This window comes from Enterococcus songbeiensis, assembly GCF_005405265.1.
GTDB classification, from domain to species: domain Bacteria; phylum Bacillota; class Bacilli; order Lactobacillales; family Enterococcaceae; genus Enterococcus_C; species Enterococcus_C songbeiensis.
Genome location: NZ_BJDS01000021.1, coordinates 1 through 41108 on the forward strand (window position 1 = coordinate 1; position 41108 = coordinate 41108).

Genomic DNA, 41108 nt, shown 5'->3' on the forward strand with positions numbered 1-41108 from the left:
CCGAACACAGAAGTTAAGCTTCTTAGCGCCGATTGTAGTGAGGGGTTGCCCCTTGTGAGAGTAGGACGTCGCCACGCTGGTTTATTCCGGCATAGCTCAGTTGGTAGTAGCGCATGACTGTTAATCATGATGTCGTAGGTTCGAGTCCTACTGCCGGAGTAATTTCGAGATAGCACAGGCTATCTCTTTTTTTTGTGCTCTGAAGAATCTTCAAACAGATTGTTGGTAGGAAAAAGCTGGTCTGTGTTACGATCAGTCCAACAAGATTGTTGTAGGGAGGTAATTTGATGAATATTCAATTCAGCAAAGAGGCAAAAGAAAAGTTGGCGCCATTTCTTTCAGAAAAAGCAGTCATTGTATTGGATCTGGATGACGGCGTTGGAAAGTATTCTAAGATGGGTGTTTGCTCATTAGATACCAGTTTTCGCTTATTGGTCTTATCAGAAGAACAAGATTTGAGTGATTACGAGGCAGCAATAGCTAGTGAAATCGGGAAGATCTACATCAAGGAATATTCAAAGCTATACATGGCAGAAGAAATGATTTTTACTGTGGATCAGCGATTACAAGTCTTGAAATTGGGAAGCCCTGGTGGTGTCCTGGATAACTTTGTACCAATCGTTGATTTGCGGAAATAAGTGGAAAATAAAAAGAAAGAACAGAGAGGCAAGTTTCGCTCCCCTGTTCTTTTTATTGTGGACGAGAAATTTCTTCTGTTTTTCCAAGATGGCCGTAGAAATTGCCGGCGAGTCGAGAAATTGGCTGTAATTTTTCTGTTAAAATATATTCTTTTTCCTCATCGAAAATTGTTTCATTGAAGTAGTAGTCTGTCACTTCTAGAATAAAAAGGTCACTGATGGTGGTTTCATCAATAATAATAGGAACGTATTGATGCAGTTTTACTTCCATTCGAATCAATGGTTCTTCAAATCCGGGAACAGCTACCTGTTGGCTATCCACGAGTGTTTGGTCAATCAGAGCCAGTTCGCTTTCTGCCGGAGCAAGCGTTGCGGCGGTTTGATTCATATCTTGAAGAACGGAAGGGGTAACTAAATGAATGACCCCTTCACCATTTTCCAAAAGATTATTGGCAGTATCTTTGGTTTTCCCCTCTTTACGATTGATGGAGAGGGAGACAAGGGGGTGTTTGCTGGCAACAACTGTAAAGTAGCTGAAGGGTGCAGCATTGATTACATCCGTCTGGTTGTTTTTTGTAGTAATCCAGGCGATTGGGCGTGGGGCTACTGTTCCGGTCAAGAATTTATAATTTTGTTTTTGGGTAAGTTGGTTTGCTTGGTAATGTAGCATGAAATCCTCCGTTTTAGTAAGAGAAAAACTGGGAATCACAAATGGATGCCCAGTTTTTTTATTTTTGTAGGTGCTTAGAAAAATGATTATTGACGTTTTTTATTTGCATCTGAAGTGTCGAATGGGCGAACGTAATCCTCGATTTCTTTGCGTTTTGGTTCTAAGAATGGTGGCAAGGATAAAATTTCTCCGGCAGCTTCATAGGTTTCGTCTTCTAGGAAACCGGGACCATCTGTTGCTAATTCAAATAAAACTTGCGGTGCTGCCATAAAGTATTCAGAAGCAAAGTAGAAACGCTCTGTGTAGCCGGAATTAGGGAATTCAAGCTGGTTGATGCGATCAATCCACCATTCAAGGGCTTCTTTATCAGCTACCCGTAAAGCCAAGTGGTGGACATTTCCAAAGCCTTCACCGGCAAGCGGCAAATCTGTCCGATGTTCAACGATGATGCTTGCGCCGTTTCCGCCTTCACCGATTTCAAAAAGATGGAAGCTGCCTTCTGCGTCAACTAATTTGAAGCCTAGTACATTGACCAAAACAAGTTGCATGTGTTCAAAGTTTTGAACGGTAACAAAAGCTGGGCCTAAGCCAATGATTGCTGATTCGGCAGGAACATTGGAATTTTTCCAAGGAGTACCGGCAGCAACACCTTGATTTTTTTCGTCAGAAATCAATTGGTAGCGTTGGTTGTCAAAATCTTCAAATTCCAGATATTTTTTGCCGAAACGTTCTTGAATTTCACCGTGATCGACATTATTTTGATTAAAACGATCCACCCAATAATCTAGTGCAGCATCGTTTTTTACGCGGAAAGAGGTACGGGAAATCGAATTTGTTCCCTTTGTCCCTTTAGGAATGCCAGGAAAGTCGAAAAAGGTCATATCGGTACCGGCTGAACCTAAATCATCGGTAAAGTATAAATGGTAAGTTTCAATATCGTCTTGGTTGACGGTTTTTTTGATTAAACGTAAGCCTAAAAGATCCGTGAAGAAACGATAGATTTTTTCTGCACTTGATGTCATTGCGGTAACGTGGTGTAATCCTCTAATTTGTGTATCCATAAATTTGGCCTCCAATAAATTTCACTTTTATATTTCTTACTAAAAGTAAGTATATCGGATTTCATTTTTTTCCGCAATTATTTTGTTTTGTAGATTTTAGTGTATAGTAGGAATTGAAAATAAATTTGGAAGAAATAAAAAGGAGAGAAATGCGTGAAAGAATGTTTATTTTTTGATTTGGATGGCACCTTGATTGATTCGAGTCAGGGAATTTTTTCCTCCATTCGCTATTCATTGGCTAAAATCAACGGACCAACTTTAGAGGAGGAACAACTGCGGTCATTTATCGGACCGCCCTTAGCGGATTCTTTTAAAAAGATTGGATTGTCGGATAAACAATTGGAACTAGCAGTCAGGTATTATCGGGAAAACTATGCAAAAGAGGGTATCAAGCAAATCGTGGTTTACGAGGGGATTCCAGAAGCTTTGGCTAAGTTGTCGGAAACAAAAACACTGTATCTTGCTACCTCCAAACCGGAGCACTTTGCGGAAGAAATTTTAGCAGTGCTGGGATTTGAAAAGTATTTTACAGGCATTTATGGTGCAGATATGGAAGGGAAACGAGCGGCTAAGGCAGATGTGTTAGCGTATGCGCTGGAGACGGTGGCAATCGACAAAGAAGCCGCCGTGATGATTGGTGACCGTAAACATGATATTCTGGGAGGAAAGGCAAACGGATTGGCGACCGCTGGCGTTTTATATGGTTTTGGCAGTCAAGAGGAATTAGCGGCAGCAGGAGCAGAAAAATTATTTGCTACGCCACAAGCATTGGCAGATTATTTTTCTTTGGTGTAAATTAAATTCCAATAATTCTCTGGGGCGATGGTCTCCCATTCTTTTTCCCAACCATTTTTCAAATAGAAAGCTAAAGCCAATTGATTTTTGGAAACACATTTTAATCGAGCCGGTCGCTCAAGCCGAGCAAGTCCGGCTGTCAATAATTGTTTGCCAATATGCTGACCGGTTGCTTCAGGTGCGACAAAAAGATTGTGGATAAAATTTTCTGGAAGGTAGAGGGAAATAAAGCCGCAGATTTTTTCCTGGTCTTGGGCGACAAGTACTAGTTCTTCTTGTGTGCTTTGGTCGAAATCCGTTAATTGGTACTTGGCGGAGTCTTCCCAAAAAAAGGCCGCTTTTCGACTGTCGTAAAAAATTTTTTGTAGCAGTGGCTTATCTGTTGGGATACTAGGACGAATAAATATAAGAAATCCTTCTTTCGTTTGAATTTTATGTACGAAAAAACGCTGAAACCGTGGTCAGGTTCAGCGTTTTTTCAAAGAAATTTTTAAGCCACTTGTCGGGCTTGAACCGACGACCTCATCCTTACCATGGATGCGCTCTACCAGCTGAGCTAAAGCGGCCTGTTATTTAACACAAGATATAGAATACTTGATACCGGTCCGTTTGTCAATGGAAAATTGGTGAGAAGGATCAATTTTTTGAAGGAAACAAAAAAATCACCAAACGAAATGGAAAACGATTGCCAAAAAATTAAAGAGTTGGTATTATATGGGTACATTCTTCCGGCATAGCTCAGTTGGTAGTAGCGCATGACTGTTAATCATGATGTCGTAGGTTCGAGTCCTACTGCCGGAGTTAAATAATAAATAGGAGACGCCATTTTTTGGCGTCTCCTATTTATTGTCGCTGTAGCAAGTTTCTGCTCACCAGAAGGCTCTTTCTTTTTTTGAGAGGAGGGCTTTTATCGTAGTTTTTCGTAAGCTTCTTTGGTCAATTCGGGGTTCTTGTTGGTGTAATAATAATCGGTTTTTTTTGTTTTGATTAGTAGAATGGGCTTAGATTGCATGGAGAGATAGAAATTCGCCGATTTGCCATCCACTTGAAAATGTCCCACGGAATAATTTTCTGTGCCATAGCCATTGGTACGAACGACCGCTCCGTTTATATGGTCAATCAATGTGACGGATTCAATTTTCTCTACTGGAATAGTAGAAGAAATGGCTAAAGGAGCAGTTAATTCCACCTGGTTTTCTTCTAGTGAAAACTTAAAAGGATCGGCAGTAAAGTCGTAGAGATAAGACGTGGATAAGATTGCTACCATCACACCCACTAGCAAAAGTCCAACCGCTCCCATAATCAGTTTACCAACAGGACGGCCAAGATTGACAGACATATTCATTCCAATCCGGTCCGGCAAAAACAAACGAGTGTCATTAGGATTGATGTAGACGCCATACCGCCAGTACTGATCTTCCCCCATATAGCGGTAATCTGGAATCTGACTTAGCAGTTGATCTTGTTTTTGACGTAATCGCAGTAAAAAGCCGATACTGGCAAAAGCACTTGCAATCAAGATAAAAAGCCCAGCACCGACCCACAGTTTTCCTGCCCACCCAGAAATATCCAGACGGAATAAAGGCAAATAGAGGATCGGAAGAATCATGTAAGCACCGGTCACTGTCAAAAGAGACCAGTAATGTTTTGTCAGATCGTTGTATTGCCGGTTGATTTTTTGGTCATTCGTCATCGGACGAACGGATAAACGAGAAAGAGAGTACCAGAAAATAATAAATAGCAGCCAAATGAGCGCAGTACTGAACAATAAAGGCCATGTGGTGAGAGAATCTTTTTGCAGGGTCAGTACACTGCCAATTATCAACAGGGCAAGGGAGGGCAGGAACCAAAGCCAAGAGACGAGTTTTTTATTTTTTGTTTGAATGAGCTGGGTGTCAATAAGAATCGGTTCAATAGGTAGTTGCCAATTTTTTTCAACGATCAGCCGATGCAGCTTGCGAATGTACAGAATTTCGCAAATATAATACACTGAAAGTAGCAGCAAATTTACCCAAAGCAGGGTCATTACGAAGGCTTCGTATTTTGGCAGTAACATCAAAAAACTGAAAATACTCAGACCAATGGCAATTTGCAGCAGCCGGCGTTTGTACTCCTTCGCAATTGCTACGACTTCCGGTGCATTTAAGTGATGGGGTGCTAAGGTATTTTCCAACAAGACGTGATTATGCGGTGTGCCTGCTAAACGCAGTGAAAGTGCCATTACAACATGAATAATGATAAAAATGCCGACTAAAAATATACGCATGCTAGTCCCTTCCTTCGGTGAATTCTTTTAGATAATATTGAACGTCTGCTAAAATTTGTTTCTCGGAGCGATGATGTAAAACGGCTTGAGCTAAAAGGACCGCCAACTGGTTTTGATAGTCCTGCTGAGTCTCTTCCCGATAGTTTTCTGGGAGCCGAACGGTGGTCCCTTTACGACGATCCGTAATCAGGTAACCGGCTTCTTTTAAAAAGGTGTAGGCTTTGGCGATGGTCATCATGTTGACACCTAATTCGTCGGCTAATTGACGAACGGAGGGGAGCTGTTCATTCACCTGCAAATCACCACGGGCGATTCCCAAAATGATTTGATCGCTGATTTGCCGATAAATCGGTTCCTCGGAGCGGCTATCGATTTCTAACAACATATTCTTCACCTCTTTGTATTATATATATTAATACAACCAATACATAAAAGCAATCGATGACTATTTGTTAAGTAGCTGTAATAGGATGGAAATAATGTTATTTTAAAATAGAGAGTAAGCTTTTTTTAGGAAAATAAGTGAAACATCAAGGCTCGAAAGGAGTTTCCCTCATGAAGAAACAAAATAGAGAACCTTATTTTGATAATGCAAAATTTTTTTTGATGATTCTGGTGGTCTTTACCCATCTGTTGCAGCCATTTATTGAAGACCATCCTTTTTATACAGATCTTTATTATTTCATTTTTACATTTCATATGCCGGCCTTTATTTTGATTGCCGGCTTCTTTACTAAAAACTTTAATCGTCCGGGAAATATCAAAAAACTATTCAAAAAATTGGTATTGCCTTATATTTTGTTCCAGTTGATTTATTCCGCTTATTATTCTCTGATCGGTTTGCAGCGGGAATTTTCGTGGGAGCTGCTGGTTCCCCAATGGTCGCTGTGGTTTCTGCTTAGTTTATTTTTCTGGCAGTTGTCCTTGTATCTTTTTCAATATCTCCGACCAGAAGTTGGTATCACCCTCAGCTTTATTTTGAGTTTGTTAAGTGGGTATCTGCCTTTCATGTCTAGAGATTTGACGTTGCAGCGAACTTTTGCGTTTTTGCCTTTCTTTGTGATTGGACATTATGTGACAAAAGAACAGGTGGATAACATTAGACGGGGAAGTCATCGTCTTTTAGGAATCGCCGGATTGTTTTTCATTTTTCTTTTTATCCGCAACATTGAATATTTGAATAAATACATGGTTTTTGGTTCGAAACCTTACGAAGAATTTTTGGCTTCGCCTTTGTTGGGAAGTGCGGTACGGATGCTGATGCTGGCGTTGGGATTGATCGGAACCTATGGGGTGCTGGCGCTGGTTCCCCGCAAACAGCTCATTTTGACAAGGTGGGGCGCCAATACGTTGCTGGTGTATCTTTTGCAGGGCTTTTTCATCAAAGGATTGCGCGCGGTGGCCATCGAAGAAACCAAGTTGACAATGCTGGGATTATGCGGACTTTTTCTTGGAAGTGTTCTTTTGACGATTGTTTTGTCCTCAGGGAAAATGGCGGAGGCGTATCAACGGCTTCAAACAAAACTGGATGCGTTGGTGGATTGGCTGACTATGACAGCACCCGATAGCTGATCTTCTTTCATGAATAGAAAATAATTTTCTGAATATTTCCGCAAATCTTGTTTTCCATGGCTTTGAGGAGTAAAATGAGGAAGATTAGTACGTGAAAGGATGAAAAAAATGTCTGAAATTTCAAAAGAAATGACTACAAACTTTGCTGCAGATTTTGCAGCAAATAAGAAACACTTGGCACTACAACGCACAGTGGTAAAAAATGGAATCAAGGCTTCTGCGGAAAATGTCAGCGCACAGGTCAATAATGTTCCGGTTTTTTCTGTGGATGTAGCGACTGGGAAAGTTGCCAACCAAAAACAATCCGGTCGTTGCTGGATGTTTGCTGCGTTAAACACCTTCCGTCATAAAATGTTGAACACTTTCCAATTGAAGGATTTTGAACTTTCTCAAAATTATACCTTCTTCTGGGATAAATACGAAAAAGCCAATTACTTTTATGAAAATATTTTAGCAACTGCAAAGGAAGACGTAACAAGCCGGAAGGTTGCCTTCTTACTGCAAACCCCTCAACAAGACGGTGGACAATGGGACATGATGGTCTCGATTTTTGAAAAATACGGGGTCGTTCCTAAAACAGCAATGCCAGAAAGTAGCAATTCGTCAAATTCACGGGATTTGAACACCTTTTTAAATAAAAAATTGCGGAAAGATGCTGTCGCATTGCGCCAACTTGTAGCAGATGGAAAAACAGCGGGAGAAATCCAAGCAGAAAAAGGGAAAATGCTTCAAGATGTGTATGATTTTCTAGCCATTTCTTTAGGCACACCTCCAGAAAGCTTTGATTTTGAATACCGTGATGAAGAAAAAAATTACCATCTGGATCAAGCACTGACACCACAAACCTTTTACAAAAAATATGTGGATGTGGATTTAGACAACTATGTCAGCATCATCAATGCACCGACTGCAGACAAACCATTTAACCGTTCTTACACGGTCGAAATGTTAGGAAATGTTGTGGGTGGGAAAGATGTTCGTTATTTGAATGTGGATATGACAACCTTCAAAAAATTAGCAATTGTGCAGTTGGAACAAGGGGAATCTGTCTGGTTTGGCTGTGATGTCGGTCAATCTTCGACGCGGGATTCAGGAATCATGTCCCTAGATGCTTATTCCATGAATGAGTTGTTTGATGTCGACTTTACCATGACCAAAGCGCAACGCCTAGATTTTGGCGAAAGTTTGATGACCCATGCGATGGTATTGACGGGTGTTGATTTGGTAGAAGGCCAATCAACCAAATGGAAAGTTGAAAACAGCTGGGGAGAAAAAGTTGGTGACAACGGCTTCTTCGTCATGAGCGATGCGTGGATGGATGAATTTACCTACCAAATCGTTGTTCGCAAAGACTTTCTGACTCCAGAACAACAAGCCGCTTTTGACGCAGATCCACAAGTTTTAGCACCTTGGGATCCTATGGGCGCATTAGCATAACAAAAGAAGTGCAAAAAGAAGAATCGGGAAACTGATTCTTCTTTTTTTGCAGGGACGATTCCTGCAGTTTCTGCTATACTTAAAGGTATTAGAGCAAAATCTATTGAATTTTAGGAGGCAAATTTTGGCAAAATACACGAACCAACATGAAGTCGCTTATTATGAATGTGACGTGAACCAAACCATGACCTTTCCGGCAATGATCGGTGTGGCAATCAAGACTTCTGAAGAGCAAAGTGCATTTTTGGAGCGGGATTCGGCGTTCGTCCGTTCTTTCGGGCTGACTTGGGTCATCACGAATTACCTGATGACGATTACTCGATTGCCTCGCGTAGGGGAAACGATTCTTGTCACGACAGAAGCCACTGCCTACAACAAGTACTTTTGTTACCGAAATTTTTGGCTGCAGGATCAAGAAGGCAATGAACTGGTGAAAATGGAATCAGTTTTCGTTTTGATGGATATTGAAAATCGCAAAATGAGCAGTGTTCCTGAAGAAATCATTGCGCCTTATGAAAGTGAAAAAATTAAACGAATCAAACGGTATCCGAAAATTCCGGCAATTGAAACGGGAAAAAGTTTGACCTATCGGGTTCGTTTTTATGATATCGACAGCAATCAGCACGTCAACAATGCGATGTATTTTAATTGGATGATCGATGTATTAGGCTATGAATTTCTCAGCGCTCATGTGCCACAAGAAGTCAATGTCCGTTTTGATAAAGAAGTTGAGTATGGCAATGAGATTGAAAGTCATTTTGAAGTTATTTCATTAGCGGATGGACAAGTAGAAACCCGACACAATATTCGAATGGGAGAACAAACCTATTGTGAAGCTGTCATCACATGGAAAAAATAAAATAAAGCACGCTTTCCTTGCCAAGGGAGCGTGCTTTGTTTTATGAAAAAGGCGGATGATTAATCAGCCATGAAAGTAATGAGGGCCTCTGATGTCAATTGACGATTTTTGGCAATCAATAATTTGAGCCGGGCTTTTTGTGAATTGATCCCACTGCAAAAAATAATTCCTCGTTCTTGAAGGTCTTTCCCTCCGCCTTCATAATCGTAAACAGGTTCTGCAATGCCATTGAAACAGCGGGAAACTAATACAATGGGAATGTTTTGTTCCAATAATTTTTGCAGGGGCGGCAAGGTTTGCGGCGGCAGATTGCCAGCACCCAAGGCCTCGATGACCAACCCATCAATTTGATTTTGAGCCAGCGCCTCAAATAATTCCCCGTCCATTCCGGCATAAGCTTTGACGATGGGAATAATGCCCTCCACGGTATCAACATCCCAATGAACCGTGGGTAATAATTCCTGTAAAAAAATAATTCGATTTTTGGTCACCAAACCGATAGGTCCCAACGTTGGCGTACGAAAGGTTGCCACATTTGTCGTATGAGTTTTTGTCACGTAGCGGGCAGAGTGGATTTCATCATTCATCACGACTAGAACCCCTTTGCCGATTGCTTCCGGTGCAAGAGCCACCCGAACAGCACTTTCAAAATTGTACAACCCATCACTGCCTAACTCATTGCTGGAGCGCATGGCACCGGTCACGACAATCGGCAGCAGATTGCCGATTGTAGTATCCAAGAAAAAAGCCGTTTCTTCTAAAGTATCTGTTCCATGAGTGATCACCACAGCATCGATTCCGGCAAGTTTAGCAAGCTGGATTCGTTCCTTTAGTTGCAGCATATGACTAGGCTGAATGTGAGGACTAGGAAGATTAAAAATATCCTCCACGATAACTTCTGCTGTGTCAGGCAGGTCAATTTTGGCATCCATCAACGGGTTGACAACATCAGGGCTGACTTTTCCAGTTAAGGTATTTTCTTTCATGGCAATGGTGCCGCCGGTATGTAAAATGAGTATGCGGGTCATGTGACGTTCCTCCAATCAAATCTTTACTGTTTTCCTAAAATTATTGTATACTATCTTAATAAGAAAAAAAATAGGTGTGATGAATGAACGATGATCAGAGTTGGTTTGACCCGATTTGATGAACACGAATTTTTGACCGGAAAAAAGAAAAGTACATTGTTTGAGTACGCCAGCCATTTACCAGTGGTAGAATTAGATACCAGTTATTATTTTGTTCCTAAAAAATCAGTAGTGGAGAATTGGTTGACTCAAATTCCCGAAAACTTTCAATTTATTATGAAACTTCCCAGCAGCTTGACTTGCCAAGACGAATTGCCGGAAGGAAAAACGATGCAAGATATGGCAGAGGAATTTTTGACAAATCTAGCACCGATGATTGACAGTGACCGTCTTTTTTGTGCTCTTGCCCAATTTCCGGCAACGTTTAAATGTACCAAAGAAAGTGTAGCGCATCTGCGAATGCTACGGCAACTCTTTCCAAATCTGTCCCTTGCTATTGAGTTTCGGGATTACTCTTGGTATGAGCCCCGCTATCTTGAAAAAACACGACAATTTATGTCAAGCCAGCAGTTTTCACTGGCGGTGATCGATGAACCAAAAAAATTGTCTACTACGGTTCCGTTGGATGCCTTTGTCACCAATTCTGCATTTACACTCTGCCGTTTTCATGGAAGAAATGATGTTGGCTGGCAGGCGAAAGGTCCGGATGCTCAGAGCAAACGAACGTTGTATCATTACTCACAGACTGAATTGGCAGAATTGCAGGCAACGATTGAAAAAGTGGCGGAGGATTCCCAAAATGTGGTAGTGATTTTTAACAACAATGCAGGCGGCGATGCGGCAGAAAATGCGATGGAATTAAATAAACGGATGAATTTGACCTATCAAGGATTGAATCCAGGTCAATTGGATTTATTTTGAGGAGAACAATGATAAAAGCTATTTTTTTTGATATTGACGGTACCTTGCTTTCCAGCCGGGGAGAAGTTTTGGAAAGTACTAAAAAAGCCATTCAACAAGCGCGGGCAAAGGGAATTTTTGTCGGAGTCGCTACGGGTCGGGGTCCGGTAAAAATCACAGAGTTGCTCAATGACTTGCCATTAGATATGTACGTGACTTATAACGGACAATTGGTTTATACAAAAGAGGAAACGATTCATGCACAAGCCTTTCAACAAGAGACTTTGCGGCAAATCGTTCACTATGCAGATATTCACAGCCGCCAAATTATGTTTGGAGCACGGGATCAAATCGATGGCAGTCGGACGATGATGTTGAGTCAATCGATGGCAGGGAAAAAAATGATCCGCTTTTTGCCGCGGCATTTTCCGGTAGCCATTTTAAAACAGACATTGCAAAAATTGAGCTTCTACAAAAGCAAAAACCATTATAAAAAAATGGCGATTTTGAAACAACCGATTTATCAATGTATGATGCTAAGCGTGCAGGGAGAAACGGAAAAATTGATCCAGCAATTTCCAATGTGTGACTTCCAGCGTTCTAATCCCTATTCGGTGGATATTGTACCAAAGGGCGGCTCTAAAATCCGTGGTATCCATGCCTTTTTGGAGCATCACGGTATTGCTGTTTCTGAGTCCATGGCCTTTGGCGACCACATGAATGATATTGAAATGCTGCAAGGCGTGGGCGTGGGAATTGCGATGGGAAATGCCCAGCCCATCGTTAAAGAAACAGCGGTGTACGTAACAGATACGAACAACCAAGATGGCATTGCGAAAGCGTTGCGTCACTACCAAGTAATCGAATAGGAGACGATCCATTGAAACCCTTTGAAATGACAGAAGAATTCCACCATATTTTTGATCCTAGAAAGCCGCAACACCCAACTGCTTTTTCAGCTGAAGAAGCAGGACATCGAGCAGCCTTTAAAATCGAAGAGCTTGTGGAATTTTTGTATGCCGCCAGTAGAAATGATTCGCAGGTATTTAATGATGGTGTTGCAGCACTCCATCAGGCGATTGATCGTGGACAGGCAAAAATTGTTGCCAAAGGAAAGCCTAGTGAAGACTCGTTAGTGGAGCAAGTCGATGCGTTAACGGATTTGCTGTATCTGACTTATGGCTCCTTTTCCTTGTTGGGCGTGGACCCGGAACCGATCATGGCGATTGTTCATGAAGCCAACATGGCAAAACTTTTTCCTGACGGGAAACCCCACTATGATCCAGAAACAAATAAAGTGCTGAAACCTGCGGACTGGGGAGAAAAGCATGCCCCCGAAGCACGGATTAGAAAAGCCATCGAACAACAAAAAAAATGGTCAGAAAACGAGTAAATCGTTTTTTCTGACCATTTTTTTAATCGAAAAAGGTATAATACAACGTTCGAATAGCTAGTTTTTCCTGATCTTTATGAATACCAAACATGATGCTAACTTCAGAAGAACCTTGGTTGATCATTTCTAAGTTGATTTTTTTGCGGGCGAGAGCAGCGGTGCTTTCGGCAGTGATCCCCACCCGTTGCCGCATTCCTTCACCAACGACCATAATCATAGATAAATCATGGGTGATTCGCAGTTCATCAGGATCAATTTCATAGGCAATGGTACGCAGCAATTCTTCTTCAATTGCTGGTGTTAATTGATTCGCCCGTAAAACGATGGAAATATCATCAATTCCAGAAGGCATATGCTCGTAACCCAAACCAAAATCTTCAAAGATCGTCAAAATACGGCGGGTAAAACCGATTTCTCTATTCATCAAGTATTTGTTGATATAAATCATCGTAAATCCTTCATCGCTGGCGATTCCTACCACCGGTTTTTCATGGCGATCTCGTTGGTTGGTGATTTTTGTTCCGGGAGCCGTCGGATTATTGGTATTTTTGATAACTACCGGAATTTTAGCCCGGTAAGATGGCATGAGCGCTTCATCATGAAAAACCGTGAAGCCGGCATAAGCCAATTCCCGCATTTCCCGATAGGTCAATTCTTTAATCAGTTCAGGATGGTAGACAAATCCTGGATGGGCAGAGTAGATACCATCGACATCAGTAAAGTTTTCGTAGAGGTCTGCTTTGACCCCGGAAGCGACGATTGAGCCTGTGATATCAGAGCCGCCACGGGAAAAAGTACACACTTTGCCTGCTTCGGTATAGCCAAAAAATCCTGGAATGACTAATACTTCTTCAGAGGTTGCCCACTGATTGATTTTTTCGTAAGCCTTCAGCAGGATACGGGCGTTCCCCGGTTCATCAGTAACTAAAATGCCTAAAGCCTGCGGATTGACATAGCGTGCCGCAATGCCTTGCGCTTGTAAAATTCCGGCAATCAGCTTAGCGTTGTTGTCTTCACCACTTGCTAAAATCGTATCATAGAGATGGGGATTATCTGTGGTTTCCAGTGTTTTTAACGCCATCAGGTCCTGCCAGATTTTTTTCAACGTTTCTTCGGACAGATCAAATGCCTGACCGATTTCTTTGTAGCGATCAAAAATCAGTTGCAATAGTACATCCAGATTTTTTCCCGCTATTTTTTCATTATATAATTGAATCAGCAGATCCGTCACTTTCGTATCGTTGCCTGATCGTTTTCCCGGCGCAGAAACCACGATGAATTTGCGTTCGGGATCGTCTTTGATGATTGCTACTACTTTTTTTACCTGTTCACTAGAAGCCAGTGAACTGCCTCCAAATTTTGCTACTTTCATCTTATCGCCTCGATTTTATATTTCATATAGATTACAAAAAAATGAGAAAAAAAGCAAGTTTTCAGAGAATAAATGAAAAATAAATTGAAAAATGACGGAAAGTAAGGAGAAAGAGACCTTGGTAATCAGGTCGTTTTATGAAAATCCCCCAATGAAAAAAGTCAAAAGTTTTTTTCCGTTACGTAGTGATTGCCACATAGGTTTGTGATATAATCTAGCGTAGATGCCTTTTGTTGAAAACAGGCGAAGAAAAGCAGAATTTCAATTAGATAAGCATAGCCAAAGTTATTTTAAGGCTTCAAACATTGTATATTCGAAAGCGGAGGAACTTTAAATGGGAAGTAATGTTATCATCGGAATCGTAATTGCTGTCATAGTTGTGGCGGCAGTGCTCTACTCGATTAGTTTTTTCATGCGCAAGAAAAATGAGGAGCGCCTCAAAGTTTTGGAGAAACGAAAGGAAGAACTGTTTGATCTGCCAGTGATCGAAGAAGTCGATGATGTAAAGAAAATGCATCTGGTTGGACAAAGTCAGAATACCTTTCGAGAATGGAACCAAAAGTGGACGGATATCTCCACCAGTGATTTCGCTGAATTAGAAAGCCAAATTTTTGAAGTTGAGAGTTTAAATGAAACCTTCCGCTTCCTTAAAGCGAAAACGGCAATCGGTGATGCAGAGGCAACGATGGATCACATGGAAAAAGAAGTCGAAGAAATCCGTGCCGGTCTGAAGGAACTACGGGAAAGCGAAGAACGCAACTCCCTTGAAGTCCAAAAAGCGTTGGATATCTACGAAGACCTGAAAAAAGGGTTACGGGAAAATGGTGACGAATACGGTCCAGCCTATTCAGAATTACAAAAACAAATCAAAAACATCGAAATCGAATTTACACAGTTTGTCACACTGAATACCTCCGGTGACCCGGTAGAAGCAAGAGAAGTCCTGGAAAAAGCAGAAAAACATACTTACGAGTTGGATGATGTAATCAAACGTATCCCAACCGCTTACGAAGAACTGAACAAAACTTTCCCAGATCAGTTAAAAGAAATTCAAGATGGCTACAAACGCTTGTTGGCAGATCATTACGTGTTCCCAGAAGAAAATTTCCAAGATGAAATCAATCGCGTGAAAAAACGAGTGGAAAATTCCATGAAGGATTTGGAAAAGACCGAGATTGATGCAGTAGAAGTCGCTAACCGGGATACTTCAAGTGCCATTGATTCTCTTTATACGGTAATGGAACGGGAAATTGATTCGAAAAAATATGTACTTAAAAATCGACAAGTCATTACAGATTATATCCAACATGCAACGAAAAATAATCGTCAGCTATTGATCGAGTTGGATCACACCGCACAAAGCTATACGTTGAATCATAACGAGCTAGGCCGGGTACGTGGTTTCCAATCTGAAATTGATGAGTTGGCAAAACGCAATGGCGAGATCGAGCCGATGATGGCCCATCACGAAATCCCTTTTTCAGAGGTTCAATCTTTCTACAAAGATGCTTACAAGATTTTGGATGACATTGAAAACCAACAGGTAGAGATCGATGATTCTCTTCATGACTTGCGTAAGGGAGAAAAAGCTGCGCAGGAAAAAGTGGAACAATATGAATTCAAATTACGCAACTTAAAACGTTTCGTGGAAAAACAACGCTTGCCTGGCTTGCCGGGAGATTATTTGGAATTCTTCTTTGTAGCGACGGATCGTGTAGAAGAATTAAGCAAAGCCTTGAATAAAATCCGAATCAACATGGAAGAAGTCAACAAACTGGTTGATATTTGTAACGAAGACTTAGAATTGTTGGATGAAAAAACCCACGACCTTGTGGATGCCGCAGCTTTGACGGAACAAATGATGCAATACGCCAATCGTTACCGCCATTCCCATCCAGAAATCAAGGCGTCCATTGACAAGAGTCTTCAACTGTTTACGAAAGACTATCGTTACCAAGAAGCATTGGATGAAATCGGCGCTTCCTTGGAACGGGTAGAACCCGGTGCTTTCAAACGTATCGAAAGTTTCTACTTCAATAACCGTGATTTAGTATAAATGCAGAACTTGAAACATTCCTTTGAGTGTTTCAAGTTTTTTTATGGGATAAAAAGAAAATCGCTTACAAAAAGCTGTACCTTGAAAGGAAGCGACACAGCGTATATAATGGGTAAGAATTTCCAAAAGAGAGGGATTTTTTCATGATTTATTTTGATAATAGTGCAACAACGCCCATTTTTCCACAGGCACTTGATACATATGTAAAAACAAGTCAACGGATCATTGGTAATCCATCGAGCTTACATGATTTAGGCAGTCAGGCAGATCGTCTGCTTCAGCAGGCCCGCAAGCAAATTGCAGAATTGCTTTCTGTTGCACCTGGGGAGATTTGGTTTACTTCCGGTGGGACAGAAGGGGACAACTGGGTAGTAAAAGGAACCGCAATTGAAAAGCAAACCTACGGACGCCACATGATTATTTCTAGTATTGAGCATCCGGCTGTCTCAGAAACTGCGGCACAATTGCAAGAGCTTGGCTTTGATATCAGTATTGCACCGGTAGATGCCGCTGGATTCGTAGATGTTGCCGCATTAGAAAAACTGATTCGTTCAGAAACAATTTTAGTTTCAATTATGGCAGTCAATAATGAGATCGGTTCGATTCAACCAATCAGGGAAATCAGTGAAGTATTGAAGAATCATCCTAAGATTCATTTTCATGTGGATGCCGTACAGGCAATCACCAAAGTTCCCCAAGAAAAATGGCTGACCGATCGAGTGGATTTTGCAACGTTTTCTGCTCACAAATTTCACGGACCGCGAGGAGTCGGTTTTATTTACTGGCGAAAAGGTCGGAAAATCGCTCCGTTGTTGACGGGTGGCGGTCAGGAACAAAATCATCGCAGTGGAACGGAAAATGTGCCGGGCATCGTCGCAATGGCAAAAGCATTGCGCCTTTCTTTAGAAAAAAAAGTAGAACGGCCTCAACATGTGCAGCTTTTGAAAACTTATTTGCGTACGGCTTTGGCAGCATATGATAAAGTAACGATTTTTTCTGAGGAAGAAAATTTTGCTCCCCATATTTTATGTTTCGCCCTTAAAGGTATTCGTGGGGAAGTAATGGTGCATGCGTTCGAAGAAAAACAGATTTACCTTTCTACAACAAGCGCTTGCTCCAGCCGAAAGAAGATGGCAAGCAGTACCTTACATGCCATGCATGTACCCAATGCCCTTGCCACCTCAGCCGTCCGCATCAGCTTAGATGAAAGCAATACGATGGCAGAGGTTGAGCAATTCCTGATTATTTTCAATCAACTCTACCAAAAATTTTCTAAAATCAACTAAGAAGAATAGTCCAAAAAAATAAGGATGATCGTTCCACTTTGACTAAAAAAGCAAGTGGGAGGATATATGTAGTGAAAATTTAATACCTAAGGGAGTCTATTACGTGAAATATACAGAAATTATGGTTCGTTATGGTGAACTATCCACCAAAGGAAAAAATCGCCGCAGTTTTATTATGCAGTTGGCAGAAAATGTTCGCCGGACACTGTCGGATTTTCCAGCAGTAAAAATCCATGCTGAACGAGATCGCATGCACCTGCTTTTAAATGGCGCTGATAGTGATGAAATCATTCCTAAATTGCAAAAAGTTTTCGGTATCCAAAATTTTTCTCCTAGTATCCAAGTCGCTAAAACGGTTCCGGCTTTGAAAGAAGCTGTGCAAGAAGTGATGCAGGAAATCTATACTGGAAAGGAAACGTTTAAAATCACGGCAAAACGTAGCGACCATGATTTTGAGCTAGACAGCAATGAGTTGAATCAAGTTTTAGGGAATGCAGTATTTGATCTTTTTCCTGAGATTCAAGTTCAAATGAAAAAACCAACAATCAATTTACGAGTAGAGATTCGTTTGGATGGTGCCTATCTTTCTTATGAAACGATCAAAGGTGCTGGCGGTTTACCAGTTGGAACCAGCGGTCGTGGCATGCTGATGCTCTCAGGTGGCATCGATTCACCGGTGGCGGGGTACTTGGCGATGAAACGGGGCGTAGAAATCGAAGCCGTCCATTTTGCTAGCCCTCCTTATACCAGTGAGCAGGCGTTGAAAAAAGCCAAGGATTTGACTGAAAAATTGGTTCCATATGTGGGCAGTATTCAATTTATCGAAGTACCTTTCACTGAAGTGCAAGAAGAAATCAAACGCCACGTACCACAAGGGTATTGGATGACGCTGACTCGACGAATGATGCTCCGCTTAACGGATGCGATTCGTGAGATGCGTAAGGGCCTGGTCATCATCAATGGCGAGTCCTTGGGGCAAGTAGCCTCACAAACTCTACAAAGTATGGTAGCAATCAATGAGGTAACTACGACACCAATTATTCGGCCGGTAGTCACGATGGATAAATTGGAAATCATCGAAATTGCGGAACGCATCGATACTTTTGAATTGGCGATCCAACCCTTTGAAGACTGCTGTACGATTTTTGCTCCCCCTCAACCAAAAACACGCCCTCGCTTGGATAAAGTACAGGAATACGAAGAACGCTTGGATATCGAAGGGATGATGCTTCGCGCGTTGGAAAACTTGAAAATTGACCGCATCGAAGGTAGTCAAACTGCAGAATTTGAAGAATTACTTTAATTTATCTGCCTTTTGAAAATAAATAGAATGAATGAGCAATCGTCAAAAATTATTTGGCGATTGTTTTTCATTTTGAGCTAAAAACGCTTGCAGACTAGGGTATCTCATGCTAAACTTATTATGTGAAACAATTAACAAAGGAGTTCCGTTATGGTTGAAGAAACAAAATTAAGAACGATCCCCAAAGCGACAGCAAAACGGCTGCCTTTGTATCTCCGGTATTTAAAAATGTTAAAAAATGCAGAGGTAACCCGTATCAAATCGAAAGAATTCAGTGAGCTCACCCAGATTCCTTCTGCGACGATTCGCCGGGATTTTTCTCATTTAGGAGAGTTGGGCCGCAGCGGATACGGCTATGAAGTCAGCTATTTGATCGAAGTTTTTAATAGTATTTTAGATACAAATGATGAAAAACGGATCGCATTGATCGGTTTTGGTAATTTGGGAAAAGCCTTAGCTAATAATAATTTTCGCCGCAATGAAAATTTAACGATCGTCAGCGTCTTTGATAGTAATCCTGAAATCATTGGGAAAGAAATCGATGGACATGTAGTACAGGATGTTCGTAATTTGGCGGCGGTTGTGAAAGAAAAAGAATTGACAGTTGCAATCTCCACCGTGCCGAGCCACTATTCCCAGTGGGCGATTGATCAGATTGTAGCAGCCGGCATCACGGCTATTTTAAATTTTGCACCTGATCGCGTGGAAGTACCAGCCAATGTTCATGTACAATACATTGATTTGACGACAGAATTACAGACGTTGATTTTTTTCGATCAGAATTATCAAGACGAAGCAACCCGCTAGGCAATTTTTTTGTTGTTTTGATTTTTGTCTACTATACTGTAAAGATACCCAAAGTAATAGGCTGACTATCCAGTGTGAAGTAAGCAATCAATAGGAGGAATTACAGTGTCTTTAGAAGTATCTCGAAAAGGAACGATGTACAAGGTTCCCGGCAAACAGCCGCAAGTTGGAGAACTGGCGCCTTTTTTTCAGTTGCCGGACTTGCAGGAAAAAAGTCATTCATTACCTGATTTTAAAGGAAAACCAACGATTTTGAGTGTCATCCCTGACATTGATACTCGGGTTTGTGCCTTGCAGACAAAACGCTTCAATCAAGAAGCCAGCAAAATTTCGGCAATTCATTTTGTGACGATTTCCAATAATACAAAAGAGCAGCAAGCAGCGTGGTGTGGGCAAGAAGGTGTTGATATGTTGATGTTGCACGACACGGACCATTCATTTGGCGATGCCTATGGATTATGGATTCCTGAATTTGGTCATTTGGCGCGAGCAATTTTTGTATTGGATTCGAAGGGTGTGGTTCAGTACCAAGAAATCAGCCAAGAAATCTCGCAAGAACCAAACTATGAGCAGGCGCTTGCCGCAGCCAATGCCCTAATCTGATTGACTTTCAAAAAACTTCATTGTAGAATAAACCATGATGAAGAACAAGAGGAGTAGCTAAGAACTCGTTCAAGAGAGAAAGTCGCTTGCTGAAAGACTTTTACGTTAGACTTAGTGAAGGTAGCTTGGGAGTCTTTGATCTGAAGGCAGTAGGATCAAACGAGTGGTGATCGTTAACACACCAGATAAGAGGCAGCAAAATTTGCTGCAATTTAGGTGGTACCGCGTAATTTACGTCCTAAGATGCGAAAGCATTTTAGGACTTTTTTATTTTTTTTTAGCGGCTTGCCGCAAGGATATTTTTTTACAATGAGAACACAGGAGGAATTGAGATGACAGAAAAAAATTTATCGACCAAGTACAATCCTCAAGAGGTAGAAACTGGTCGTTATCAACAATGGCTGGACCAAGATTTGTTTAAACCAAGTGGCGACAAAAAAGCAAAACCTTATTCAATCGTGATCCCCCCACCAAATGTTACCGGGAAATTGCATTTAGGACACGCATGGGATACGACGTTACAAGATATGCTGATCCGTCAAAAACGGATGCAAGGCTTTGACACCTTATGGTTACCGGGAATGGACCATGCGGGAATCGCCACACAAGCAAAAGTAGAAGAAAAATTACGGGAACAAGGCATCTCCCGTTACGATCTTGGTCGGGAAAAATTTGTTGACCAAGTGTGGGAATGGAAAGAGGAATACGCAGGACATATTCGGGAACAATGGGCAAAGATGGGACTTTCCCTGGATTATAGCCGAGAACGTTTCACTTTGGATGATGGATTGTCCGAAGCAGTTCGCAAAGTGTTTGTAACCCTTTTTGAAAAAGGGCTGATCTATCGTGGGGAATATATTATCAATTGGGATCCGCAAGCACGGACGGCCCTTTCTGATATTGAGGTTATCCATAAAGATATTGAGGGTGCCTTTTACCATATGACCTACCCCTTGTCAGACGGCAGTGGCGAAGTTGAAATTGCGACGACACGTCCAGAAACGATGTTGGGAGATACGGCAGTGGCGGTTCACCCTGATGATGTCCGGTACCAAGAGCTGATTGGAAAAACAGTCATTTTGCCATTGGTAGACAAAGAAATTCCAATCATTGCGGATGCATATGTAGATATGGATTTTGGTACAGGTGTTGTAAAAATCACGCCTGCTCATGATCCGAATGACTTTGAGGTCGGTAATCGCCATGATTTGCCACGGGTCAATGTAATGGAAGAAGACGGCAAGATGAACGAACTAGCTGGTAAGTATGCCGGTATGGATCGCTTCGCCGCTCGTAAAGCTATCGTTGCTGACTTGAAGGAACTGGGACGATTAGTCAAAATTGAAACCATGATCCACAGCGTTGGTCACTCAGAACGGACCGGGGTAGTCGTTGAACCAAGACTTTCTACCCAATGGTTTGTTAAGATGGCTCCTTTGGCAGAACAAGCGATGGCAAATCAAGAAACGGATAACGCAGTAGAATTCTTTCCACCACGGTTTAACCAAACCTTTTTGCGGTGGATGGAAAATGTCCACGATTGGGTTATTTCTCGTCAATTATGGTGGGGACATCAAATCCCTGCTTGGTATCATAAAGAAACCGGCGAAATGTACGTTGGTATGGAAGCTCCTGCGGACAAAGAAAATTGGGTGCAAGACCCTGATGTGTTGGATACATGGTTCAGCTCTGCTTTGTGGCCTTTCTCAACGATGGGCTGGCCGGATACGACTAGCGAAGACTATCAACGCTACTTCCCAACCAGCACATTAGTGACAGGCTACGATATTATTTTCTTCTGGGTTAGCCGAATGATGTTCCAAAGTTTGGAATTTACCGGGGAACGTCCTTTCCAAAATGTTTTGATTCACGGCTTGATTCGGGATGAACAAGGTCGGAAGATGAGTAAATCCTTAGGTAATGGGATTGATCCGATGGAAGTCATCGAAAAATATGGTGCTGATGCGTTGCGCTGGTTCTTGTCAAATGGTTCTGCACCGGGACAAGACGTACGCTTTAGTTATGAAAAAATGGACGCCGCTTGGAACTTTATCAATAAAATCTGGAATGCTTCTCGTTTTGTTTTGATGAATGTGGAAGATATGACCTATGACGAAATTGATTTATCTGGTGAAAAAACCGTGGCCGATCGCTGGATTTTGACTCGTTTGAATGAAACCGTAGAAAAAGTCACTGAATTGTTTGACCGTTTTGAATTTGGTGAAGCGGGTCGTCAATTGTACAACTTCATCTGGGATGATTTTTGTGACTGGTACATTGAAATGAGTAAAGAAATATTGTATGGAGAAGAGGATGCAGCAAAACAAACCAATAAAAGCATCTTGGTTTACACGCTAGATCAAATTTTACGTCTGCTTCATCCGATTATGCCTTTTGTGACGGAAGAAATCTGGAGCAAACTGCCTCATCAAGGAACCTCATTGGTGGTTGCGGAATATCCAGTGGTTCATGCAGAATTTACTGATGAAAAAGCGGCAAAAGGGATGGAAGTATTGAAGGAATTGATTCGTTCGGTCCGCAATATCCGTTCAGAAGTCAATACACCATTATCAAAACCGATCACTCTGCTAATCCATACGACAGATAAAGAAATTGATCAATTCTTGGTTGAAAATAAAAACTATATCGAACGTTTCTGCAATCCAGAAGAGTTGGTAATTTCAGAAAAGGTGGAAGCGCCAGAATTAGCAATGTCTGCTGTTTTGACCGGCGCAAAAATTTATTTGCCGTTAGCCGGATTAATCAACATCGAAGAAGAAATTACTCGGCTAGAAAAAGAATTGGATAAGTGGAACAAAGAAGTTAAACGAGTACAAGGAAAATTAGCAAATGAACGCTTTGTTGCTAGTGCACCGGCAGAGGTTGTCGATCAGGAACGTGAAAAAGAAAAAGATTACCTTGAAAAACAACAAGCAGTTCAAGAACGAATCCAACAATTACGAACAATTGAAGGCTAGTTTACTAGGAGTGAGACGAGGGTCTCGCTCCTTTTTTTCAGCCTTTGGTCGGATGTGTCTGCGCTCTTTTTCTCGTATAGTGGAGAAGTAAAGGAGGATTCAGGGATGGACAAGAAATTATTTTTAGCGGAGTTGTTGCGATTATTGCCGGACGATGTTGACTCGCAGGAAAAAGCAATTATTTTAAATCGGTATGAGGAAATCATCGAAGGACTGGTTGCAAAAGGCTACAGTGAGTATGAAGCAGTTTTGATGCTGGAGGATCCGGAAGAAATTTTGCGACAGTCCGGGTTTAAAAACAGTCGTCCAAAACGAAAAATGAATTGGTTGACAGGAACGCTGTTAGTTTTAGGCTTTCCACTTTGGGGAAGTCTGCTTTTAGCAGTCTTGAGTTTAGTCTTTACCGGCTACATTTTGTTGTGGCTGCCGGTGATGATCTCCGGTTCATTTTTCATAGCGGGGATTTTAGGAGGCGGTTTTTCCGTTTTAATGAGTTTCTTTGCGTTACAAGATGGCTTGTTTCTCTTTTTAACACAATTTGGAATCGGTGTGGCATTTATAGGTGTCGGCCTGCTTTCTTTTCTCTTCACCTATCAAGTAGGAGTCGGTATTCTTAAACTCACACGAAAATCTTTTCAATTTTTATTAAGACGTGGGAAAGACGAGGTGCCAAGTTATGAATTTTAAGCGGTTATGGAAAATCGGGTTTGCATTGGTAGCCATTGGTGGAGTGATCGCAGTCAGCGGCTTTGCTCTGACAGGTGGCAATCCTCAAGCCTACCAACACCATCAGGAAGCATGGTATCGTACGATTCATTTTGATTAATCAGGAAACCAAGAGACGAGTGCTCTTGGTTTTTTTTGAGTCTGGTTTTTACTGCTTTTAATCGGAAGTTTGTTATAATAAAATTACAAAAAGAAAATGGGGTGAGTAAATGGTCAAAACTGGAGAGGAAGCGGTGACCTGGATTCACAATCGGCTAATGAATGGTCCCCGTCCGGGTTTGGAGCGGGTTAATGCGTTATTGGATCGAGTAGGACATCCAGAAAAAAAATTAACGGTGATTCATATTGCTGGAACGAACGGCAAAGGATCAACGGTTAGCTATTTGCGCAGTATGTTAGAAGAAACCGGGCTGACCGTGGGAACCTTTACATCGCCTTTTATTATTCGCTTTAATGATCGGATTGAACTTAATAGCTCAGATATTTCAAATGAAGATTTGGTCCGTTATGTCAATAAATATCAACCTTTTGTGGAAGATATCAATCAAAATGCCGGATTGGGTGATATTACAGAATTTGAATTGATTACAGCAATGGCCTTCGATTATTTTCTGGAGAAAAAAGTAGATGTAGCAGTCGTCGAAGTGGGCATCGGCGGTTTGTTGGATTCTACCAATGTTGTGGCCCCTTTTTTAACCGGGATTACAACAATCGGAATGGATCATATGGACATGCTGGGAGATACGATTGAAGAAATTGCTGCACAAAAGGCAGGAATCATCAAAAAGAATGTCCCCGTAGTCACTGGGAATATTCCGGAAGCGGCTCTTGAAGTCATCACTCAAAAAGCACAGCGAGAAAATGCACCAATTTATTCGTTAGGTGAAGCCTATCACGTTAACTACTTACATCCGGATGAAGAATGGGGAGAAGTGTTCACGTATTCAAGCAAGCTGGGAAAACGGACCAATTTAAGTATTCCTCTTGTTGGTTCTCATCAGCCGGAAAATGCGGCATTGGCGATTCAGTTGTTTGAACTTTTTTGTGAAATGAAACAATTGCCGCTGAAAAACAAAGACATTGTGAATGGACTGAAACGCGCAAAATGGCCGGCGCGAATGGAGCGTTTGAGTCAAGAACCGCTGATTATGATTGACGGTGCCCATAATGTTCACGCAGTCAAGAGACTCGTCGAGACCATGAAAAAAGAGTTTAAAGACTATCAAATCAGTATTCTGTTTTCTGCCATTACGACAAAAAATGTACAGGAGATGCTAGATCTCCTTTTGGAAATTCCAAAGGCGAAGATTTATCTGACAACCTTTGACCATCCCAAAGCAATCTCCCTCAATGATAATTTTGTTGTGCCAAATAATGAGCGGGTATCAATCGTTTCTTTGTGGCAATTTGGTTTAGCAGAAATATTAGAAAAAATGACCAGTGAAGATTTATTGTTGATTACTGGATCATTGTATTTTGTTTCAGATGTGCGAAAATTATTACTGGAAATGGGAGAGATCAATGAATAGATTAGCAGGTGTCATTTTTGACATGGACGGATTGATTTTTGACACGGAAATGATTTATTACGAAGCAACACAAATCGTTGCAGATGAGTTGAAGATTCCTTACGACAAAGCATTGTATCTAAGATTTCTTGGGGTGTCAGACGAGGAGGTATGGGAAGGGTATCATCGGTTGTTTGATGAAACCTTTGGTACGGAATATGTCCAACAATTTATTGAACAATCGTACCGTAAAACGCTTGAAATGTTTGAGGCGGGACAAGCCAGTTTAAAACCGGGGGTACGGGAATTGCTGCGTGCATTGGATGATGCCGGTCTTCCCCGTGTGGTTGCCTCTAGCAATCAACGGGAAGTAATCGATCGATTATTGGCAGTTTCAAATCTAAGTCATGAATTTACGGAAATCATATCCTTTGAAGATGTTGTACGAGCAAAACCTGATCCGGAAATTTTTGAAGTCGCGCAACAGCGTCTACAACTGCCGAAAGAACGCTTGGTTATTTTGGAGGATTCTCAAAATGGTATTTTAGCCGCCCATGCTGCGGGAATTCCGGTGATTATGGTACCGGATCTGCTATTGCCGGATGAAGAATTAAAACAAAAGACTGTAGCAGTTTTAGATTCATTAGTAGAAGTGCCGTCATTTTTGCAACGCTTCTATAATTAATTTCATCAATTTTTGACCTCCTTTGCGTATTTATTATCAGAAAGCGTAAAGGAGTTTTTTTATGGAAGCAAAACGGATGATTCCGCAAAGTTCACTGCCCCGAGAACGGTTATTGGATTATGGTCCGGAGGCTCTTTCCAATCAAGAGTTGTTGGCAATTTTACTGCGTACCGGCAGTAAATCCGATAATGTAATGGAGGTAGCGGGAAATATTTTGGGAGAATTTCCAAGTCTTTATGATTTAAAGGCAGCCAGCTTGGAGGAATTGATGGCGATTCGCGGCATTGGTCAGATTAAGGCCATTGAATTGCAGGCAACAATGGAACTGGGGCAGCGGATTCAGCGTTCACTGCAACCAAAATTAGGCAAAGTTCGCTCAAGTTTTGATTTGGCTTTTCGTCTAATCGAGGAATTAAAAGATTATCAGCAGGAACATTTTATCTGTTTATATTTGAATACTAAAAATGAAATCATTCAAAAGCAAACGCTGTTCAAGGGATCGCTGAATCAAAGCATTGCCCACCCGAGAGAGATTTTTCGAGTGGCAGTGCGTTTTAGTGCCGCCCGTTTGATTGTTGTCCACAATCATCCCAGCGGAAATCCCAAACCTTCTGAAAATGATTTGGCTTTTACTCGTCGGTTGAAGGAATGCGGAGATATGATGGGGATTGATTTATTGGATCATATTATCACCGGACATGATAAATACATTAGTTTACGGGAAGAAGGTTTTTTTGATAAAATGTAACAGCTTGCAAAAATCCCCATAAGAGTGTAAACTATTTATGTAATTTTGTTTGGGAATAGAAGTTGAAACAGCAGTTACACCTCTATCGTACGCGAGCAATGTTACAATCAATCAAGTGCTTTTGCACGAGGAGGTTTTTTATCATGGAAAATGGAACAGTAAAATGGTTTAACGCAGAAAAAGGTTTTGGCTTTATTTCTCGTGAAGACGGCAGCGATGTATTCGTACATTTCTCTGCAATCCAAGGAGATGGCTTCAAAACGTTAGAAGAAGGTCAAGCAGTGACTTTCGACGTGGAAGAATCTGACCGCGGACCACAAGCAACAAACGTTGTTAAAGCGTAGTTGACTGTATATAAAAAGCATGACATCAGCAATTTGCTGAATTGTCATGCTTTTTTTTTAATTATTTAGCGAGCACTTTAGGGATTTTTTCAAAGCTTTTGACCGCAGCTTTGCCTAGGGTATAATACCAGAAAGTTTCAAAGTCTTCTGCCGGGGCAAGCTGTTGAAAGTGTTGGCGTAGAACCTGTTTGATTTCGTTGCGGCAGCAATCATCCATCAGGAAAAAACGCTGAAATTCTTTTGGGGCCTGCTGTGCGTAACTGCAGATATTTTCTGTTAGTTCCGAAAGCGTCGTGGTTTCAGAAAGCTGAATCGCTTGTTCTACTTTTTCAAGGATATAGGTACCTGCCGCTTGCTTGTATTCCTGCAGCGTCTGGAATTCACGATAGATCGGTTGCGTGGAACAGGCCATTTTTTTGGCGATGTTACGGGCGTGAAATTGTTCAAAACCTTGCTCTACAATCAGCTGAAAGGCACCCTGTAATAAATGCTGGCGGTAGATTTTCTTCGTGCGTACCATGACAATATCCTCCTGAAAAAATAAGATTATGTTATCATAATACCACAAAAAACACGAAGATAATTTTTAAAAACCATTATTTGCATCAAAAATATTCAAATAAATTAAGGATTATGATTGAAAACGTTCATTTTTGGATAATTAACGATTTAAAGAAACAGCGTTATTTAAAAGGTGAGGGATAACTTTTTAATAAACGATCCAGTTCATCGTTTAGGGCTGTTTCGTACCGGAGACGCCACTTTTTTTCGTAAGCGACGGCAGCTTGGCGAGTAGCAAATTTTCGCTTTTCTTTTAAGTGACTGGTTTTGCGTTTTACTTTTTTGCCTTTACGTTTAATCAGTTCATCTACCAGTTCATTGATAAATTCTTCTCGGGTTTGCGTCATGGAAACCGTCCTTTCTAATAAAAAAAGCGAGGCCTCCGTCAAAAATCATCCGGGGACCTCAGCTGTTTATTGTTCATCCGGAGACATGATCATGGATAGGATCATTGGATGACGTTCCGTTTTTTCAAATAAGAAGGGTTGCAACGCCGAAGACATTGCTTCTCTAAGTTTGTGTTCATTGCAGTTTGGTTGGTTCAAAGCTTCTCGCAATGCTTTAAACAAAATTGTTTGGCCTTCGTTAATCATATCACCGGATTCACGCATGTAAACAAACCCGCGAGATAAAATATCCGGACCAGCCAAGACTTCTTTTTTCGCCATGTCGATGGTTGCCACAGCAAGGACCAAACCTTCTTCAGAAAGTATCCGACGATCCCGCAAAACAACATTCCCGATATCACCGATTCCGCTGCCGTCGATGTAGACATCATTGGCATTGAAATGACCGGCTAAGCGAGCACTGTCAGCAGTCAGCGCAAGAATATCGCCATTGTCCATCAAGAAACAATTTTCTTTCGGTACACCGGTGTCTTGGGCAAGCTGGGTATGAATCTTCAACATCCGAAATTCTCCATGGACCGGCATAAAGAATTTGGGTTTCATGAGCCGAAGCATCAATTTTTGTTCTTCTTGTCCACCATGACCAGAAGTATGGACGTTGTTTAATTTTCCATGAATCACATCCGCACCGGCTTCTAACAGCAAGTTAATCAAATGATTGACACTGGTAGTATTGCCGGGAATTGGAGAGCTGGAAAAAATGACGGTATCATCAGGTTGAATCTGGATTTGGCGATGGGTTCCGTTGGCAATTCGACTCAAAGCAGCCATTGGTTCCCCTTGAGAACCGGTACATAAAATCATTGTTTCATTTGCTGGTAAGCGATTGATTTCATGGGCATCAATGAACGTCCCATCTGGAACTTTGATATAGCCTAATTTTTGTCCGTTTACAATGGCATTTTCCATGCTTCGACCAAAAACAGCAATTTTTCGACCGGTTGCCACTGCGGCATCCGCTGCTTGTTGCAATCGGAAAATATTCGAAGCAAAACTGGCAAAAATGATCCGACCTTCTATTTTTTCAAAAATCTTTAAAATAGAAGCACCAATCGTTTTTTCAGATTTGGTAAACGTTGGAATTTCGGCATTAGTACTGTCAGAAAGCAGACAAAGCACACCTTCTTCACCGATTCGTGCCATTTTATGCAGATTGGCTGGTTCTCCCACTGGAGTGAAATCATATTTGAAATCTCCGGTCGCAACGATGTTGCCAGAAGGTGTTTTTACGACCACTCCTAAGGCATCCGGGATACTGTGGGTGGTACGGAAAAAGCTGACGGATGTTTTACGGAAACGGATCACTGTGTCTTCGTGGATCTCATGCAAGGTTGCGTCTCGTAACAAGCCGTGTTCTTCTAATTTATTTGTAATCAATGCCAGCGCTAAAGGACCGGCATAAATCGGAATGTTGGCTTGACGTAAAAGATAAGGAATACCACCGATATGGTCTTCATGACCATGGGTGATGACCAAAGCTTTTACTTTTGCCAAATTTTGTACGATATAGCTGTAATCAGGAATGACATAGTCAATCCCAAGCAGTTCATCTTCCGGAAATTTGATTCCGGCATCAATGATGATAATTTCGTCTTGGAATTGAACCCCATAACAGTTTTTCCCAATCTCACCTAAACCGCCGACGCCAAAAACGCCGGTTTCATTGTTTTTAAGAGAAACTTTCATCTTAAAACTCCGTTAATTTGAAATCAGTGTTTTCTTTTTCGTACTCTAGATGACTTCCTTCTAAAGCTTGAATGTACTCGATGTTATATGGGGTATTTTCTTCCACTTGTTGACGAGCAGCAACTTCATCGACTGCATCGATATAAAGGGATTGTGTTTGTTCCCGTTTTGGGTTACGGGTTTTTGTTTCTTGGTAAAATACTTTATAGATCATAAAAAATTCTCCTTCTTCTGCTTTTTGCAGAACTGTTTTTAGTTAAACGGCGGCACAACAAAATGCAAGGGGGACCCCTCGTTTTTCTTTCAATACTTTTTACAGACTAGGTCGTGAGTAAAAAGAGAAAGCCTCGTCATTGCTTTCCGAATGTTTTTACAAAAATTCAACCGTTCGTTTGGTATACAAAGATACCGAATTATCATTATTTTAGCATAAAAGAAGTAAGAAGTATAGAAAGTGGATCAATTGAAAAGGAAAATCTACCGGAATTTGGTTTTTATCGCGGGATGTGGTTCTCTTGCGAAAACTCCTGTGCTATATTAAAAGTAATGCGAAAAAAGGAGGGCTTTGCTTGAAATTAATGTGGCATTACACAATGCGCTATAAAAAGCTGTTATTTTTTGATTTTATTTGTGTGTTTGGCTTTATTTTGATCGAATTGGGATTACCCACGATTTTAGCGCGCATGATCGATGTTGGGATCCGCAACAACGACATGGAGTATATTAAAAAAATGGGTCTGTTGATGATTGGTATCACAATCGTCGGCATTATTATGAATATTTTATTGGGGTATTTTACCTCTCGAATCACTACCAATATCGTTGCGGATATTCGGGATGATTTGTTTGAACGAATCCAAAATTATTCACACCATGAATATGAAGCAATCGGTGTATCCTCATTGATTACCCGGGTGACCAATGATGCCTATCAAATCATGCTTTTTATGCAAAATATTTTGCGAACGGGATTTATGACACCAATGATGTTTGTGGTCAGCCTGTACATGGTGATGCGTACCAGTACCAGATTGGGAATGTATGTCTTGCTGGCTTTGCCTTTGCTGTTGATTGCAGTCGTTGCGATTGCTCGAATTTCCGAACCGCTTTCCACTAAGCAACAGAAAAATTTGGATAAGATCAACGGTATTTTACGAGAAAATCTTTCCGGCTTGCGGGTCATTCGTGCGTTTGTCAACGAACGCTTTGAAGAAAAACGTTTTGGTAAAGTGAATGATGCCTATACCTCCAGTTCGAAAAGTTTGTTTAAACTAATGGCAGTAGCACAGCCCGGGTTTTTCTTTTTGTTCAATTTAGTCATGGTTCTGATTATTTGGCAAGGAAGTATCCAAATCAATAATGGCGAGCTATTTGTCGGTGATTTAATTGCGTTTATCGAGTATATTTTTCATGCACTCTTTTCCTTTATGCTGTTTGCTTCTGTCTTTATGATGTACCCTAGAGCGGCGGTATCGGCGGGACGGATTCAAGAAGCATTGGATGCAATACCAGATATCGTAGAAAAAGAAGACGCAGTGACAGAAACAAAAGAAAAAGGCTACCTTGAATTTAAAAACGTGACTTTTGCTTATCCGGGACATGCAGAAAGTCCTGTGATTCGAAATGTCAGTTTTACTGCAAAACCGGGAGAAACAGTGGCCTTTATTGGTAGTACCGGTAGTGGAAAATCGACCTTAATCCAATTGATTCCCCGCTTTTATGATGTGAGCGAGGGGGAAGTGCTGGTCGACGGTGTGGACGTTCGTCAGTTTCGATTGTCGGCATTACGGCAAAAAATCGGCTATATTCCACAAAAAGCACTGCTCTTTACCGGAACGATTGCTGAAAATATGCGTTACGGAAAAGAAGATGCTACTCAAGCAGAAATGGAACGTGCGGCAGAAATCGCTCAAGCCGCAGAGTTTATTGCCCAAACACCTGATGGTTTCGATGCACACCTTTCAGAAGGAGGCACCAATTTTTCTGGTGGACAAAAACAACGATTGGCGATTGCTCGGGCAATTATCCGGCAGCCGGAGATTTATATATTTGATGACAGTTTTTCGGCATTGGATTATCAAACTGATGCCAAATTACGGGCACGATTGAAACAGGAAACAACAGAATCGACTGTTTTAATCGTTGCTCAACGGGTGGGGACAATCATGCACGCAGATAAGATCATTGTCTTAAATGAAGGGGATGTTGTCGGTATGGGCACCCATCAAGAATTATTGGCGACTTGTCCGGTGTATTACGATATTGCCGCATCACAATTGTCAGAGGAGGAGTTGGCACGATGAAATCATTTTCTTCTTTGAAACGACTGGCCCACTATATTAAGCCCTATCGAACAACCTTTATTTTAGTAATGATTTTTACGGTTTTGACTGTAGTTTTCAATACAGCACTCCCTTACGTTACCGGTTTGCCGACAACAGAGATTACAAAAAATGTTGCGGCGGGGGAAGAATTGAATTTTCCTTATATTATCCGCTGTTTGATTTGGATTGCTGCAGTCGGTATCGGTTACTGTGTGACCCAATTGTTGGCGGGGGTCTTAATCTCCAATGTCGTTCAACAAGCGATGCGGGATTTGCGACGGGATATTGATGAAAAAATCAATCGTTTGCCGGTATCTTATTTTGACCGCAACCAACAAGGAAATATTCTTTCACGGGTAACCAATGACGTGGATGCTGTCAGCGGTGCGATGCAACAAGCACTGATTGGGATCGTCAATGCCTTTTTGGCAATCATCATGTCGATTGGTATGATGTTTTATATCAATTCCATTATGGCGTTGATCGCAATCATTATGATTCCAGCTTCCTTGTTGATTTCTCGAGGAATCGTGAAAATTTCTCAAAAATATTTCCAAGGAATGCAAAATTCATTAGGCGATTTGAACGGTTACGTTCAAGAAAACATGACTGGGTTCAGTGTGCTGAAGGTTTATGGTCGTGAGGAACAGACGCTGACGGGCTTTAAAAAAGTGAACCATACCTTGAAACATTACGGCTTTCGGGCGGCGTTTATTTCGGGATTGATGATGCCTTTAGTACAATTAACTGCTTATGCAACCTATATCGCTATGGCGATTTTAGGAAGCTATTATGTGATCGGCGGCGTGATCGTTGTTGGACAACTGCAAGCTTTTATCCAATACATTTGGCAAGTGAGTCAGCCAATGGGTAATATCACTCAATTGTCTTCGATTCTACAAAGTGCTTCTGCTTCTGCAAAACGAGTGTTTGAGATTCTTGATGAACCGGAAGAACCGATGAACGAAGTCGATCAAATACTGCCGGCAGAAATTCAGGGAGAAGTTGTTTTTGATCATGTTGGTTTTAGTTACGATCCACGGAAACCATTGATTAAGGATTTGAATTTTACTGTTAAAGCGGGGCAAACAGTGGCAATTGTGGGACCAACCGGTGCTGGGAAAACCACATTGATCAATTTATTGATGCGTTTTTATGATGTAAATGAGGGAGCCATTAAAATCGATGGTGTCGATACGAAAAAAATGAGCCGTAGTGCTGTTCGCTCAATTTTTGGGATGGTTCTACAAGACGCATGGCTTTATGAGGGAACGATTGGGGACAATATTCGTTTTGGAAAACTAGATGCGACGGATTATGAAGTCGTTGATGCGGCAAAAACCGCCAATGTCGATCATTTTATTCGAACAATGCCTGATGGATATGAAATGGCCATCAACTCAGAAGGGGATAATGTTTCCTTGGGGCAAAAACAACTACTGACGATTGCTCGAGCAGTGATCTCTGATCCGAAAATCTTGATTTTGGATGAGGCAACAAGCTCCGTGGACACACGTTTGGAAGCTTTGATTCAAAAAGCGATGGATCGAGTGATGAAAGGGCGTACCAGCTTTGTGATTGCCCATCGTTTGTCAACGATTCGTGACGCCGATCTGATTTTGGTAATGAATCAAGGAGCGATTTTAGAACAAGGGACCCATGAAAGCTTGCTGGCACAGGGCGGATTTTATAGTCGCTTGTACCAAAGCCAGTTTGCCGAAGAAGCATCTTTGGAAGAATAAAAATAAGTACATGTTAGAAAACGGTTCTTAGGAGCCGTTTTCTTTTTTTGAAACAATAAAATAGGCGATTGCTCGTGGTTTGATTATACTATAGAAGAGAAACTGTAACCGTTTTTAGCAAAACGGGACTTTTTACAAGAAGTGATACAAGAATAGGAGTGATTCAATTGAAACGATTTGCAATCAAGGATTACGGACCAGCTAGGGAGGTATTTGAAGAAATTGAGGCAACCCCTAAAGAATTGACTGGCAACCATATTCGCGTAGCTATCAAAGCATTTGCCATTAATCCTTACGATGTCTCTCTTCGTCAAGGGAAAATGCAAGACTTTCGATCATTGAAATTTCCTTACGTGTTGGGAAACGATGGCGGGGGAATCGTGACCGAGGTAGCCGAAGATGTAACTAATTTGCGGGTTGGTGATCGCGTCGTTCTTCATCCAATCGGTGGTGCTTACGGGGAAGAAATCAGTTTACCCGCTCATAAGGCTGCCAAACTGCCGGACAAAATGTCTTGGCAGGAAGCTGCCGGCATGGTGACAACTGGAATCACCGCTTACAACATCTTATTTCATTTGCTGTCTCTGCATTCGGAGGATGTCGTTATGGTAGAAGGGGCATCTGGTGGTGTCGGATCGCTGTTGGTCCAATTATTAAAACAAAAAGGGCATCGGGTGTTGACTAGTGCATCAAAACATAATGAGGGACACGTGCGTCAGTGGCAGGTTGATGGCTTTGCTGCCTACGATCAAGAAGATCCAGGGAAAATTTTTGAAAACCAAGCAGATGTCGTTATTGATGCGACAAAAGGCAGTCGTGGCATCGAGGCAGGAGTAAGAATCATGAAGGAAAACGGCACATATGTCGCACTGAACACGTTGCCTACTGAGGAACAGCGGGTAAAAAAAGGCAAATATCTTCATTTTGGTCCGTCAAAAGAGTATTCGGATCAAGAAGCCTTCACCGCTTTGCTAGCTGCCTATGAAAAAGGACAGTTAGAAATCGAAATCGCAGAAGTGCTGCCTTTTGAATTAGCGAGTGTGATTCTTGCCCATGAAAAAATGGAAGGTCATCCGCCCGCTGGCAAAATTATTCTCGCCAAAGAAAGTTTCAAGTAGTTTTCCAAACAAAAAAAGATGGTCTCTTTCAAAGGAAACCGTCTTTTTTATTTGGAAGGATTTTTTTTGCGAGAAATAGAAAAAAACGACCACAAATGGGTCGTCTTCTGAGATTTAAGCTAAGTTATTGCTTGATTCCATAATTTCGTCGATCAAACCATACTCTTTTGCTTGTTCCGCTGTCATGAAGTTGTCGCGATCGGTATCTCGTTCGATAACGTCCAAGGGTTGACCGGTACGTTCAGCCAAGATACGGTTTAAGCGGTCACGGGTTTGTAAAATATGACGAGCAGCAATTTCAATTTCAGTTGCTTGTCCTTGCGCACCGCCAAGAGGTTGGTGGATCATGATTTCAGCATTTGGCAAGGCAAAACGTTTGCCTTTAGCGCCAGCCGTCAACAAGAATGAACCCATGGAAGCTGCCATTCCTAAAACGATGGTTTGAACATCGGCTTTGATAAAATTCATGGTATCAAAAATCGCCAAACCAGCAGTCACGCTACCGCCGGGAGAGTTGATATACAAATAGATATCTTTTTCAGAATCCTGCGCATCCAAGAATAAAAGTTGCGCAATGATTGAATTTGCTAAATCGTCTGTAACTTGTCCGCTCAACATAATGATGCGGTCTTTCAATAGGCGGGAGTAAATATCGTAGGCTCTTTCGCCGCGAGATGATTGTTCGATAACTGTAGGAATTAAGTTCATAATTCAGGTTCCTCCTTTAAAATACATGGTAAAATTGTAATTAGTTAGTGGGTGTATAAGATGTTTTGCGAATTAAGTGTACCACAAAATATTTCCAACATCTAAAAGAAAGTATACACGTAAGGTCAATAAAGGTCAAATAGAAAACTTTGCCTTTTAGGTATCAAATGGAAAGCATCTTATGCTAAAATAAATAGCGTACATCTCCTCTCAAAAGAAGATATCAGTTCCACTTTTATTAAGAGTTCAAGTGGTATGAAAATAGCGGGAGAGAATAAAACAAAATTTTCTACCAAGAAAAGTTAATACATTAAAACAAACGAGGATGCCAGTCTCACTATCTCCAAGAAAACTAGTAGGATAGTATACGTAGAGAAAATAAAACAAAATTTCCTACCAAGAAAAGTTAATACATTAAAACAAACGAGGATGCCAGTCTCACTATCTCCAAGAAAACTAGTGGGATGGTATACGTAGAGAGAATAAAACTAAATTTTCTGTCAAGAAAAGTTAATACATTAAAACAAACGAGGATGCCAGTCCCACTATCTCCAAGAAAACTAGTGGGATGGTATACGTAGAGAGAATAAAACTAAATTTTCTAAAAGAAAATTTATTACATTAAAAAGAACAAGGAGTGACTTCATGATCGCAGTTGCAGTTTCTGGTTTTATCGGTGTGTTGACGGGGGCGTTAGTCGTCGCCATTGCCTTTAATTTGCGCATTCGCTATGATGAGCGTAAAGAGCAACGCCGCCGCCAGTTGGAACACAAAGTAAAAGAAATCGAGACCCTAATCCAATTAAATAAAAAAATCAACGAGATTCTTCAAAAAAGAGCTGTTTTAATGGATGAATACGTCAGTTTTGACGGCTTTGATGATTGCTATATCACGATTGATGACTTTGCCTATTTGCAATCATTTGCTGCACAAAACAATTTTTATTTGCCAAATTATATTTTAGAAGAATTCTTCAAAAAAATCGCCCAACGTAAGGTGATTTTATCACCGGATGAGACCATGAAAATCGGTGGGTACGCCTATAAAGGTGGACGGGTCATTTTGGAGCATTTTACGGACGATTTGACTGAACTGATTAATGAACGGAAAAATCAATTAAAGACGATTTCTGGCGAAACATTGACCTATTTTTCGTAAACCAATTGTACAACGATGATCTGAATCCTATTGAGGTGACAGAAGACGTTGTACTTTTTTTGTCGAATAATGAAGACAAAGAGGAGCTTTTTTCTCTTTCTTCCTTTTCGTTCCATGATACAATAAGAAGGATTGGAGTGAGGACCATGGCACAAATCGTTGCCCACCGCGGTAGTAGCGGAAATCGACCTGAAAACACATTGCCGGCATTTGCTGAGGCGGTCCGTGTAGGCGCCGATGTGATTGAATTGGACGTTCATTTATCAAAAGACGGTCAGTTAATCGTCATGCATGATGAAGAAGTCGACCGCACCACAAACGGCAAAGGATTCATTCGTGAAAAAACATTGGAAGAAATCAAACGATTGAATGCAGGAAGTTGGTTCAATGCGAAATACCAAGCAACGAAGGTCCCTACATTAAGAGAAGTATTGGATCTTTTATTGATGCGCAATTATCGTGGCGTTTTAACGATTGAATTAAAAACAGATAATTACCATTATCCAGATATTGAAGAAAAAACCTCTCAATTGATTCAAAGCCAAGAGTGGCCCTTTGAGCATTGGTATTGCAGTTTCAATGTCAACTCCTTGGATATTATTCATCGTTTGGAGCCGGAGACACAGCTTGATTTGATTATGGGAGAATCTGAAAAGAAACCAGAATTGGCTGTGCGTCGGGAATACATTGAAGGAATTCATCCCAAATATGACTGGCTTTTAACCCATCAAAACGAAATTGCAGACTATCCGTTGGCGATTCGCCCGTGGACATTGGACAAAGAAGAGGCGATTTTAAATTGCTTGAAATTAGGAGTAAGAGGAATCATTACCAATTTCCCTGAAAAAGCACAAGCAATTCAGCAGGCCTATCGACGAGGAAAGACCAAATGAAAAAAGTGTTAGTAATTGTAGGACCAACGGCTGTCGGCAAGACTGCTTTAAGTATTGAATTGGCAAAAAAATTCGATGGAGAAATCATCAGCGGGGATTCGATGCAGATTTATCGGGGATTAGATATCGGTACCGCCAAAGTTAGTCAGGAAGAAATGGCAGGAGTACCACATCATTTGATTGATATTCGGCAAATACAGGAGACTTATTCTGTCGCTGAATTTCAACAAGAAGGTCGAAAAAAAATCGAGGAAATCACTGCACGAGGACATTTGCCAATCGTCGTTGGCGGAACCGGACTGTACATTCAAGCATTGTTGCATGATTATCAACTTGGAACTGAAAAAGAAGCCGATACTGCTGTACGGGAAAAATATATCCGTTATGCCGAAAAAAACGGCAATCAGCAATTATGGACGCTTTTACAGGAAAAAGATCCAGTTGCTGCAGAAAAAATTCACGCCAACAATCAGCGGAAAGTAATCCGAGCACTTGAGGTATTGGAACTGACTGGGAAAAGTATCACGCAGGAAACACCCCCTCCTAAACTTTATGATTATTTTTTGATTGGACTGACCACTGCACGGGAACGGTTGTATCAACGAATCAATCAGCGGGTAGACCTGATGATGACGACCGGGTTGATTCAAGAAGCGGAAAGATTACGAGATTTTCCCGAGGTTCAAGCAGCAAAAGGCATTGGCTATCAGGAATTCTTTCCATATTTTTCTGGTAGGGGAACATTGGAGGAAGTTGCTGAGGAAATTAAACTGCATTCCCGCCGCTATGCCAAGCGCCAATTGACCTGGTTTCGTAATCGAATGACGCCGGTTTGGGTGGATTTAATCGAAGAACCTGCATTAAAAAGTTCCTTAGAAAAAGAAGTCGCAGAATGGCTGGAGGAAAAGAAATGACAGAAGAACGTGTAATCTTAGTCGGTGTTGAAACAGAAGAAACCTGGAAAAATTTCGATGAATCAATGACTGAGCTGAAAAGCTTGACCAAGACGGCTCATGGGGAAGTGGTTTTCTCTCTGATTCAAAAACGCCCTCAAGTCGATCGACAAACAGTAATCGGCAAAGGCAAATTACAGGAATTAAAAAATTTGGCAGATGCTCATGAAGCAGATTTGATTATTTTTAATCACGAATTGACACCCCGACAAAGCCAGCTGATCGGTGAAGAAATCGGGTTGCCAGTCATTGATCGGGTGCAGTTGATATTGGATATTTTTGCAATGCGGGCGCGATCCAAAGAAGGCAAGCTGCAAGTGGAACTGGCACAGTTGGATTACTTATTGCCTCGGTTAGTTGGACAAGGAAAAAGTTTGTCTCGATTAGGTGGCGGTATCGGAACTCGTGGTCCTGGTGAAACGAAGTTGGAGACGGATCGTCGGCACATCAGAAACAAAATCACTGTCATCAAACGTGAATTGAAACAGGTAGAAGCCCACCGTGAACGAACGCGGCAAAAACGTAAAGCGGGACAAACGATTCAAATTGGTTTATTAGGGTACACGAATGCCGGAAAATCAACAATTTTAAATGTTTTGACTCAAGCAGAAACCTACGAGCAGGACCAGCTCTTTGCCACCCTTGATCCATTGACCAAAAAATGGCGACTACCAGAAGGATTAGAGGTTACCCTGACGGATACAGTTGGCTTTATTCAAGATCTGCCTACTCAGCTGATTGATGCCTTTCATTCTACATTGGAGGAAAGTCAATCCATGGATCTGTTGCTGCATGTGGTAGATGCCAGCGCAGAAGATCGCCTTCAACAGGAACAGACCGTTATAAAATTATTGAAAGAATTAAACTTAGAACAATTGCCTTTGTTGACAGTTTACAACAAGGCCGATCAGCTTTCGGAAGATTTTGTTCCTACACTTTTTCCGAATGTACTGATTTCAGCAAAAAGCAGTCGAGGCAAAACCGATTTGACGGATGCGGTAAAACTTCAGTTAATGGAAATTTTAACCCCCTACACCGTTGCTTTAGGACAAGAGGAAGGGAATCTTTTGAGTCGCACCAAACGAGAAACCTTAGTTTTGAAAGAAGATTTTGACGAAAAAATGCAAAAATATGTAGTAAAAGGATTTGCTTTACCAGATTCTTTTATTATAAGGAGAATGACGAATGAGCTGGACAGATGAGTTGGATGCAGAATTGGTGAGAAAAATAGCGGCAGTCGATCAAAAGATTGACGATCGTTTAAAAGAAATTCGCGGTGTTGCTTTAGAAAATCAAGGGAAAGTACTGGCGGCGTTTCAAAACCACCACGTGTCTGAAACACACTTTTTGCCTTCCACGGGCTATGGAAATGATGATCTCGGACGGGATGCGTTAGAAGCGGTCTACGCAGAAACTTTTGGTGGAGAAGCTGCCCTGGTTCGTCCTCAAATCGTTTCTGGAACCCACGCCATTGCGACAGCTTTGTTTGGCATCTTGCGTCCGGGAGATGAGCTACTCTATATCACCGGTACACCCTATGACACACTGCTAGAAGTAATTGGTCTGACTGGAAACGGAATCGGATCAATGAAAGAATATCAAATCGGCTACGAGCAAGTAGATTTGCTGGAAAACGGGGCAGTGGATTTTGATTGTATCGAAAAGAAAATTACCCAAAAAACCAAAGTCGTGGCTATCCAACGGTCTCGAGGCTATGCCGCGCGTCCTTCTTTTACAATTGAAAAAATTAAAGAAATGTGTGACTTCGTTCATCAAATTGCACCAGAAGTCGTTATTTTTGTCGATAATTGTTATGGAGAGTTTGCAGAGTTGCAGGAACCTACGCAGGTGGGGGCGGATATTATGGCAGGCTCTTTAATCAAAAATCCCGGCGGAGGCATCGCAAAAACCGGCGGCTATTTGGTTGGACGAAAAGAATTGATTGAACGATGTGCGTATCGCATGACCACACCTGGAGTCGGGGCAGAAGGTGGAGCGATGTTAGGAAATGTCCATGAAATGCTGCAGGGTTTCTTTTTAGCCCCTCATGTCGTCAGCCAAGCCATCCAAGGCGCTGTTTTTACTGCCGCTCTCTTAGCAGAATATGGGGTTGAATCCTCTCCGAAATGGGATGAAGCTCGCACGGATTTGATTCAATTGGTGGAATTAGAGAAAAAAGAGACGATGGTCACTTTTGCTCAGGCGATTCAAAAGTTTTCACCAATTGATGCCTTCGTTGCCCCAATTCCTTCCTATATGCCCGGCTATGAAGATGATATTATCATGGCTGCCGGAACCTTTGTTCAAGGAGCCAGCATTGAATTGAGTGCCGATGGACCTTTACGGGAACCTTATTCTCTGTACGTTCAGGGAGGTTTGACCTATGAACATGTCAAAATTGCTGTGGCGAATGCAGTGAATGCTGTGTATCATCAAACGAAATAGCGGCTCTTTGTCAAATAGTGTTGTTTTGAATTAAATCTGGAAAAGAGAGCATTCCGGTGTTCTCTTTTTTTGTTATTT

At 41.5% G+C, this 41108-nt stretch carries 40 protein-coding genes, 3 tRNA genes, 1 rRNA gene and 1 other annotated feature; of the genes, 31 read left to right on the forward strand and 13 right to left on the reverse strand.

The genetic code is table 11. The features are described from left to right. From rrf to FFM66_RS09600, 3 genes are all read left to right on the forward strand, one after another. A 5S ribosomal RNA gene (rrf, locus tag FFM66_RS11565) occupies positions 1 to 77 on the forward strand; the annotation flags it as partial. Between the two features lie 8 nt (positions 78 to 85). After that, positions 86 to 159, forward strand: a tRNA-Asn gene (locus FFM66_RS09595). 128 nt (positions 160 to 287) lie between these two features. Beyond that, the gene (locus FFM66_RS09600) at positions 288 to 638 is read left to right on the forward strand and encodes an iron-sulfur cluster biosynthesis family protein (RefSeq protein WP_048604665.1); all 351 of its coding nucleotides are present in this window, start codon (positions 288 to 290) and stop codon (positions 636 to 638) included. Positions 639 to 690: 52 nt separating this feature from the next. Here the strand turns inward: FFM66_RS09600 and FFM66_RS09605 are convergent, their stop codons facing one another. Continuing rightward, positions 691 to 1308: a flavin reductase family protein gene (locus FFM66_RS09605; protein WP_137605770.1), complete on the reverse strand. Its 618-nt coding sequence runs from the start codon at positions 1306 to 1308 to the stop codon at positions 691 to 693. Between the two features lie 86 nt (positions 1309 to 1394). After that, complete coding sequence (locus FFM66_RS09610) at positions 1395 to 2369, reverse strand: ring-cleaving dioxygenase (RefSeq protein ID WP_137605771.1); 975 nt, start codon at positions 2367 to 2369, stop codon at positions 1395 to 1397. A 153-nt stretch (positions 2370 to 2522) separates the two neighbouring features. On the opposite strand from FFM66_RS09610, the gene FFM66_RS09615 reads away from it, so the two are divergent. Further along, positions 2523 to 3164, forward strand: coding sequence for an HAD hydrolase-like protein (locus tag FFM66_RS09615; protein ID WP_048604668.1), 642 nt, complete (start codon positions 2523 to 2525; stop codon positions 3162 to 3164). On the opposite strand, the gene FFM66_RS09620 is transcribed toward FFM66_RS09615, so the two are convergent. Both FFM66_RS09620 and FFM66_RS09625 read right to left on the reverse strand, forming a co-directional pair. Next, complete coding sequence (locus tag FFM66_RS09620) at positions 3146 to 3595, reverse strand: GNAT family N-acetyltransferase (protein ID WP_307723033.1); 450 nt, start codon at positions 3593 to 3595, stop codon at positions 3146 to 3148. The genes FFM66_RS09615 and FFM66_RS09620 overlap by 19 nt on opposite strands. Before the next feature lie 62 nt (positions 3596 to 3657). Further along, positions 3658 to 3730 (reverse strand) — tRNA-Thr (locus FFM66_RS09625). A gap of 161 nt (positions 3731 to 3891) precedes the next feature. Between FFM66_RS09625 and FFM66_RS09630 the strand changes: the two genes are divergently transcribed. Next, positions 3892 to 3965: transfer RNA gene (locus FFM66_RS09630), tRNA-Asn, on the forward strand. Positions 3966 to 4071: 106 nt separating this feature from the next. On the opposite strand, the gene FFM66_RS09635 is transcribed toward FFM66_RS09630, so the two are convergent. Both FFM66_RS09635 and FFM66_RS09640 read right to left on the reverse strand, forming a co-directional pair. Beyond that, positions 4072 to 5430 (reverse strand): PH domain-containing protein, encoded by a 1359-nt coding sequence (locus tag FFM66_RS09635; protein ID WP_137605772.1) that lies wholly within the window; start codon positions 5428 to 5430, stop codon positions 4072 to 4074. A gap of 1 nt (position 5431) precedes the next feature. Next, positions 5432 to 5815 (reverse strand): GntR family transcriptional regulator, encoded by a 384-nt coding sequence (locus tag FFM66_RS09640; RefSeq protein WP_048604671.1) that lies wholly within the window; start codon positions 5813 to 5815, stop codon positions 5432 to 5434. Between the two features lie 170 nt (positions 5816 to 5985). On the opposite strand from FFM66_RS09640, the gene FFM66_RS09645 reads away from it, so the two are divergent. From FFM66_RS09645 to FFM66_RS09655, 3 genes are all read left to right on the forward strand, one after another. Further along, positions 5986 to 7002 carry an acyltransferase family protein gene (locus FFM66_RS09645; RefSeq protein ID WP_137605773.1) on the forward strand — a complete coding sequence of 339 codons (1017 nt, stop codon included), beginning with the start codon at positions 5986 to 5988 and terminating at the stop codon, positions 7000 to 7002. A gap of 108 nt (positions 7003 to 7110) precedes the next feature. Beyond that, on the forward strand, positions 7111 to 8439 hold the full coding sequence (locus FFM66_RS09650; RefSeq protein WP_137605774.1) for a C1 family peptidase: 1329 nt from the start codon (positions 7111 to 7113) through the stop codon (positions 8437 to 8439). A gap of 121 nt (positions 8440 to 8560) precedes the next feature. Then, positions 8561 to 9298, forward strand: coding sequence for an acyl-ACP thioesterase domain-containing protein (locus FFM66_RS09655; RefSeq protein ID WP_137605794.1), 738 nt, complete (start codon positions 8561 to 8563; stop codon positions 9296 to 9298). 59 nt (positions 9299 to 9357) lie between these two features. Here FFM66_RS09655 and FFM66_RS09660 read toward each other — a convergent pair whose 3' ends face one another. Beyond that, entirely contained in the window at positions 9358 to 10326 is a 969-nt protein-coding gene (locus FFM66_RS09660; RefSeq protein ID WP_048604673.1) for an asparaginase, read from the reverse strand. 90 nt (positions 10327 to 10416) lie between these two features. Between FFM66_RS09660 and FFM66_RS09665 the strand changes: the two genes are divergently transcribed. Genes FFM66_RS09665 through FFM66_RS09675 form a run of 3 tightly spaced genes read left to right on the forward strand, consistent with a single transcriptional unit; the run spans position 10417 to position 12619 of the window. Continuing rightward, entirely contained in the window at positions 10417 to 11247 is an 831-nt protein-coding gene (locus FFM66_RS09665; RefSeq protein WP_137605775.1) for a DUF72 domain-containing protein, read from the forward strand. An 8-nt stretch (positions 11248 to 11255) separates the two neighbouring features. After that, complete coding sequence (locus FFM66_RS09670; protein ID WP_137605776.1) at positions 11256 to 12095, forward strand: Cof-type HAD-IIB family hydrolase; 840 nt, start codon at positions 11256 to 11258, stop codon at positions 12093 to 12095. Positions 12096 to 12106: 11 nt separating this feature from the next. Then, entirely contained in the window at positions 12107 to 12619 is a 513-nt protein-coding gene (locus tag FFM66_RS09675; RefSeq protein WP_137605777.1) for a pyrophosphohydrolase domain-containing protein, read from the forward strand. A gap of 22 nt (positions 12620 to 12641) precedes the next feature. Here the strand turns inward: FFM66_RS09675 and FFM66_RS09680 are convergent, their stop codons facing one another. Further along, positions 12642 to 13991: an aspartate kinase gene (locus FFM66_RS09680; protein WP_137605778.1), complete on the reverse strand. Its 1350-nt coding sequence runs from the start codon at positions 13989 to 13991 to the stop codon at positions 12642 to 12644. A 334-nt stretch (positions 13992 to 14325) separates the two neighbouring features. Between FFM66_RS09680 and ezrA the strand changes: the two genes are divergently transcribed. The 12 genes from ezrA (at position 14326) to FFM66_RS09735 (ending at position 27035) form a co-directional block, all read left to right on the forward strand. Further along, positions 14326 to 16047 carry a septation ring formation regulator EzrA gene (ezrA, locus tag FFM66_RS09685; RefSeq protein WP_048604677.1) on the forward strand — a complete coding sequence of 574 codons (1722 nt, stop codon included), beginning with the start codon at positions 14326 to 14328 and terminating at the stop codon, positions 16045 to 16047. A gap of 143 nt (positions 16048 to 16190) precedes the next feature. Then, positions 16191 to 17333: a cysteine desulfurase family protein gene (locus FFM66_RS09690; protein WP_137605779.1), complete on the forward strand. Its 1143-nt coding sequence runs from the start codon at positions 16191 to 16193 to the stop codon at positions 17331 to 17333. Positions 17334 to 17436: 103 nt separating this feature from the next. Beyond that, positions 17437 to 18636: a tRNA uracil 4-sulfurtransferase ThiI gene (gene thiI, locus FFM66_RS09695; protein WP_048604679.1), complete on the forward strand. Its 1200-nt coding sequence runs from the start codon at positions 17437 to 17439 to the stop codon at positions 18634 to 18636. Positions 18637 to 18786: 150 nt separating this feature from the next. Next, the gene (locus tag FFM66_RS09700; protein WP_137605780.1) at positions 18787 to 19443 is read left to right on the forward strand and encodes a redox-sensing transcriptional repressor Rex; all 657 of its coding nucleotides are present in this window, start codon (positions 18787 to 18789) and stop codon (positions 19441 to 19443) included. Positions 19444 to 19548: 105 nt separating this feature from the next. Beyond that, positions 19549 to 20046 carry a thiol peroxidase gene (tpx, locus tag FFM66_RS09705; protein ID WP_281276029.1) on the forward strand — a complete coding sequence of 166 codons (498 nt, stop codon included), beginning with the start codon at positions 19549 to 19551 and terminating at the stop codon, positions 20044 to 20046. Between the two features lie 31 nt (positions 20047 to 20077). Then, positions 20078 to 20290: a binding site (T-box leader), on the forward strand. Positions 20291 to 20378: 88 nt separating this feature from the next. Next, the gene (locus FFM66_RS09710; protein WP_137605781.1) at positions 20379 to 23024 is read left to right on the forward strand and encodes a valine--tRNA ligase; all 2646 of its coding nucleotides are present in this window, start codon (positions 20379 to 20381) and stop codon (positions 23022 to 23024) included. 105 nt (positions 23025 to 23129) lie between these two features. Next, positions 23130 to 23711: a DUF1700 domain-containing protein gene (locus FFM66_RS09715; RefSeq protein ID WP_137605782.1), complete on the forward strand. Its 582-nt coding sequence runs from the start codon at positions 23130 to 23132 to the stop codon at positions 23709 to 23711. After that, positions 23701 to 23850, forward strand: a complete 150-nt coding sequence (locus tag FFM66_RS11385) for a hypothetical protein (protein ID WP_156171213.1) — start codon at positions 23701 to 23703, stop codon at positions 23848 to 23850. Before FFM66_RS09715 ends, FFM66_RS11385 begins: the two co-directional genes overlap by 11 nt. Positions 23851 to 23959: 109 nt before the next feature. Continuing rightward, positions 23960 to 25279, forward strand: a complete 1320-nt coding sequence (locus FFM66_RS09720; protein ID WP_137605783.1) for a bifunctional folylpolyglutamate synthase/dihydrofolate synthase — start codon at positions 23960 to 23962, stop codon at positions 25277 to 25279. Beyond that, entirely contained in the window at positions 25272 to 25943 is a 672-nt protein-coding gene (locus FFM66_RS09725) for an HAD family hydrolase (RefSeq protein ID WP_048604684.1), read from the forward strand. The genes FFM66_RS09720 and FFM66_RS09725 overlap by 8 nt, the downstream gene beginning before the upstream one ends. Before the next feature lie 61 nt (positions 25944 to 26004). Then, positions 26005 to 26691 carry a RadC family protein gene (radC, locus tag FFM66_RS09730; RefSeq protein ID WP_048604685.1) on the forward strand — a complete coding sequence of 229 codons (687 nt, stop codon included), beginning with the start codon at positions 26005 to 26007 and terminating at the stop codon, positions 26689 to 26691. A gap of 143 nt (positions 26692 to 26834) precedes the next feature. Next, a complete protein-coding gene (locus FFM66_RS09735) occupies positions 26835 to 27035 on the forward strand; it encodes a cold-shock protein (protein WP_137605784.1) in 201 nt (66 codons plus the stop codon). Positions 27036 to 27096: 61 nt separating this feature from the next. Here FFM66_RS09735 and FFM66_RS09740 read toward each other — a convergent pair whose 3' ends face one another. The 4 genes from FFM66_RS09740 to FFM66_RS09755 all read right to left on the reverse strand — a co-directional run bounded on the left by FFM66_RS09740 (position 27097) and on the right by FFM66_RS09755 (position 29903). Next, entirely contained in the window at positions 27097 to 27555 is a 459-nt protein-coding gene (locus FFM66_RS09740) for a TetR/AcrR family transcriptional regulator (RefSeq protein ID WP_137605785.1), read from the reverse strand. A 163-nt stretch (positions 27556 to 27718) separates the two neighbouring features. Further along, on the reverse strand, positions 27719 to 27943 hold the full coding sequence (locus FFM66_RS09745; RefSeq protein WP_137605786.1) for a hypothetical protein: 225 nt from the start codon (positions 27941 to 27943) through the stop codon (positions 27719 to 27721). Between the two features lie 66 nt (positions 27944 to 28009). After that, positions 28010 to 29689 (reverse strand): ribonuclease J1, encoded by a 1680-nt coding sequence (gene rnjA, locus FFM66_RS09750; protein ID WP_048604689.1) that lies wholly within the window; start codon positions 29687 to 29689, stop codon positions 28010 to 28012. A gap of 1 nt (position 29690) precedes the next feature. Beyond that, a complete protein-coding gene (locus FFM66_RS09755; RefSeq protein ID WP_048604690.1) occupies positions 29691 to 29903 on the reverse strand; it encodes a DNA-directed RNA polymerase subunit epsilon in 213 nt (70 codons plus the stop codon). 355 nt (positions 29904 to 30258) lie between these two features. On the opposite strand from FFM66_RS09755, the gene FFM66_RS09760 reads away from it, so the two are divergent. The 3 genes from FFM66_RS09760 to FFM66_RS09770 all read left to right on the forward strand — a co-directional run bounded on the left by FFM66_RS09760 (position 30259) and on the right by FFM66_RS09770 (position 34873). Continuing rightward, entirely contained in the window at positions 30259 to 31992 is a 1734-nt protein-coding gene (locus tag FFM66_RS09760) for an ABC transporter ATP-binding protein (protein ID WP_048604691.1), read from the forward strand. Beyond that, on the forward strand, positions 31989 to 33755 hold the full coding sequence (locus FFM66_RS09765) for an ABC transporter ATP-binding protein (RefSeq protein ID WP_137605787.1): 1767 nt from the start codon (positions 31989 to 31991) through the stop codon (positions 33753 to 33755). The genes FFM66_RS09760 and FFM66_RS09765 overlap by 4 nt, the downstream gene beginning before the upstream one ends. Before the next feature lie 167 nt (positions 33756 to 33922). Continuing rightward, positions 33923 to 34873: an NADP-dependent oxidoreductase gene (locus FFM66_RS09770; RefSeq protein WP_137605788.1), complete on the forward strand. Its 951-nt coding sequence runs from the start codon at positions 33923 to 33925 to the stop codon at positions 34871 to 34873. Positions 34874 to 34987: 114 nt separating this feature from the next. On the opposite strand, the gene clpP is transcribed toward FFM66_RS09770, so the two are convergent. Next, on the reverse strand, positions 34988 to 35581 hold the full coding sequence (gene clpP, locus FFM66_RS09775; protein WP_048604694.1) for an ATP-dependent Clp endopeptidase proteolytic subunit ClpP: 594 nt from the start codon (positions 35579 to 35581) through the stop codon (positions 34988 to 34990). Between the two features lie 648 nt (positions 35582 to 36229). Here clpP and FFM66_RS09780 point away from each other — a divergent pair. The 5 genes from FFM66_RS09780 (at position 36230) to FFM66_RS09800 (ending at position 41030) form a co-directional block, all read left to right on the forward strand. Continuing rightward, complete coding sequence (locus FFM66_RS09780) at positions 36230 to 36739, forward strand: hypothetical protein (protein ID WP_171000831.1); 510 nt, start codon at positions 36230 to 36232, stop codon at positions 36737 to 36739. A 146-nt stretch (positions 36740 to 36885) separates the two neighbouring features. Then, positions 36886 to 37632 (forward strand): glycerophosphodiester phosphodiesterase, encoded by a 747-nt coding sequence (locus tag FFM66_RS09785; RefSeq protein ID WP_137605789.1) that lies wholly within the window; start codon positions 36886 to 36888, stop codon positions 37630 to 37632. Then, on the forward strand, positions 37629 to 38546 hold the full coding sequence (miaA, locus tag FFM66_RS09790; protein WP_137605790.1) for a tRNA (adenosine(37)-N6)-dimethylallyltransferase MiaA: 918 nt from the start codon (positions 37629 to 37631) through the stop codon (positions 38544 to 38546). The genes FFM66_RS09785 and miaA overlap by 4 nt, the downstream gene beginning before the upstream one ends. Next, positions 38543 to 39787 (forward strand): GTPase HflX, encoded by a 1245-nt coding sequence (gene hflX, locus FFM66_RS09795; protein ID WP_137605791.1) that lies wholly within the window; start codon positions 38543 to 38545, stop codon positions 39785 to 39787. Before miaA ends, hflX begins: the two co-directional genes overlap by 4 nt. Further along, positions 39771 to 41030, forward strand: coding sequence for a methionine gamma-lyase family protein (locus FFM66_RS09800; protein ID WP_137605792.1), 1260 nt, complete (start codon positions 39771 to 39773; stop codon positions 41028 to 41030). The genes hflX and FFM66_RS09800 overlap by 17 nt, the downstream gene beginning before the upstream one ends. Positions 41031 to 41108 lie beyond the last annotated feature (78 nt).

What these genes read in the sequence shown, in the direction of transcription:
- FFM66_RS09600 (WP_048604665.1), top strand. Translation starts at nt 288, where the DNA reads ATGAATATTCAATTCAGCAAAGAGGCAAAAGAAAAGTTGGCGCCATTT.
- FFM66_RS09605 (WP_137605770.1), bottom strand. Translation starts at nt 1,308, where the DNA reads ATGCTACATTACCAAGCAAACCAACTTACCCAAAAACAAAATTATAAA.
- FFM66_RS09610 (WP_137605771.1), bottom strand. Translation starts at nt 2,369, where the DNA reads ATGGATACACAAATTAGAGGATTACACCACGTTACCGCAATGACATCA.
- FFM66_RS09635 (WP_137605772.1), bottom strand. Translation starts at nt 5,430, where the DNA reads ATGCGTATATTTTTAGTCGGCATTTTTATCATTATTCATGTTGTAATG.
- FFM66_RS09640 (WP_048604671.1), bottom strand. Translation starts at nt 5,815, where the DNA reads ATGTTGTTAGAAATCGATAGCCGCTCCGAGGAACCGATTTATCGGCAA.
- FFM66_RS09645 (WP_137605773.1), top strand. Translation starts at nt 5,986, where the DNA reads ATGAAGAAACAAAATAGAGAACCTTATTTTGATAATGCAAAATTTTTT.
- FFM66_RS09650 (WP_137605774.1), top strand. Translation starts at nt 7,111, where the DNA reads ATGTCTGAAATTTCAAAAGAAATGACTACAAACTTTGCTGCAGATTTT.
- FFM66_RS09660 (WP_048604673.1), bottom strand. Translation starts at nt 10,326, where the DNA reads ATGACCCGCATACTCATTTTACATACCGGCGGCACCATTGCCATGAAA.
- FFM66_RS09665 (WP_137605775.1), top strand. Translation starts at nt 10,417, where the DNA reads ATGATCAGAGTTGGTTTGACCCGATTTGATGAACACGAATTTTTGACC.
- FFM66_RS09670 (WP_137605776.1), top strand. Translation starts at nt 11,256, where the DNA reads ATGATAAAAGCTATTTTTTTTGATATTGACGGTACCTTGCTTTCCAGC.
- FFM66_RS09680 (WP_137605778.1), bottom strand. Translation starts at nt 13,991, where the DNA reads ATGAAAGTAGCAAAATTTGGAGGCAGTTCACTGGCTTCTAGTGAACAG.
- ezrA (WP_048604677.1), top strand. Translation starts at nt 14,326, where the DNA reads ATGGGAAGTAATGTTATCATCGGAATCGTAATTGCTGTCATAGTTGTG.
- FFM66_RS09690 (WP_137605779.1), top strand. Translation starts at nt 16,191, where the DNA reads ATGATTTATTTTGATAATAGTGCAACAACGCCCATTTTTCCACAGGCA.
- FFM66_RS09700 (WP_137605780.1), top strand. Translation starts at nt 18,787, where the DNA reads ATGGTTGAAGAAACAAAATTAAGAACGATCCCCAAAGCGACAGCAAAA.
- FFM66_RS09710 (WP_137605781.1), top strand. Translation starts at nt 20,379, where the DNA reads ATGACAGAAAAAAATTTATCGACCAAGTACAATCCTCAAGAGGTAGAA.
- FFM66_RS09715 (WP_137605782.1), top strand. Translation starts at nt 23,130, where the DNA reads ATGGACAAGAAATTATTTTTAGCGGAGTTGTTGCGATTATTGCCGGAC.
- FFM66_RS11385 (WP_156171213.1), top strand. Translation starts at nt 23,701, where the DNA reads ATGAATTTTAAGCGGTTATGGAAAATCGGGTTTGCATTGGTAGCCATT.
- FFM66_RS09720 (WP_137605783.1), top strand. Translation starts at nt 23,960, where the DNA reads ATGGTCAAAACTGGAGAGGAAGCGGTGACCTGGATTCACAATCGGCTA.
- FFM66_RS09725 (WP_048604684.1), top strand. Translation starts at nt 25,272, where the DNA reads ATGAATAGATTAGCAGGTGTCATTTTTGACATGGACGGATTGATTTTT.
- radC (WP_048604685.1), top strand. Translation starts at nt 26,005, where the DNA reads ATGGAAGCAAAACGGATGATTCCGCAAAGTTCACTGCCCCGAGAACGG.
- FFM66_RS09735 (WP_137605784.1), top strand. Translation starts at nt 26,835, where the DNA reads ATGGAAAATGGAACAGTAAAATGGTTTAACGCAGAAAAAGGTTTTGGC.
- FFM66_RS09740 (WP_137605785.1), bottom strand. Translation starts at nt 27,555, where the DNA reads ATGGTACGCACGAAGAAAATCTACCGCCAGCATTTATTACAGGGTGCC.
- FFM66_RS09745 (WP_137605786.1), bottom strand. Translation starts at nt 27,943, where the DNA reads ATGACGCAAACCCGAGAAGAATTTATCAATGAACTGGTAGATGAACTG.
- rnjA (WP_048604689.1), bottom strand. Translation starts at nt 29,689, where the DNA reads ATGAAAGTTTCTCTTAAAAACAATGAAACCGGCGTTTTTGGCGTCGGC.
- FFM66_RS09755 (WP_048604690.1), bottom strand. Translation starts at nt 29,903, where the DNA reads ATGATCTATAAAGTATTTTACCAAGAAACAAAAACCCGTAACCCAAAA.
- FFM66_RS09765 (WP_137605787.1), top strand. Translation starts at nt 31,989, where the DNA reads ATGAAATCATTTTCTTCTTTGAAACGACTGGCCCACTATATTAAGCCC.
- clpP (WP_048604694.1), bottom strand. Translation starts at nt 35,581, where the DNA reads ATGAACTTAATTCCTACAGTTATCGAACAATCATCTCGCGGCGAAAGA.
- FFM66_RS09785 (WP_137605789.1), top strand. Translation starts at nt 36,886, where the DNA reads ATGGCACAAATCGTTGCCCACCGCGGTAGTAGCGGAAATCGACCTGAA.
- miaA (WP_137605790.1), top strand. Translation starts at nt 37,629, where the DNA reads ATGAAAAAAGTGTTAGTAATTGTAGGACCAACGGCTGTCGGCAAGACT.
- hflX (WP_137605791.1), top strand. Translation starts at nt 38,543, where the DNA reads ATGACAGAAGAACGTGTAATCTTAGTCGGTGTTGAAACAGAAGAAACC.
- FFM66_RS09800 (WP_137605792.1), top strand. Translation starts at nt 39,771, where the DNA reads ATGAGCTGGACAGATGAGTTGGATGCAGAATTGGTGAGAAAAATAGCG.